This window comes from Hafnia sp. HMSC23F03 (assembly GCF_001816025.1).
Classification (GTDB): domain Bacteria; phylum Pseudomonadota; class Gammaproteobacteria; order Enterobacterales; family Enterobacteriaceae; genus Hafnia; species Hafnia paralvei.
In genome coordinates, this window is the sequence record NZ_KV824214.1 from 175016 (window position 1) to 232686 (window position 57671).

Consider the following 57671-nt stretch of genomic DNA (forward strand, 5'->3'; position numbering starts at 1 on the left):
TCGGCTGTCCGGTAATGTGCCGGAAAAGGTCAAAATCAAAATAAAAAGCGTGGGCGGTTTTTAGTTTAAGTCTTGGTAGGGAGAGCCGCCGATACAGGGATGTATCGGCGGAGTTTGGGGCGCCCTGGATGGGCGATACCAAACCGGAGCGGAGATGGCGTCTCGGATAAAAGCGCGCGAGTGCAGAGACCACGCGCTGGTGGTCTCTGCCCGTACGCCTTCATGGATGTATCAATGAAGCTCGGTATGGACAGGCGGGCGGAATATTACTCTTCAGTCCCATAAACGACAGACGAGCGGAACCTTACACAGCCATACCAGAACAGGTATAACTACCTACACCCACCCTTTCGCCCTAAACGACTTCAACACACTCACAAACACCTGCATTTCCTGCGGGGTGCCTAGCGTTAGGCGGTTCCAGCCTACGGCTGGGGGGAATTCACGGCCAACGTAGACGTTTTGCTGTTTCATACGCTCTTGATAAGTTTTCACATCGCCATTGACCTTATGGAAAATGAAGTTTGCCTGTGACGGAACGTATTCCAAATTTAACTCATCGAGCATTGAGGTCACTATCTGACGAGAAAGATCGATAGATTTACGACTTAAGGCCACAAAAGTTTTGTCTTTTAACGATGCCAGTGCGGCAACCGCGCCTGCGGCATTGGTGTTATCCAGCGAGACAAAATTTTCCACCTCGGCAATCACCGCAGGCGCAGCAATGCCGTAGCCAATACGTAATCCGGCCAGCGCATAAATTTTCGAGAAAGTGCGCGTTACAATCAGGTTTTTCTGCCCGCTTTGTACAAGGCCTATCGCACTTTTAAAACGCGGATCGTTAACAAATTCGGCGTAAGCTTCATCGACGATAAAGAACGTATCTGCCGGCGCGCTTTTAATCCAACTCTCTATCGTGGCCGCAGGCGTAATTGTCGCCGTCGGGTTATTCGGATTGCACAGGTAAACAATCGATTTGCCAGAAAAACCGTCGGCTTTTTGCTTCATAGTGGCCAAATCAAACTCAAGTTTGTCATTCAACGGCACTTTAACAATGTCGGCACCCAGCGGTTTAGCGTATAGCTCGGCATAGTTGAACGTGGGATCGGGAACGATCACCTGCACTTTTTTCTGCTGCTGTTGCGCCTGCAAAACAATCGCCTGCACCGCAGCTTGAATCGTCTCTGAGGAACCGTTGTCCAGAGTGACGTTTTCTGTCTTCAGATTAAATTGCCCAGCCAGCTGTTCGATAAGCTCTGCGCGCGCGGCGTCAGGATAACGAAATGCCGTCGGCAAACAGTCCACGACGGCCTGTTTAGCCTGCGCAGACATCCCTAACGAGTTCTCGTTGAAATTCAGTAACAACGGATGTTGTTCTGTAGGAAAAGAGATTTCAGCCGCTTTTACGGGGGTTGCGGCCTGTGCGCGATTAATCAAACCGCTTAGCGTTAATCCACCGAGAATAGCACCTGAAGATTTAAGAAGAGTACGACGATCCATGGCAAAGTCCCTGTCAGCAGCATTATTTATTTTAAGAAGCGTTTTTTGATCAGCCGTCAGGCGGCTGTAGGACAGAGCATAACCGAGGGAAAGTGCACAACACAATATGTTATGCACTTTTTATGATTATAAATTCAGATTGGCGTGTGAGATTAACGACGCGGAGGAAGTTTTGTCGCTTTTAAAACCACAAACTTTTTGTTGGTTTCAATCGTTGTACAGTTGCCGAACAAACGCTTTAGCTTGTGGAAATAATCCAGATGGCGGTTACCCACAATATATAGCGTACCGTGAATTTTCAGGCAGCGCTTAGCGCCGACAAACATATCCCAGGCAACCTGATCGGTGATGGAATGCTGTTGATGGAACGGAGGATTACACAGTACTGCGTTCAGGCTACCGCCATCCACACCAGAGAAGCCGTTACCGACGCGGAAAGCACAGCGATCCATATCTTCTGGGCGGTTCACTTCAACGTTCATCTGTGCCGATGCGACAGCCATGTATGACTCATCGCAGAACAGCATGTCAGCGTTTGGATTGAGCTCTAATGCCTTCAGCCCGATCACACCGTTACCACAGCCGAGATCGGCAATCGATCCTTCAATATCTTTCGGCAAATGCTCAAGGAAGAAACGTGCACCGATATCTAAATTGCTGCGCGAGAATACGGATGCATGGTTATGCATCTGATAAGGTTCGTCCGTACCGCACAGATCTAAAGGCCACACGGTAGTTGGCTGTGCCGGAGCAGGGTTACGCTCGGCCACTTTACAATGAATCAGACGCGCTTTTTTCCACGCCAGCGAAGTATGAGTATCGCCGAGGATGGTTTCAAACAGCTGTAGCGTCGAGGTATGGATATCACGCGCTTTGGCCGCCGCAATAATCACGGTATCTGGAGCAACGACTTCACGCAGTGCACGCAGTTGGTGCTCAAGCAGCGCTAACGCTTTCGGCACCTTAATTAGTACCAGCGCAGGCGACTGTGGCAAAGGTGCAAGGCTATCGAGCAGGGTTACCGTATCGTCATCCATGCCGTTCAGGCCAAGGTTATGACGCGTTGCCAACTGGCTCACATAGGAGTCACTCACGCTATATAGCGGCTGGCCATGCAGTGCACAGGCCAACGCGCCAAAGGCGTCGTTAAACACAATCACCGGACGACCTTCTGTCTGTGGCAGCTCAAAGCTCTGCAACAGATATTCATCGGCGGCTTCCCACGCTTGTAACGTTGGATCATCAGACTGCTGTGGGTAGCGTTCTAGCTCAAGGCCATTTTCTTCAAAAAAACCGGAGATCGGTTCGAGTTGGCTCATCGCCCCTCCAAAAACTCTATCCATTTGATTTAATGGACGAATAAAATAAATGATCGTTCAGACGCAACGGTCTTTCACCGCCGACGCATCATGCTCAGAATTGTTATGTCACGCGCATGACGTACAATAGTCCGCTATTGTACCTGAAGGAATTGAATATGACGTCTTTGACTTACTTGGCCGGCTATCCGGAACATCTGCAAACGCAGGTTCGCCAGCTACTCGACCAGCAACGTCTGGGGACGGTTTTATTGCAGCGCTACCCGCAGCCACACCAGCTCACCACCGATCGCGCACTCTATCAATACACCACCGATCTGAAAAATCAGTTTCTTCGCAATGCGCCACAAATTAACAAAGTGGGTTATGACAGCAAAATTCAGGTGCTCAAACACGCATTAGGATTACATACCGCGATTTCGCGTGTGCAGGGTAGCAAGTTAAAGGCAAAAGCTGAAATCCGCGTTGCTACCGTATTCAAAAATGCGCCTGAGGCCTTTCTTCGCATGATCGTGGTGCATGAGTTGGCTCATCTGCGCGAGAAAGATCACAACAAGGCATTTTATAATTTGTGCTGTCATATGGAACCTGCCTACCACCAGCTTGAGTTTGATACCCGAATGTATCTCACGCATTTAGAACTGGTGGGCGCTCTGTATTAATTTGCTGAGCTGAGTCGTACTAATGCAATAACCGTATTAATCCAAGAAATGCTACTCTGTGAAAAATCTTACTTTCCCGATCGGAGCCGCCCATGATCCGTTTTGCCGTTATTGGAACTAACTGGATTACTCAACGCTTTATTGATGCCGCTCATGCTACCGGCAAGATGCAGCTTACCGCCGTTTATTCGCGCCATCTGGCTCAGGCCTATACCTTTGGTGAGCCCAATAAAGCCCAGTATTTTTTCGACTCGCTCGACGATCTCGGGAGCTGTGAGCATGTTGACGCGGTCTATATTGCCAGCCCAAACTCTTTCCATTACCCACACACGCTGGCAATGCTACAGCATAAAAAACACGTTATCTGTGAAAAGCCGCTGGCTTCTAATCTGCAAGAAGTCGAAAGCATGATCGCATGTGCGCAGGAAAATCAGGTGGTGTTGTTTGAAGCGTTTAAAACCGCTTATCTGCCCAATTTCTCTGTTATTCAGCAAGCCCTGCCACGTCTGGGAAAATTGCGTAAAGTCTTTCTGAACTATTGCCAATATTCATCGCGCTACCAGCGCTATTTAGACGGTGAGAATCCAAATACCTTTAATCCGGCATTTTCAAATGGCTCGATTATGGATATTGGCTATTACTGCCTCGCCAGCGCGATATCGCTGTTCGGTGAACCTGAAACGCTGACGGCAAGCGCAACGCTGTTAGATTCTGGCGTCGATGCTCACGGGCACGTAGGAATGAACTATTCAGCGAACCATGCGAATGGTGAATTTGATGTCGTGCTGTTCCACTCTAAAGTCAGCAACTCAGATATTCCAAGCGAAATTCAAGGTGAAGATGGCACTTTAGTTATCGAAAAAATTTCTGAATGCCAAAAGGTGACGTTCACGCCGCGTGGTGGACAGCCTGAGATTATTTCTCAGCCACAGCATGAAAATACGATGTATTACGAAGCCGAAGTCTTCGCCAAGCTGGTGCAGTATCAGAGCGTAGAACACGCTGGGATTAACGTATCACGCAGCACAGCCAAAATTCTGACGCAGATTCGCGCCCTGACCGGAGTAGAATTCCCTGCCGATGCCGCAATCCCGCCAGAGACAGTGGTTGTCCCTAATACCCGCGGTTGATCGCATAAGGCCTCTCTTTCGTCAGCATCATGCAAAAGAGAGGCCTGCGCCCTAGCGAGAGCTTTTGACCTGTTGAATTGGCGCTTTCACAGGTCGCTTGCCGCCAAAGCTTAATACCGCTAAGGCAAGCACAATCAGCACAATGCCAGTTCCTTCGACCGAGCCAGGGTTTTCACCCAGTAGCCACCAAGAAAACAGCACTCCACAGACCGGTACCGCTAAGGTGCTCAACCCAGCGATACCCGCAGGAAGATTTTTCAATACAAATAGCCATAGCGTCCACGCCAGAGCGGTAGCCAAAATAGCGCTGTATGACAGCGCAAAATAAACATAGGGATCCCACACGATGGGGCGCTCGGGTACCAGCCACGCAATAACGCTCATAATGATCGCGCCGTAAACCATTTGCCATGTGGTGAGCGACAGCAAATCCACTTTGGGATATCGCTGATACAGACGCTTCGCGACGATGGCGCTTGCCCCCCAGCTTATGCCGGAAAGGATCGCCAATACTGCGCTTTTCAGTGACTCTCCCGTCAACTTCCACGGCTGTAACACCAAGCACAGTCCGATAGCCGCGACCACAATGGCCAGATACTGCACTCGGCGCATTCTTTCGCCCAAAAACAGCGCCGCCATGATGACCACCCAAAACGGCATGGTATAAGTCAGAATAGCTACTTTTCCAGCACCACCGCTTATCAGTGCCCACTGAGCCAAGCCAACCATACCGCAGGTCTGCAACACGGCAATGGCCAGCGTGTAGATAAAAGGCGTCGGTTTCATGCCGCGTCCGCGCAGCTTTAATACCACCAGAAGTAATATGGCCCCGAACACGCAGCGTAACGCAGTAAAATCAAAGGCACCGATATACAACGTGACCTGCTTCATCGCGATCCAGCTATAGCTCCAGATCAGCGTAAGCAACACCAGCCCGACAAACGCCAGCGGGTCGGTTTTTCCTGCAACAGACATTTCGTTTTCCTAATGATTATCAATCGTGCTTATTATCACTTCCTCTATCATCTCTCATTACCGCTCATGAAATCTACTTTGTATATTTCACAATGGCATTAGAAATATTGGCCAATTACGTCTAATTTGTAGTCTTCAATTATTTGGAAAATATCCAACGGCGCGGTACTTAGGAGATTCTATGGCGGAGTTTGAAGTGAAACCCTTTGTCATTCTACAGACCGGTGATGCTCCGGATGTCATTCGCCAGCAGCACGGCGGTTTTACCGACATGTTTTTGCAACAGGGTGAGATAAACCCAGCCAGCGTGGTGATAGTCAATCTTCCAGCCGGTGAGCAGTTGTTAAGCCCTGAGCACTATCGCGGCGCAATCATTACCGGGTCAGCGGCGATGGTGACCGAATTATTACCGTGGAGCGAACAGGCTGCCGTTTGGCTGCGCGATGCCGTCGGTATGGGATTGCCTATTTTTGGTGCCTGCTACGGTCATCAATTACTCGCTCACGCACTGGGCGGTGAAGTGGGCTATCATCCGCAAGGAATGGAGATCGGTACGTTAGAAATAGAGCTCTTGCCGGAGGCCAAAAACGATCCTGCACTGCAATACTATCCACCACGATTTTATGCCAACCTGATCCATTCACAAACCGTACTACGTCTGCCTGAAGGTGCCGTCGCACTGGCGCGCTCAGCGCAAGATCCTCACCAAATTATCCGCTACCGAGATAATGTCATTAGCACCCAATTTCACCCTGAGTTTAATGGGCCGGTAATGCACAGTTACATGAGCTGGATTGCCGAGTTAGAACCAGAACATCAGACAAAATATCTCGATATTCAGCGTCGAACCAGCAATACCCCCGTCAGCCAATCTTTGCTGCGCGAATTCGTCAACGGTTTATAAATATTACGCGTCATGGCTTTACAGTGTGTAAAGCCATGACGCAAGTTTTAGCTTTCCTTACCCCCTTGAAAGATTGACCTTAGAAACAATTTGCATTATTTTCTTACATGCAAAGGGGAGTAACTTCATTGCTGGTTAATCGTCATTACGGTGCGTGCTACGTACCCGGTTGCCAGGCAACGCATTTTAGCTATGAGCTAAAATGTATCTAAGCGCCCTGCTTAGATGAATACCAAGTCATTCATTGAGTACAGCCAATTGCGCTGTTGCATTGATGACACAGGTATCGAGTTGTAAGTGAGACCTTGCCGGAAGGCGAGGTGCGCTTAAAACTCAGACAAGAGTCGTCGCTGTCGTCCTCCGTCATCGTGATTTTTGTATTTAATGAGTGTTACGAAGGATACTCCCATGATCAATTCCATTGGCTCTCCCCTGCTCTGGGGCAGTTTTGCCGTCATCGTCGTCATTATGCTCGCCGTCGATCTGCTGTTGCAGGGGCGTCGCGGTGCAGCCACCATGACGCTACGCCAAGCCGCCATTTGGTCGCTGGTGTGGGTGAGCTTATCTCTGCTGTTTAACGCCGGTCTGTGGTGGTATCTCAGTGAAACCATGGGGCGCGCCGTCGCCGATAAACAGGCTCTGGCGTTCCTGACTGGCTATCTGATTGAAAAAGCACTGGCCGTCGATAACGTGTTTGTATGGCTGATGTTGTTTAGCTATTTCTCTGTGCCGCCAAATCTACAGCGCCGTGTGTTGGTATTCGGGGTTCTTGGTGCCATCATTCTGCGTACTATCATGATTTTCGCGGGCAGCTGGTTAGTCACGCAGTTCCAATGGATTCTATATGTCTTCGGCGCCTTCTTGCTGTTCACCGGTGTGAAAATGGCCTTGGCGAAAGAGGACGACGGCGATATCGGTGATAAACCGTTGGTGCGCTGGATCCGTAGCCATCTGCGCATGACCGATAAAATCGAAAACGAACACTTCTTTACCCGCAGAAACGGCGTGCTGTTTGCCACTCCGCTGTTGCTGGTACTGATACTGGTTGAGCTCAGCGACGTTATTTTCGCCGTAGATAGTATTCCGGCGATCTTCGCGGTGACCACCGATCCGTTCTTGGTCTTAACCTCAAACCTGTTTGCGATTTTAGGCCTGCGCGCTATGTACTTCTTGCTGGCTGGCGTCGCGGAACGCTTCTCAATGCTGAAGTATGGCCTCTCGGTGATTCTGGTATTTATCGGCTTCAAAATGTTGATTATGGATCTGTACCATATCCCGATTGCCGTTTCCCTGAGTGTGGTGGCCGGTATTCTGGTACTCACGCTGGTGATTAACGTATTCGTTAACCGCCGCAACGACCGTTTGAAATCACAGATTTAATATTTTTGCCCCGGCCTGTCCGGGGCTTTTCTTAGCAAAAATGTCCCCACTCTCCGCATTGTTATATCTGTATAAATAATCGTTTAAAAGTGTTTTACGCTATTTTTCTCTGTCACTAATACCAGAACTATCTACTCCGCACGCAAAATCGCCCTATTTTTACCATTTTTGTTACCAACAACACATGAATGTTAATTTAATGTTTTAATATTTTAAGCTGCGCAGAATTTTATACTTTTGCCGTTTCTTATTTAAACAGTTTCCCTATACTGACTTGGCAAACACAATTAGTTACATGTCTGTGAGCTAGCGCTCAAGGACGACAATAAAAAGAAACAGGTAAACATTATGGAAAAACAGTCTGGATTCATGCGTTTCATTACGCGCGGTAGTCTGGTGGGGCAAATACTTGTCGGGTTAGTACTGGGCATCTTGCTCGCAAGCATTGCACCAAATGCAGCTATTGCGGTTGGTCTACTCGGCTCGTTGTTCGTCAGTGCGCTAAAGGCCGTTGCACCTATTTTAGTTTTTGTACTGGTTGCGGCCTCCATCGCGAATCATAAAGCAGGTCAGCGCACCAACATGCGTCCGATTCTGTTTCTTTACTTGCTGGGCACCTTCTCTGCCGCGTTGGTAGCCGTAGTGTTGAGCTTCGCCTTCCCGTCTACGTTAACGCTGGTGGCGGGTAATACTGACATCACTCCACCGGGAGGGATCGTCGAAGTATTACGCTCTCTGCTGATGAACGTCGTCGATAACCCATTCCGCGCCCTAACGACCGGTAACTTTATCGGCATTCTGGCCTGGGCGATTGGTTTAGGTGTGGCGCTACGTCATGCATCTGACACCACTAAACTGGTGGTCAGCGATCTCTCCTACGGCATCACCTTTATCGTGCGCGTCGTGATCCGTTTTGCACCGCTCGGTATTTTCGGTCTGGTGGCCTCTACGTTGGCAGAAACCGGATTTGATGCACTGTGGGGATATGCGCAACTGCTGGCTGTTTTGATTGGCTCGATGCTGCTCGTAGCGCTGGTGCTGAACCCGCTGATCGTGTTCTGGAAGATCCGCCGTAATCCGTATCCACTGGTGTTCACCTGCCTGCGCGAAAGCGGCCTAACGGCGTTCTTTACCCGCAGCTCGGCGGCAAATATTCCGGTAAACATGGAATTGGCCAAAAAGCTGAAACTGCACGAAGACACCTATTCAGTATCGATTCCCTTAGGTGCCACCATCAACATGGCTGGCGCGGCGATTACGATCACCGTGCTAACGCTGGCGGCGGTGCATACCTTAGGTATTACCGTTGACCTGCCGACAGCGCTGCTGTTAAGCGTGGTGGCTTCAATCTGTGCATGCGGAGCATCTGGCGTGGCGGGAGGGTCACTGCTGTTGATCCCACTGGCCTGTAGCCTCTTTGGTATCAATAACGATTTGGCGATGCAGGTGGTTGCCGTCGGCTTCATCATCGGCGTGCTGCAGGATTCTTGTGAAACCGCGCTGAACTCTTCTACCGATGTGCTGTTCACCGCGGCAGCCTGTCAGGCGGAAGAAGCGAAAGAATTAGCGAAGCAGCCAGAGCTGAGCTAATCATCAAGTTTACCGCTCCCTGTTTACGGGAGCGGTCATTCACTCAGGTTAGCTTTTACGTCGCGCAGACCATGCCACGGCCAAAATAATCAGCAACCCGCCAGAAACCATCCGTAAACTGGGCACTTCATGAAATAGCGCCCACGCAATCAAAATCGCATACACCGGCTCTAACGCAATAATCATTGCCGCCATACGCGCTTTTAATGCCTGCAAGCTGCTAATAAATAGACTGTACGCAAGCCCCGTGCAAATCAAACCAAGACAGGCAATCCACACCCAGTCCATAGCGCTGACCTGCGGCAACTCATGGTAAGTGAAAGGTAACAGCAGCACGATCACAGCCAGATTCTGCCACCAGCAAACCTGTGTACCGTTGACGCTGGCCGCTGAGTGGCGATTTGCTAACGCGAGGATCGCATAAATTAAACCAGATAGAACGCCCCACAGCAGACCTTCAGTCGCGCTGTTTTCAAAGTTGAAGCTTGGCGTCACCAACACTAACCCTATCGTCACCAACAGTATTAAAACATACTCCGACGACGACAATTTTTCTCGGTATAGTAGCCCTTCCAGAATGGCGACAAACGCAGGGAAACAGGCAAAGCCGAGTGTCCCCACAGCGACACCACCGACTTTAACCGCAATGAAAAACGTGACCCAGTGTGCGCACAGTAGCGCACCGCAGGCGCACAGGCGTCCCACGCTGCGCAAGTCGAGATCGCGCCACGGTAAACGTTTAAGCTTCATTAATAACAATGACATGGCGGCCAACGCAAAAATCGCGCGGCCAAATACCAAGACGGCGGCACTGCTGACAATCAGCTTGCCGAAAATACCTGAAATACCGAACAGCACGGTGGCACCGTGCATTAGCCATAGCGCACGGCGACGATCCATGCTCACTCCTCAAAAAATTTGCTGAAGGATCAGCGGCTCAACAGTTTAGGAATCTCACGCAGCAGCCAAGACTTGGCCTCACCCATACTGTCACGACGCCACGCCATAATAATGTCGGTTTCATGGCTATATTCCGCGCTCACTACGCGTAGACGTCCTTCCGCGATATCTTGCTCCACCAGCGGATACGGCATGGTGGCCACGCCTAAACCATCGATCAGCGCTTGGCGTTTATCGGCAATAGTGCTTACGGTTAAACGCTGTTGTTTATCAAGCAGTTGAACCGTGAGAACCGGACGCTCACGGGCAGTATCCGCCACGGCGATCCCCCGATATTTCACCCGAACTGCGTCCGACAACGGTTCTGGTTCCAGATGGATAGGATGCTCAGGTGCCGCTACGTAAACGCTCATGACTTTATACAGTTTACGCACGTTAATTTCCGAGGATGAGCGGAAGTGCATATCTGGCGCAATCACGATGTCTGCTCTTCCCTGCTCTAGACGTTCCCAAGCACCGGCTAACACTTCCGTCATCAATGACAGCTGGGTATTAGCTTTCTTCGCCAGTTTATCCACCAAAGGAAATAGCTGAGTCGCTGGCACTAAGGCTTCGCACACGACGGTAATATGCGTTTCCCAGCCACGAGACAGAGCCTCTGCATCCGTAGTCAGTTTATCTGCCGCTTCGAGTAGAATGCGCCCGCGTTCGAGCAACATACGGCCCACATTGGTAAATTTGGTTCGATGCCCAGAGCGGTCGAATAGCACCACGTCCAACTCTTCTTCCAGCTTCTGCATGGTATAGCTTAAGGCCGAAGGTACTCTGCCTAACTCGTCTGCCGCCGCAGCAAAACTTCCACGACGATCTATGGCATCCATGACCCGCAGTGCTTCCAATGTCAGCGCGCGATCTTTACTCATAGCATCCTTCTATTCAGGAAATTTGAATATACCGACCAGATTAACTGGCTAACAATCTTACGTCCAGACGCTTACCATGGTTATATCCATAATTAAGAGCCTTGAGCGCCATGATTACACAACGAAAAGCCCAAAACTGCGGACACGCTGACTATGGTTGGCTCAAGTCCCGCTATACATTCTCATTCGGCCACTATTTTGATCCCAAACTGATGGGGTATGCATCGCTACGCGTTCTCAATCAAGATGTGCTCGCACCCGGCGCGTCGCTCCAACCGCGTACCTTCCCACGCGTCGACGTGTTGAATATCATTCTTGATGGTGACGTTGAGTACCGTGACAGCGAGGGCAGCCATACCCATGCGCATACAGGCGACGTCGTTTTGCTAGCGACACAGGGAAACATTAGCTACAGCGAACACAACCTCAACAGCGATAAACCGCTAACGCGAATGCAGCTATGGCTGAATGTCTGCCCTGAAAGAGAAAATGATGAGATTCAGCGCCTAACGCTGACTGAAGAACCTTACCGGTTACTCGCCTCGCCCGAAGGCGATAACGGTAGTCTACAGCTACGCCAGCAGGTGTGGATCCATCATTTGGATCTTAAGCCGGGCGAGAAACAAACGTTACCACTGCACGGATCGCGCGCCTATGTGCAATCGATTCATGGGAGCTACAAAACGCAGGATAGCACCGAATTGCTGGCCTGCGGCGACGGCGCCTTTATCAATGATGAAGAAAACCTAACCCTCACCGCTGTCACTCCTTTGCGTGCACTGGTCATTGACCTGCCGGTGTAATTTGAACTGACATGTGGCTCTCTTGAAAATGATAAGAGAGCCATATCGACGAATGAAAGAGTCCTAAAACCCATACAAATCCTATTGTATTCTACAGCCACATCACACCCCATTAACCACCTAAGTACCACCTGCAAACAACCTCGCTTACATTGAGAAAATCGACCTCGCTCTCGGTTTGTATAACGTTTCTACCGAATATAAAAATCTTTGCGCTAAGTCAAACTACTGTGCTTTCACAAAAAACAAATACCATATATAGTGTCCAACACATTAGATAGCACCCATATGTAGTAGTTATCCACAAAGCATCCACAAAAGTCCGCCAGACCTTATGGCATGCGGATTTCGGCTGTGGATAACACATGAACCGGGTTAAAGGAGCGAAGCGGTGAAACCTATAGTGATTAAACGGGACGGTTGTCAGGTACCTTTTGACGAACAGCGAATCAAAGAAGCTGTGGTGCGCGCTGCCCAAGCGGCAGGCGTTGATGATACCGACTATTGTGCAACCGTCGCCCGCGTAGTCGCTATGCAGATGGCGGATCTCGAACGTGTTGATATCCATGTGATTCAAAACGCCGTAGAAAACCAACTGATGGCAGGCAACTATAAGCAGCTTGCGCGCGCATACATTGAGTATCGTCATGACCGTGACGTCTCTCGTGAACAACGCGGCCGTCTTAATCAGGAAATCCGTGGCCTGGTCGAACAAAGCAATGCGGCTTTGCTCAACGAAAACGCCAACAAAGACAGTAAAGTGATCCCAACCCAACGCGATCTATTAGCGGGTATTGTGGCTAAGCACTATGCGACGCAGCATATTTTGCCTCGTGACGTTGTGCTAGCGCATGAGCGTGGTGAAATTCACTACCACGATCTGGATTACTCTCCGTTCTTCCCTATGTTCAACTGCATGCTGATTGACCTTAAAGGCATGCTGACCAACGGCTTCAAGATGGGTAACGCTGAAATTGAGCGTCCTAAATCCATCTCTACCGCTACCGCCGTCACCGCGCAAATCATCGCGCAGGTCGCCAGCCATATTTATGGCGGCACCACCATTAACCGTATTGACGAAGTTCTGGCGCCGTTTGTGACTGCCAGCTTTGAGAAGCATCGTAAGACCGCCGCAGAGTGGAACATCCCTGACGCCGACGGCTATGCAAAAACACGTACGGAAAAAGAGTGCTACGACGCATTCCAATCGCTGGAATATGAAGTCAATACGCTGCATACCGCTAACGGTCAAACGCCATTTGTTACCTTTGGCTTTGGTCTAGGAACCAGCTGGGAATCACGCTTGATTCAACAGTCGATCCTAAAAAACCGTATCGCGGGCTTGGGCAAAAATCGCAAAACAGCCGTCTTCCCTAAACTGGTGTTTGCCATCCGCGATGGCCTAAACCACAAGTTTGGCGATGCTAACTACGACATCAAACAGTTGGCATTAGAGTGCGCAAGCAAGCGTATGTACCCCGATATTCTTAACTACGATCAAGTTGTTAAAGTGACCGGCTCCTTCAAAACCCCGATGGGCTGCCGCAGCTTCCTCGGCGTGTATGAAGAAAACGGTGAGATGATCCATGAAGGCCGTAATAATCTCGGCGTCATTAGCCTAAACCTGCCGCGCATCGCATTAGAAGCTAAAGGTGACGAAGCCGCATTCTGGAAACTTCTGGACGAACGTTTAGAACTTTCTAAGAAAGCTTTAATGACGCGTATCGCGCGTTTGGAAGGCATTAAAGCCCGCGTTGCCCCCATTTTGTATATGGAAGGCGCGTGTGGCGTGCGTCTGAAAGCCGACGATAACATCGCTGATATCTTCAAGAATGGTCGCGCCTCTATTTCACTGGGCTACATCGGTATTCATGAAACTATCAATGCGTTGTTTGGCAACCAGACTCACGTATTCGATGACGAAGCGCTGCGTGCAAAAGCCGTTGCCATTGTTGCCCGTTTACAGCAGGCGACAGACAGCTGGAAAGAAGAAACCGGCTATGGTTTCAGCCTGTACAGCACGCCGAGCGAAAACCTGTGTGACCGCTTCTGCCGCTTAGATACCGCTGAATTCGGCGTAGTACCGGGCGTCACCGACAAAGGCTATTACACCAACAGCTTCCACTTGGACGTTGAGAAAAAAGTTAACCCGTACGACAAATTGGATTTCGAAGCGCCTTACCCGCCATTGGCGAGCGGTGGTTTCATTTGCTACGGCGAATATCCAAACTTACAGCACAATCTGAAAGCGCTGGAAGACGTATGGGACTATAGCTACAGTCGAGTGCCCTACTACGGCACCAATACGCCAATTGACGAATGCTACGAATGTGGTTTCACCGGCGAGTTTGAATGTACCAGTAAAGGCTTCACCTGCCCGAAATGTGGCAATCACGACTCGGCCAAAGTCTCAGTGATCCGCCGCGTATGTGGCTATCTTGGTAGCCCGGATGCGCGTCCGTTCAACGCCGGTAAGCAGGAAGAAGTTAAACGTCGCGTTAAGCATTTGAATAACGGACAGATTGGTTAATATCGCGAACTGACTGAACAGGTTCTGTTTTGAGCTTGTTCAGTCAGCGTTATTGTCTCCGCCAATTTGGATACGACCAGCACAGAAGATCTGGAGCATGCACGTACATGAGCCGATTCTTTGCAAGAAAGTAAGCGCTGCCCGAATCCAAAGCGGCAAGTAACACAGCCTAATGGGCAAACCTTCAATGAATTTCCATCAATATTACCCCGTCGACGTCGTCAACGGGCCGGGTACGCGCTGCACGCTGTTTGTTTCTGGTTGCGTGCATGAATGCCCTGGTTGCTACAATAAAAGCACATGGCGTTTGAATTCAGGCCTACCGTTTACCCAAGAAATGGAAGATCAGATCATCAACGATCTGAACGATACCCGCATTCGCCGCCAAGGATTATCCCTTTCCGGCGGCGATCCACTGCATCCACAAAATGTGCCTTTTATACTTAAGCTCGTACAACGCGTACGCGCCGAATGTGAAGGTAAAGACATTTGGGTCTGGACCGGCTATAAACTAGACGAGCTCAACGCAGCTCAACGAGAAGTGGTTGATCTGATCAACGTTCTGGTCGATGGAAAATTCGTTCAGGATCTCAAAGATCCGATGCTGATCTGGCGCGGTAGCAGCAACCAAGTGATCCATAAACTACGCTAAAAACTCGGGTATAAAAGAGCCAACCTTCAATGGTTCACCTGTGGCACTCTCCTCGAAGATACCGGTACAGACGGATATCTTCGATTTAAGCCACGGTAGGCCTGCATCCATCGCCCTGTAGCCTCTCATCTATTCATTCCTGTCATCTGACCGCCTTTAACTATTCATATTTCTGCAACATATAAATAACCATTCTGTCATTTTCGATCGGCACCATGAGCGCAACTTAATTTCGACCAACCCACAAATGGGGGTTACGCCATGTCACCGATCATCCGCGTCACGAATCTAAGCAAGACGTTTGCAGGTCAGAAGGCGCTTCACAGCGTTGGTTTAGAAATTCAGCAAGGCCAGATGGTCGCTTTGCTTGGCCCCTCTGGCTCAGGAAAATCAACCTTATTGCGCCATTTGAGTGGCCTTATCACCGGAGACCGTCGCGACGACTCTCACATCGAATTACTCGGAAGAACCATTCAAAAACAGGGACGTCTAGCCTCAGACATCCGCAGCAGCCGTAGCCATATCGGCTATATCTTCCAGCAGTTCAATTTGGTTAACCGTCTTACCGTTATGGAAAACGTGTTGATCGGTGCATTAGGCGCTACGCCGTTTTGGCGTACCTGCTGCGGCTGGTTTACCCAAGAACAAAAACAGCAGGCGATGCAGGCACTTACCCGCGTAGGCATGGTGTCATTTGCCCAACAGCGCGTGTCCACACTCTCAGGCGGACAGCAGCAACGCGTGGCGATCGCCCGAGCCTTGATGCAAAAAGCCAAAGTCATTCTTGCCGACGAACCCATTGCCTCGCTCGATCCCGAATCAGCCCGCATCGTGATGGAAACCCTACTGGATATTAATCAAAAAGATGGCATCACCGTGGTGGTGACTCTACATCAGGTTGATTACGCACTGCGCTATTGCGAACGCGTGATTGCGTTACGTCAGGGTCATGTGTTCTACGACGGAGCAAGCGCCCACCTACAGCGTGAACAAATCGAACATCTCTACCGTGGCGTTAACCGCGTTGACGTACCGAATCCAGAAGCCGAAGCCGTTGCGGCCTAAATCACAACCTTTACCAAACTTCATATGGAGTTGTCATGACTTACAAGGTAGCTTGCAAAACCGTAGCCGCATTGGCCTTCAGCGTCTGTACCCTGTTCGGCACCGCACACGCAGACGATCAGGCTCCAGCATTAAACTTCGGCATCATCTCTACGGAATCACAACAAAACTTAAAACCACAGTGGGATCCATTCCTGAAAGATATGGAGAAAACACTGGGCGTGAAGGTGAATGCTTTCTTCGCACCGGACTACGCGGGCATTATCCAAGGAATGCGTTTCAACAAAGTTGATATTGCTTGGTATGGCAACCTATCGGCAATGGAAGCGGTGGATCGCGCCAACGGTCAGGTCTTTGCCCAAACCGTGGCAGCAGACGGTTCTCCGGGCTACTGGAGCGTATTAATCGTTAACAAAGATAGCCCGATCAACAACGTTCAAGAAATGCTCGCCAAGAAGAAAGATCTGACCTTCGGCAACGGCGATCCTAATTCCACTTCTGGTTATTTGGTCCCCGGTTACTACGTTTTTGCCAAGAACAACACTGCCGCCAGCGACTTCAAACGTACCGTCAACGCCAATCATGAAACCAACGCCTTAGCCGTCGCCAATAAGCAGGTCGACGTCGCAACCAATAACACTGAAAACCTCGATCGTCTGAAGATCACCGCACCTGAAAAATTCAAAGATTTGAAGGTGATCTGGAAATCCCCTCTGATTCCGGGCGACCCGATCGTGTGGCGCAAAAATCTCCCTGAAGAGACTAAACAAAAGATCTATGGCTTCTTTATGAACTACGGCAAAACTCCCGAAGAACAGCAGGTATTAAAGGGCCTGAGCTGGGCACCGTTCCGTCCGTCCAGCGACCTACAGCTCGTCCCTATCCGCCAGCTTTCACTGTTTAAACAGAGCCAGACGATCAAAGCCAACGAAGGGTTAAGTCCTGCGGACAAAGCGACGAAAACCGCAGCGCTACAGGCTCAAATGGACGATCTCGATCGCCTAAGTTCTGCCCTTAACGCGATGAATAGCTTGAAAACAGCGACTCAGTGATGAGGCGTAAATCCTCATAGCAGCCTCAAGATAGAGGCTGCAAGACGGATGAAAGCTCACACATCACCGAATTGGAGAAACAAATGCAAACCACTCAATCCACCGCGCCAGCAGTGCCGGAGCAAAAACGAAGTTGGTTTAGCCTGTTCACTTGGGCAATTCTAATTGCGGTACTGACTTGGTCTTGGCACGGTGCAGAAATGGCTCCACTGACCCTATTTCGTGATGCAGGAAACATGGCCACCTTTGCCGCTGATTTCTTCCCTCCCGATTTTAGCCAGTGGCAGCAATATCTTGGTGAAATGCTGGTTACGCTGCAAATCGCCGTCTGGGGCACAGCCCTGTCTATTGTGCTTTCAATTCCACTCGGCCTGATGAGTGCTGAAAACCTTGTGCCGTGGTGGATCTACCAGCCGACCCGTCGTCTGATGGATGCCTGCCGTGCGATTAACGAAATGGTGTTCGCCATGCTGTTTGTGGTTGCGGTAGGTCTTGGCCCATTCGCCGGCGTACTGGCACTGTTTATCCATACCACCGGCGTCTTGGCAAAGCTGTTTTCCGAAGCGGTAGAGGCCATCGAACCGGGCCCAATCGAAGGTGTAAAAGCCACCGGTGCCAACAAGCTAGAAGAAATTATCTACGGTGTACTGCCACAGGTCATGCCGCTGTGGATCTCTTATTCACTCTACCGATTTGAATCTAACGTTCGCTCCGCCACCGTGGTGGGAATGGTGGGTGCCGGCGGCATCGGCGTCACGCTGTGGGAAGCGATCCGCGGATTTCAATTTCAGCAAACCTGCGCGCTGATGGTGTTCATCATCGTCACCGTCAGCCTGCTGGATTTCATGTCTCAACGTCTACGCAAGCACTTCATCTGATTAAGAGGCTTTGTTTGTATGCACTTATCTAGACATCCGACCAGTTATCCAACGCGTTATCAGGAAATTGCCGCCCTGCTGGAGCTTGAACTACATCAGAACTATCAGTGTGGTGACTATCTCCCAGCCGAACATCAATTGGCCGAACATTATGACGTTAACCGCCACACCCTCCGCCGCGCTATCGACGAATTAGTCGTACGTGGCTGGGTACAACGCCGTCAGGGAGTCGGTGTTTTAGTTCTGATGCGTCCTTTTGACTACCCGTTGCATTCACAGGCGCGCTTTAGCCAAAACTTGCTGGAGCAAGGAAGCCATCCCACCAGCGAGCGTTTGATTTCCGTATTGCGCCCAACAGTTAACCACATCGCCGATGCATTAGGTATGGAAGAGGGGCAGCAGGTGATCCATCTACGCACCCTGCGCCGTGTCAACGGCGTGCCGGTATGCGTTATCGACCACTTCCTGCCAGACCTCACTTGGTGGGGCGCGCTGCAACAATTCACCAGCGGATCGTTGCACGACTACATTCAACAGCATCTCGGCTGTGAACTTAGCCGTACACAAACCCGCATCAGCGCTCGCCGTGCTCAGGCCAAAGAGAGCCGGTTATTAGAAATTGCCACCCATGCACCGCTGATGTGTGTACGTACTTTGAATCACCGTGAAGGCCAGTCTCAGCCAGCGGAATACTCCGTCAGCCTGACGCGCGCCGACATGATTGAACTGACCATGGAGCACTAGATGGACGCCTCACACACTCATGCACATTTCTCCCTTGCTGAACGCCAGCGCTGGATGGCGACTCTAGCGCACAGCCAACCGGACGACCTAAATCCATTGTGGGATGCCATGCACTTTCCCCACGTGGAATGGAAAAACATCCGCTCAGCAGAAACCGGGTTGGTCCAGATTCAGGCTCGTGCGGGAGCCCGCGGCCAGCGATTTTTCCTTGGTGATGCCACGCTGACCCGTGCAGTTATCCAGTTGGAGTGTGGTACCTACGGTTATAGCTACCTGCTGGGGCGCGATAAGTTACACGCCGAACGCTGCGCGCTGATTGACGCCCTGCTGCAAAAGCGGGAGCACGCACCACATCTGTTGGAAAATCTGATTAATCCCCTCACCGCGCTGCAACAAGAACGACACCTGCAGCGCGCTCAAGAAATTGCAGCCAGCCGAGTGGATTTCTTCACTCTGGTTCGCGGAGATAACTAATGACGTTGATGACCGCTTTTACCTTGCCAGTGCAGGATGCACAACACCATTTTCGCCGCCTGCTCAAAGCCATGAGCGAGCCCGGAGTCATAGTGAGTTTGAATAACACGCCAGAGGGCTGGCAGCCGTTGAACAGTGCAACCACCAGCGTATTGCTCACCCTAAGCGACCAAGATACGCCGGTATGGTTAGCGTCTGAACTATGCTCGGAAACTGCCTGCCAGAATCTGCGTTTTCATACCGGAGCAGTGCTCGCCACCGAACCATCACAGGCCACCTTTACCGTTGTGAATGATCAGGTACGCACTGAGCAACTCAATGATTTCGCACAGGGAGAAGATGTCTCACCGGAAGCCAGCGCCACGGTGATTGTTGAGGTGAAAAGCCTTAGTGGCGGCCACATGCTACGCCTGACCGGCCCCGGAATTCTTGAAGAGCGCATGATCGCACCGCAGATTTCAGACGTTGTACTCAACGCATTGACCGAACGTTTACACGCTTTCCCACTAGGCTGCGATTTTATCTTTACCTGTGGAGAACGTCTGCTTGCCATACCACGCACGACTCATGTGGAGGTGTTCGATGTACGTAGCCGTTAAAGGGGGAGAAAAAGCCATTGCAGCTGCCCACCGCTTGCAAGAACAGAAGCGTCGCGGATCAACGCAGTTTGACGGACTCACCGTCGATCAAATCGAGCAGCAGTTAGCTCTGGCGGTCGATCGCGTGATGACCGAAGGCGGGATCTACGACAGACAGCTAGCAGCGTTGGCGATCAAACAGGCCAGCGGCGATCTGGTTGAAGCGATCTTTTTACTACGAGCCTATCGCACCACGCTGCCTCGTTTGGCGGTCAGCAACGCGCTGAACACCGGTGAGATGCGGCTAGAACGAAGAATTTCTGCGGTGTACAAAGATTTACCCGGTGGACAAGTATTGGGCCCGACCTATGACTATACCCATCGCCTGCTGGATTTTACGCTGCTGGCAAACGGCGAAATGCCTAACGTAGAACAAGCTTCCGAAGCGGAAGACACTCCCTGCCCACACGTTTTCAGCATGTTGGCGCAGCAAAATCTGGCCTGTGAAGAACACGATGACGGCCGCGAACCCGATGATATCACCCGAAATCCGCCGGTTTATCCCTGCTCACGCGCCTCACGCTTGCAGCAATTGGCGCGCGGCGATGAGGGGTATCTACTGGCGCTAGGCTATTCCACCCAGCGCGGTTACGGGCGCAATCACCCGTTTGCCGGCGAGATTCGTAGCGGCTTCGTGAAGCTCAGCATTACGCCAGAAGAACTCGGATTTTCCGTTGACGTAGGTGAGCTGTTGCTTACCGAATGTGAAATGGTTAACGGCTTTGTTGCGGAACAGGATACTCCCCCACACTTCACGCGCGGCTATGGTCTGGTATTTGGCATGAGCGAACGTAAAGCAATGGCGATGGCGCTAGTCGATCGCGCCCTTCAAGCTCCTGACTACCAAGAACAGGTCAAAGGCCCTGCTCAGGATGAAGAGTTTGTTTTAGCTCACGCCGACAACGTGGAAGCCGCAGGCTTTGTTTCACATCTCAAACTCCCTCACTACGTTGATTTCCAAGCTGAACTGGAACTGCTTAATCGCTTGCAGCAGGAATTCAATGACCGTCAGGAGAACGCACATGACTAACGTGCTAACCGGCTATAACTTTGGTTATCTGGATGAACAAACCAAGCGCATGATCCGCCGCGCTATTCTTAAAGCGGTGGCGATCCCCGGCTATCAGGTTCCTTTTGGCGGTCGAGAAATGCCAATGCCCTACGGCTGGGGAACCGGCGGGATCCAGCTAACTGCCAGCGTCATTGGTGAGTCAGATACGCTTAAAGTGATCGATCAAGGTGCAGATGACACCACCAACGCGGTTTCTATTCGTCGCTTCTTCCAGCGCGTCACCGGCGTGAAGACGACCGAAACCACCGCCGACGCCACGCTGATCCAAACTCGCCATCGCATTCCTGAAACGCCGCTGCGTGAAGATCAAATCATCATTTACCAAGTGCCAATGCCTGAACCGCTGCGTTTTATCGAACCTCGCGAAACTGAAACCCGCAAAATGCATGCTCTGGAAGAATACGGCGTGATGCAGGTGAAACTGTATGAGGATATTGCGCGCTTTGGACATATCGCCACTACCTATGACTATCCGGTCAAAGTGAACAACCGCTATGTGATGGCTCCATCGCCGATCCCTAAATTTGATAATCCAAAGATGAACATGATGCCAGCGCTACAGCTATTTGGTGCCGGTCGTGAAAAGAGGATCTATGCGGTTCCGCCGTTCACCAAAGTGGAAAGTCTCGACTTTGACGATCATCCCTTTAGCGTCCAGCAGTGGGATCAACCCTGTGCAATCTGCGGATCGAAGCAGAGCTATCTGGATGAAGTCGTCCTCGACGATCAAGGATCGCGCATGTTCGTTTGCTCGGATACCGATTTCTGCCGCCAGCACAGTGAGGCCAATGCGCAATGAATAACACAGATTCGATTTTCTCCGCGCCAGAGAGTGACCTGCCGCTGCTTTCTGTGAATAACCTGACTCATCTCTATGCGCCGGGTAAAGGTTTTAGCGATGTCACCTTCGATCTCTATCCAGGAGAAGTGCTGGGGATCGTCGGTGAATCAGGCTCAGGTAAAACAACGCTGCTTAAAGCGATCTCAGCCCGACTCACGCCACAACAAGGCAGCATTCGTTACCTAAGTACTCAAGGCGTACGCGATTTATATGCCATGAGTGAAAGCGATCGCCGGCGTCTGTTACGTACCGAATGGGGCGTGGTACATCAACATCCTCTCGATGGTTTACGCCCCCACGTATCAGCCGGTGGCAATATCGGCGAACGCCTGATGGCTGTGGGGCAACGGCACTACGGCAATATCCGTGCGGAAGCGATGCGCTGGCTAGAAGACGTAGAGATCCCCGCAAGCCGCATCGACGATCTGCCTACCACCTTTTCTGGCGGTATGCAGCAGCGTCTGCAAATTGCACGCAATCTGGTGACGCACCCGCGAGTGGTGTTTATGGATGAGCCCACCGGCGGGCTCGACGTTTCTGTTCAAGCTCGTTTGTTGGATCTCCTGCGTACGCTGGTGGTGGATCTGCAACTTGCGGTGGTAATCGTCACCCACGATCTTGGCGTTGCGCGTCTGCTAGCACACCGTCTGCTCGTGATGAAGCAGGGAAAAGTGGTGGAAAGTGGCCTGACAGATCGTGTGCTTGACGATCCGCACCATCCCTATACCCAACTGCTGGTTTCTTCTGTCTTACAAAACTGAGCGAAAATTATGACCACAACGACACGCTTACGCGTTGAAAACCTGAGTAAAACCTTTGTTTTGCATCATCAGAATAGCATCCATTTGCCAGTGCTAGCGGGCGCATCATTAGAGGTTCACGCTGGCGAATGTGTGGTGTTGCATGGCCACTCAGGCAGCGGAAAATCAACGCTATTGCGTTCACTCTACGCCAATTATCTCCCCGACGAGGGCAGCATCTGGGTGAAGCATCAAGGCGAATGGCTGGATATGGTTCAGGCTCCGGCACGGCAAATTCTTGCGGTACGCCGCAAAACCATTGGCTGGGTAAGCCAGTTTCTACGCGTGATCCCGCGGATTAGCGCTTTAGAGGTGGTTATGCAGCCCATGCTGGAGCTTGGCTTTGAACGCCAAGCCTGCGAGCAAAAAGCCGCCACTTTGTTAACTAGCCTCAACGTCCCCGAGCGCCTGTGGCACTTAGCGCCTTCTACCTTTTCCGGCGGCGAACAACAGCGGGTAAATATCGCGCGTGGATTCGTCGTCGATTACCCCATTTTATTACTCGATGAACCCACCGCATCGCTGGACACCACCAACAGCGCAGCTGTTGTAAGCCTGATTGACGAAGCCAAAGCGCGTGGGGCTGCCATCGTGGGTATTTTTCACGATGAAGCCGTACGCAATCACGTAGCGGATCGTCTGCATGTGATGACTGAATAGCGGAGCAAAACCATGATCATTAATAACGTCAAACTGGTGCTAGAAAACGAAGTGGTCGCGGGCTCGATCGAGGTTCAAGATGGCGTGATCCGCACCGTTGCCGACAGCGATAGTCGTTTACCCGAAGCGCTAGACGGCAACGGTGGCTGGCTCCTGCCTGGGCTAATTGAATTGCACACCGATAATCTCGATAAGTTTTTTACTCCGCGTCCCAAAGTCAGTTGGCCAGCACATTCAGCCATGAGCAGCCACGATGCATTAATGGTTTCCAGCGGCATTACCACCGTACTCGATGCGGTGGCACTCGGTGATGTTCGCGACGGCGGCGACCGTTTAGACAATCTGGAAAAGATGATCAACGCAGTGATCGATAGCCAGCAACGCGGAGTGAATCGTGCTGAGCATCGTCTGCACCTGCGTTGTGAACTTCCGCATCACAGTACGTTGCCGCTGCTTCAACAGTTGATTGAGAAACGTGGCGTCTCTCTGGTTTCGCTGATGGATCACTCCCCCGGCCAGCGTCAGTTCGTCAATCCGCAAAAATACCGCGAATATTTCCAAGGCAAATATCATCTCAGCGATGAGCAGATGGATACCTATGAACGCGAGCAGTTGGAAAACGCCGAGCGTTGGTCACAGCCTAATCGACATGCCATTGCTGAGCTTTGTCGCTCACGAGGTATCGCGCTTGCCAGCCATGATGATGCCACCGAGGCGCACGCAGACGAATCACATAAGCTGGGTAGCGTGATAGCCGAATTCCCGACTACCGCCGAAGCCGCGCATGCATCACACCAGCGCGGTTTACAGGTCATGATGGGAGCCCCCAATATCGTGCGCGGTGGCTCGCATTCTGGGAATGTCGCCGCTCACGAACTCGCTTCATTGGGCGTGCTGGATATCCTCTCTTCTGACTACTACCCCGCAAGCCTGCTTGATGCCGCATTCAGCGTAGCAGCATGCGACAGCAATGCGTTTACGCTGCCGCAAGCCATATCCTTAGTGACGCGTAACCCAGCCAAAGCTCTCGGGTTATCCGACCGTGGTGTACTGGCTGAGGGCAAAAGAGCCGATCTGGTGTTAGCACAGCGTCATGGCGAGCACGTGCATGTCAATCATGTCTGGCGCGAAGGCATACGGGTATTCTGATGGGAAAATTAATTTATCTGGTTGGCGCATCGGGATCGGGTAAAGACAGTTTGCTGCAGGCGCTACGCGAGCAGCAAACGATCCCACTGCTGGTTGCGCATCGCTATATCACTCGAGCCTGCAATGCAGGCTCTGAAAACCATATTGAGCTGAGTGAAACCGAATTTATGCAACGCCGGAGCCAAGGGCTTTTCGCGCTAAACTGGCAGGCTAACCAGCACTACTATGCGCTGGGAATCGAGATCGATCAGTGGTTGGCTCAGGGGATTAACGTGGTGGTGAACGGCTCACGTGCCCATCTTCCTGTCGCACGTGAACGCTACGGTAACGCTATGCTGGCGGTTTGCTTACAAGTTTCTCCTAACATACTCCGTCAACGGCTACAGGCTCGAGGACGCGAAACCCCTCAGCAAATTGAGCAACGTTTACAGCGAGCGAGAGATTATCAGCTAGCCGAAAACGCGGGTTGCTACTATTTGAACAATAATGATGGCTTGTCCCATACGGTTCAGGCTTTTTTACGCTTGATGGCTGAAACGACTCCCGTATCTGTTTCAGCATAAATTAGAGGCACTTTCATGTCTGACATTATTTTACGCTCCGCCACCGCGTTGGATGAAACCGCCGTTTACCAGTTAATTTGCGAACTGGAACAGTGTGAATTTGATTCTGTCGCCTTCGCCAAAGGCTATGCGATGAATTTGGCTAATCCACATGTGCACTACACCTTAGCCACGCAAGATCATGAGATACTGGGTTTTATCGGTATCCATCTGCAATACCATTTGCACCATGTGAACTGGATTGCTGAAATTCAGGAACTAGTTATCTCACCGCAGGCTCGCGGCGCTGGCGTAGGAAAAGCACTATTACGCTGGGCGGAAAATATCGCCTATGAATTAGGTGCAGAGCAGATCGAGCTGTCTACCCGCGCGACACGCCACGACGCCCACCGTTTTTATCTGCGTGAGGGCTATCTACATACCCACTTCCGTTTCGTTAAGCCGTTGTCGGAGCTGTAGCAATGAGCACTCTCAAGCTGACGTTTTTAGGCACCGGCGGTGCACAACAGGTTCCAGCCTTTGGCTGCGAATGTGCAGTCTGCCTGCGAGCCAAGCAGCAACCGCTTTATCGACGAAAACCCTGTAGCGCGATGCTGGAATATAACGGCGCGCTCACGCTGCTTGATGCCGGTTTACACGATCTCACTGAACGCTTCACGCCTACACAAATTAGCCAATTTCTGCTGACGCATTATCATATGGATCACGTCCAAGGATTATTTCCGTTACGTTGGGGAGTTGGTGCAGCCATTCCAGTTTATGGTCCCCCTGATGAACTGGGCTGTGACGATTTATTCAAACATCCGGGGATGCTTGATTTTAACCATCGGTTAAACGCATTTGAGCCGTTTTATTTACAGGAGTTGCAGGTGACGCCGCTGCCGCTCAATCACTCCAAGCTGACATTTGGCTATCTTCTGGCAACGCCCGATCGCCGCATTGCCTATCTGACAGATACTGCCGGATTGCCCGAGTCCACATTAAACTTCTTACGCCACCAGCCACCGGAAATCATCATTATCGATTGTAGCCATGAGCCGCGGGCTTTCACTCCGAAAAATCATAACGACCTCAATACAGTGGTTGAATTACAGAAAGAGATTGGCTGCCAGAAAATATGGCTGACACATATTAGCCATCAGTTCGATTTATGGATGATGGAAAATGCACTACCCGAGGGGATTGAAGCGGCCAGAGATGGGTTAACGCTGACCGCAAAAGCTGACGGGTATGACTACGCGTATTTTTGAATCTGCTCGGATTCAATAATCTGCAAACGATACGGCGGTGGATTACGCGCTGATTTCAACATCGCCATAGCAACGGCCGACGCTTCAACCGCCTTCCACTTTTCAGGTAGCAGCTTAAAGATGGGCTCCGAAATCTGTTCTAACAGTCGTGGTTTAGAGCGTCCGCCCTGTAGCATTGAAGGACGCAAAATCGTTAAGAATTGCCACGCCTGTAGCTCCAGCGCCTTTTCCATTTCCCCTTTAGTGCGGCTATAAAGGAATGATGACTGTGGATTCGCACCTAACGCGCTCACCACCACATAGTGCTGGCAACCATTTTTCAACGCCACCGAGCCACATTCAACGACCAGCGTATAATCAACGTAGCGAAACGCAGCATCACTGCCAGCATCTTTGCGCGTGGTGCCTAAACAGCAAAACGCGATATCGATCGGGGTCGTCCATGTTGCCATCGTGGCACAGAGATCGTCTGCAACTGGGTTCACCAGCTTTTCTGATGGTGGCAATGGCTTACGCGTTGGGGCATATATCTTGCTGATGCCCGGATCTTGTTCTAGAAGTTTGAGTAGTTCACTTCCGACCAAACCGGTCGCGCCTAACAATAAAGTTTTCATCCGTTATCCTCCCTCTCTTGAGTATAACGCTAGAAAAGCAGAGGGTATGAACTTCAGACATTAAGTTTCAGTGATATATCTCTAAGTATTGTGACATCTAAACCGATGAAGTTAGATTATTCTTATTCTGGATCCTTCTCCCAGCGAATTTTCTTAGCAAACCCCAGTTTGTTATCCGTCATTTTGATCTGATGAAGCGAAAGCTGCCACACCGGTGCAGACATGAGCCTCGCCGCCGGAAACTGTTGATAATAGAAACTACGCGCTCGCTGTTCATCTTCCCCTTGCAATTGAACCGCCTCGCCAGAGAACTGTAGGCCACGAATCAGTGCAATGGTTTTAGTTTGGTGCGCGATGGTGCCAGCAACCTTAGGATTATTGAGCAGCATTCCGCCGTGGCGCGTGCGGGTTTCGGTCATAAAATAGAGTGCCATCCGCGCCTCATCAAACGCATAAAAGCAGTTAGCGCACCACATCTCGCCTTCCCAACAGGTCGCTAGCGTAAGCACATGCTGAGCATTCAAAAAGCGGCAAATATGCTCTTTATCAGTTGTCATTAATTGACTCATGTATACCTTCACTCTTTCATACGCAAGATAATAAAAAGCATTATAATCATTAGGCTTCAAGCTACGTAGTAAAAGGATTTAATCTTTAAACAAGGAGTTTTTATGAGCTTTTTATCTCGTTTTTTTGGCCGTAATGATAAGAAAGAAGATACGACAGCGACAACGCTAATCGCAAATTCTAATAAGACCTCAAACCTCATCAGCCTACAGATTGTATTCAAAGGAAATATTTCCATCGATGAAGCCCAGTTGGAGCAGGTACTAAGAAAGCTCGATCCATCGATGAAACAGGCATCCTGCCAACGAGATCCTCAGATAGAGACTTTCTTTGGATTAGCCGGATGGGGAAAACATGTTATCCAGATGGTAGGGTTTGAAGTCCCTTTTCCCGAAGAACATCTGGAGGTATGTGTCGCGCCATCACACTATCCAGCAGAACAGAAAGAGCAGATCCGTCATCACGATAGCCATCTATTACTTTGGTATGCCGGCTATGATGATAATGTTCAAGAGCAGTATATTGCATTGACCATGGTAGCGGCTGCACTGGCACAGTTTAACGCGTTGGCAGTACTCAATGAGCACGCGCACACCTCTTTACCTATCTCGGTTGTCAGTGAAATAGTCTCGGCCGGCTCGATGGATATGCTGCGTCATGGTCTACCGTTAACCATGCTGTTCTGTGGCTTTGTGAAATATGAGGTCGATGGCGTTAACGGAGTTTGGATGCGAACCTATGGTGCAGAGACATTTTCCCTGCCCAATTTTGCCGTATTAGCTCACGGTCATGACGAAGGCCAAAAATACAGTGATATTTTTAATAACGTCCTGAATTATCTACTCGAAAGCGGTGCAGAAATGGTCGCAGGGCATACGATGGAGTCAGCGGAGGGCACAATAATGCGGCTACGTGAGCCAAAGGCGGATGAGTATTTTCTGGATGGCCCCGATACGGTGTTAGTCGTTGAAATTACCGCTGAATAACAAATTATACGCCACTCTTCACGCTTGAAGTTGCATCTGTGTTGGCCACATTCGTCGCTATTTCCGTCCATGGGATTAACTCGAAAGTGCCAACACAGTGCTGTTCGAATCAGCAATTATATTTGAGAACTTTTATCTGACTATGCAGCTTCAGATGAACGGGAAAAGAAACGGGTGGAAAACTTCATTATCCAGTAGACGGAAAAACTCGCAATAAAACCACAGATGGATAGCATCGTGAGTATAAATATTAAGGCAGACCCTTTCTCCTGACAGAGTATCGCGCCTTGTAACAAAGACAGCCCTCCGCCTACACATCCAATAACCAAAGAGGATTTTTTAGAAATAGCCGCAAAAAAACCGGTCAGCAAGGCTGGGAGTGCTGTATATATAAAAACAATGATAAAACCAAAGATAATATATCTCGGTGATAGGCTTGAGAAAGAAATATGATAATGTGGATAACTATTCCATAACAAAAAAACCGGAAAGCCAATAGAAAAACCGATAAGAGGCCCCAGAGAAAAATAACAGAGGACATACGATATAATTTTTTTGGATATTATCACTTTATCAAAATTCCTTTTTATAATATCTATCATGCAACCGAAACTTTAATAAGACACAGTTCTTATACAAAATAGGGTATATTTCGTTCTGTTAGAACACGCTGCTAAAATTTCGGATAGACACGATTTGTTTTGTACTCAACCGCTAGGCATTATCTAATACGAGCACATCTTTTACCTAACAAGAGCACTATGAGCACACTCTCCCTTTGGCACCTTTACCTTGTCCGTACCGCATCAGGTGCGCTTTATACCGGTATTACCACTGATGTGACGCGCCGAGTCAAGCAACATCAGGCGGGTACCGGTGCGAAAGCGCTGCGCGGCAAAGGGCCGCTCCAACTGGCCTTTTCATGGCAGATAGGGGAACGGGGGCAAGCATTGAAGATGGAATACCGCATTAAACAGCTGAATAAAAAACAGAAAGAGAGATTGGTTGCTGAAAAGCCAGCATCATTAGAGATATGGTTAGAGGCTATCTTGGTCCGTAAGCCGGCAGTTTAAGATAACCTTCTTAGTTCGGTGTTACTGTCTACAAAAACAACAAATAAGTAACAAACCTTATAAATTAAGGCCTAAATAGGCTGCTCCACGTTGGCAATTTTCATTTGCTCTACGGGTGGAGTCATACACTATTGTTGTTCTTTTTTCAGTGGTGCCCTGGTGAGGCGAAATCGGCATTTCCAGACAGAGCCGCCCTAGAAGATAACTTTTGTCAGTTAATCCGGTTTCTTTTAACTCCGTCACAGTCAATATAGACACTTTGGCCCCTTGCAGGAACGGGTGAAAACCACTCTTGTAACACGTTAAGGAAAGTGATATTAAACGTGGTTTAATTTAATTAATTAGTTTCGTATTTAATTATTCACATGCAAGGGTATATTTCATAATGAACATCAATGTTACGGATGCACCAAACCCACAGGATGAAGAGTATGTGATTGACAGTCTTTGGGCTCATAACAGCAAAACCGAAGCCGTCGATATCCACCCATTATTTTTGACCGTTACTGACGACAATGGCGAAATCGTTGGTGGGCTGGTAGCAAGAACGTGGTGGGGAGGACTTGAAGTTCAATATCTTTGGGTTAGCGACACATATCGCAAATGCGGATATGGCCGTCAGTTAATGGTGAGAGCAGAAGAAGAAGCGTTGAAACGCGGGTGCCATATGGCTTATGTCGATACTTTCGATTTTCAGGCCAGAGGATTTTATGAAAAATTAGGCTATCGTGTTTATGGCAATTTAGACGGTTATGCCAAAAAATTCACACGACACTACCTAGCTAAAGAAATCTAACCCTTCGTTGAACGGCGAGGTTGAAATGGATTTGCCCGAAAAAAATAATGAAATTTATTTCAAGGGCCTAATTGCCATGATGGAGCACCTGAGTGAACCATGGGGCATTAAAGACCGCCAATCCCGCCACATCTATATGAACAAAGCGGCTTATCTCTATACCAGTACGCCATTAGACTTTGATATTGAGGGTAAGCTGGACAACGAGTTTCCAGCTCATTGGGCTGAATTCTCACCTGAATTTATCGAGCATGATAAAAGAACTGAGGAATCTCAGGATCGCGTTACCGTAATAGAAACGCATTATTGGTATGGGAAAGATTTCCTCATGCCATTTATTAGCGAGAAGCTGCCTATTTATAATGATAAAAAAGAGTTAATTGGTGTGATGTGGAACGCCAAACCTCTTAATAGCCTATCGCCGCTTAAATATATCAATCATCAAAAACCCAGTATTCTAACTACTGAAACTAATAGCGAGACTTTTACCCGTGCGGAGCTCGACGTTATATTCCTGATGCTACAAAGGCTTTCAGTTAAAGAAATTGCAAAAATATATAACATCAGCACCAAAACAATAGAAAATAGAATTTATACGATTTATCAAAAATGTGATGTCCATACACAGCAGCAATTTGAGGAGTTCTGTCAATTTGAGCAATTGGACAACTATATTCCTGACAGATTGGTAGCAAAGGGAATTCAGTTTATCTAACCCCTAAATAATTTAAGTTGTAGGTACCCCATATGCAACTTGAAGTATGGTGGGTATAAACCATAAAAGGCATACCTTATCGTGATCAAAATTGAAGATTATCCACTGAGCAGAGTGCCACAGGATAAAAGGGTTTCATTTTTAAGCGTCGCTATCGTTCATATGGGCATGTTGACCGCGCTGGATCAATTCATGCTTGGCGCGGTACTCGGCAACTCCATGACACTAGCTGATGCGTTTACCGCCATCCTCATCGGCAGCGTGATATTTGGGGTTGTGACCTATGGTCTTGGGTTGGCAGGAATGCGCGAAGGGATCTCCGGCAGTCTGTTAGCAAGATGGTGCGGTTTTGGACGCTTGGGCTCGGTGCTGATCGGGGTAGTTGTCGCCGTCAGTTTGCTTGGCTGGTTTGGAATACAAAACGCTATTTTCGCTAAATCACTGGATTTTGCCCTTAACCATAAATTGGGCTTTGGCTGGGCGGCAGCTTTATCTGGTAGCTTTTTGACGATATTGGTCGCATTTGGTTTCAAGGCATTGCGCATTGCGGCAAGAGTTGCAGTACCCATGTTTATTTCACTGGTAGCGTATATTTCCTTTAATGTTTTATCTGGACACAACCTACCTGAAATCATGCAGCTATTGCCTCCCGGTGAACCCATCTCCATTAGCGCTGGCATCACTATCGTTGTCGGCGGTGCCATTGTGGCGAGCCTGATGACTCCCGATCTAACGCGTTACTCTAAAAATCGTAAACATGTATTAGGTGTAACGATTTTAACCATTGTTGCTGGTGAGTTTATCATCAACGGGTTGGCCATCTTGATCGCCAAGACGCTGGGAACAGCTGATGTTGTGACTATAATGGCTCAGGCTGCGGGTGGTGCTGGCCTGCTAGTCGTGGTGTTCTCAACGCTGAGGGTGAACGATCTTAACCTTTATTCTTCGTCGCTAGGCATTGTGAACGCTGTCGAAGGGTTAACAGGTAAAAAGCTCAAATACATCTCAACGACGTTAGTGATTGGCATCCTAGGAACCACGCTTTCCGTGCTAGGTATATTGGATCGATTTGTTGATTTTTTAACCGTACTCGGCGTGGTATTCCCACCGATCATCGGCATCATGCTGGTCGACTATTTTGTGGTGCGCTCTCACCGTAAAATTTTGGATCTGAGCAGGTCAGAAGGAAAGCTGCCAGATGACGTTCAAACGCCTGCTATTGGCTGGATAGCCATTATCGCCAGCATTGTTGGCAGTATTGTTGGATTGGTGACTGAATGGGGAATTCCGACTATCAACTCATTGCTTGCCGCCAGCCTGATCTATTGGTTAGTCACGGTGGCTGTGAATCGCAGCCAAAAAACCGTTGAACCTGAAAAGGCTCTGTAGTGCAATTTGCCGTGCAATAACGGTGCAATAAATACGCGGATACTCCCATCTATGGGGGTATCCGTAGAAAAACGCTTTCTCTAGAACTTGGTATACTCAACCACGCCCAAAAGGCGCTGAGTATTCCACCACGCCTTTGCAATTTTCCATTTCACCACCGGCTAATGGATACACCAGAAAGGAGTCCTCAGTGCCTGGCAGATGGCTGCGTAGCCCTTGCTGAGCGGCATTCTGGAAACCAAAGCGAGAGAAATAGGCCGGTTCGCCGAGTACAACAACAGCCGAGTAGCCAAATTCATTCAGAGAATCTAGCCCTTCATAAATGATCTGTTCCGCAAGTCCTTGACGGCGGTGAGCTTCATCAACTACGACCGGAGCCAGCCCAACGCATTGACGATCTTCGCCATCGACATAAACGGGACTGAACGCCGCATAGCCAATCACACCGCCCTCTTCGTCAGTCGCCACGACGCCTAGTGTCAGCAGACCATCTTCGCGCAGGCGATGCACGAGTTCAGCCTCTTCGCTCGAGGGAAACGCGTTGCGTAGCAGCCGGTCAATACCTGCAGCATCAACAGGAATTTCAACGCGGATTAGCATGGTGAAACCTCTTGGGTAGCGGACGTAGATACTTCTTTCATTCCAGCATCAACAAACTCTGCCAACTGTAGCAGACCAAACCGTAATGGTTTAGGCATTGCATCCAAATCTATCGCATCCATCAAGTTTTTGACATATAAGCCAAGCTCAGTATCACCTTCAATGCGTAAACGACGTTGGAAAAACAGCGTATCAGGATCTTCCTTGCGCGCAGCAATCAAGATTAAGTCATTAGCATCGGCGCTGAAACTCACGTCAGCGTCCTGATGCTGACTCACTTGCAGCTTGCCTTCGTTTACGGTGACAAACCACTTAAGGCCAAGATCGCGCACTTCTACTTTCAGCCAACGCTGTTCCAGAAACTCTAATTCGTCATCTGCGAGCGCCTGACGAAATTGCCAGCCAAGCAGTTGTTCCAGCACTTGCCGTTGTAGGGCAAACGGCGTGAATTTTAACGGGACGCTTAAAAACGCCGGACCTTGACGCACTAAACGTGCTCGTAATTTTTCCAACACTGGAATGACTCCTCATAATACTGGTTGTTGGTATTTTGCCACATCAGCGGCACAAGACCGCGCGCTATATCAACAAAATGCACCCTTATTAGCCAAGTAAGTGGATAGGCCAATAAAAATTTGGATAAAGAATAACCGTCGTGTTGCAGCTGTCAACACACGAGAAACTGCCTCAAATCAAAACAGCCGATGAATGGGTTCTCTAGAATGATCGCCATTAAAATTATCACTCAGGGTTCAACCGATCACCTGTTGTCATTAATTGCCACTCATCGCTACCGTGGCCCGTTCAGGAATGATATATGGAGTTGCTTTGCCCCGCCGGAAATTTGCCTGCTCTGAAAGCAGCTATTGATAACGGCGCAGACGCCGTTTATATCGGCTTAAAAGATGATACTAACGCTCGCCATTTTGCTGGCCTGAATTTTACTGAGAAAAAGCTCCAAGAAGCCGTGAGCTACGTGCATAACCATAAACGTAAGCTGCACATAGCGATCAATACGTTTGCTCATCCTGATGGCTACGCACGCTGGGAGCGGGCCGTGGATATGGCTGCACAGTTAGGCGCCGATGCGCTTATTTTAGCCGATCTCGCCATGCTGGAATACGCGGCAGAACGTTACCCGCAGGTTGAGCGCCACGTTTCCGTGCAGGCATCGGCGACGAATGACGAAGCCATTCGTTTTTACAAACAACACTTCGATGTTTCGCGCGTGGTATTGCCGCGTGTGCTGTCAATTCATCAGGTGAAACAATTGGCTCGTACTAGCGAAGTACCGTTGGAAGTTTTTGCTTTCGGCAGCCTGTGTATCATGGCTGAAGGTCGCTGCTACCTCTCCTCTTATCTTACCGGTGAGTCGCCTAATACCGTAGGTGCCTGCTCTCCGGCCCGTTTCGTTCGCTGGCAGCAAACGCCACAGGGAATGGAATCACGCCTTAATGATGTACTGATTGACCGCTACGAAGAGGGTGAAAACGCGGGTTATCCAACGTTGTGTAAAGGGCGCTATCTAGTCGATGGCGAGAAATATCACGCGCTTGAAGAACCCACCAGCCTAAATACGCTCGAACTGCTGCCCGATTTGATGGGCGCTAATATTGCCTCGGTGAAAATTGAAGGGCGTCAACGTAGCCCTGCCTATGTCAGCCAAGTAGCAAAAGTATGGCGTCAAGCCATAGACCGCTGCCAGAAAGATCCTGAACGCTATAAAGCAGAACAGAGCTGGATGGATAGCCTTGGCGCGATGGCTGAAGGCACCCAAACCACACTGGGTGCCTATCACCGGAAATGGCAGTAAGGAAAAAAAATCGTGAAATATTCTTTAGGGGCAGTGCTCTATTACTGGCCAAAAAATGAAATAGAAACTTTCTATCAGGCTGCCGCTCAAAGTGAAGCTGATATCATTTATCTCGGTGAAACCGTGTGTTCAAAACGCCGAGAGATGAAAGTTGCCGACTGGTTGGATGTTGCCAAACAAGTGGCGCACTCAGGCAAGCAGGTGGTGATTTCTACGCTGGCGCTGTTGCAAGCGCCTTCCGAGCTTAATGAGCTAAAGCGCTATGTCGAAAACGGCGATTTCTTAATTGAAGCCAACGACTTAGGCACCGTGAATATGGCCGCGGAACGTAAGCTGCCGTTTGTAGCCGGCCACGCGCTGAACTGCTACAACGCGGTCACCTTGCGTCTGTTACAAAAACAGGGAATGGTGCGTTGGTGTATGCCGGTTGAACTCTCCCACGACTGGCTGAAAAACGTGATGGACCAGTGTGAAAGCTTAGGCATTCGCAATAAGTTTGAAGTGGAAGTTCTGAGTTACGGGCATCTGCCACTGGCCTATTCCGCACGCTGCTTTACCGCCCGATCTGAAGATTTGCCGAAAGATCAGTGCGAAACCTGCTGCATTAAATATCCTCAAGGACGCCGCGTTTTATCACAGGAAAACCAGCAGGTTTTCGTGCTTAACGGTATTCAGACACAAAGTGGCTATTGCTATAACCTCGGCAATAATCAGCTAGAAATGCAGGGATTAGTGGATATCGTGCGCCTATCGCCGGAGAGCATGGACACGCTGAACGTGCTAAGCCAATTCCGCGCCAACGAGCGAGGGCTTGAACCACTAACGTTGGAAAATCGCGCCGACTGTAACGGGTACTGGCAGCGAGTCGCTGGCTTAGAGTTAATACAATAAGTGTTTATCTTGCCGTAAAAATGGGAGCCGAGGCTCCCATTTTAAAAGGCTTTAAGTCGTTACCTGTTATGAGGCTTTCTTTGCCATTATCTCAATAATCTGAGTGTCGGTTTGCTGCATGGAATGGCAGGCCAGAGCACAAAGGTTAGCAATTGAGCGGTCCACATCGTCGGTGACAATCCCTTCATTCCCCGTCACACAGCTATCATCTAACGCCATCAGCACCGCTTTGTAGGCAGCCGAAACGCTGGTTGATACCTTCATGGCACAACTGTTGGAAGCACCATCGCAAATCATACCGCTGACATCACCGATCATGCTGCTAATCGCCATCGCAACCGGTTCATAACGCCCCTCAATCAGCCACGCAATCCCAGCAGCAGCGCCCATCGCCGCCGTTGTCGCCGCGCACAGCGCTGACAGGGTAGGCAACTGGCTATGGATGTATATCGCAGTCAGGTGCGATAACATTAAAGCTCGAGTCAATTGCGCTTCATCCGCGCCAAGATATTCAGCCACGACGACGACGGGCATCGTGGCAGTGATTCCCTGATTACCCGAGCCTGAGTTGCTCATGGCTGGCATCACCGCGCCTCCCATACGTGCGTCAGACGCAGAGGACGTGCGAATCATAATATCCGACAGTAGATCACGAGCCAGCAAACCGCGGTCACGTTGGCGCTGGAGCGTTGCACCAATGTGCAAACCATACTGCTTGCTCAATCCCTCCAACGATAGCGCCTTGTTTAACGTCGCGGCCTCCAAAATAAAATGGATGCGTTCTAGCGGGACATTAACGGCAAAATCAAATACCTGACGTAATGATGCTTTCTTCAGGCAATACCCTTCAGCACAAGGCGCATCAGAGGATTCATCGGAGTGCAGCCGTGCGTCAAACAGCACTTCACCGTTTTTCACAATTTTAATGACGTTGGTATGTCCATCGGCAATGGTGACACAGGCCGATTCCGTTGCCCCCAACACCGTGACCTGAGAAAACAGAATATGCTCACACGGCTGCTGAATAGAAACCGACACGCCCCCACTAGCCAGAAGAGACTTCCCTGCCTCAACGGACTGTGGCGTCGCATGTTTGAGCACTTCCAATCCTGCTTTGGGATCTCCCCCGATCGCCCCAACCGCCGCAGCGATCGGGAGGCCGACCATCCCTGTACCTGGGACTGTCACCCCCATACCATTTTTCATCAGGTTAGGAGATACGCGCGCTTCGATACGCTCAACAGGCTCAGGAAGATATGAAGCGGCAACAGCAGCGGCCAGAGCCAAAGAAACTGGCTCGGTACAGCCTACAGCTGGCTTGACTTCCTGCTGTACCGCACGGATAAACTCATTCCACAATTCATCACGTGATTCGGTACACAACAGATTTTCGCTTTCATACTTGCTCATAATTCAGACCTTAATAACAAGACTACAAAAATATTCAGTTTTTAACTTATTAGGAGAATGCTAGGAATGGAGACACACATAGCAGCAATCCGGTAATGATGATAATGGTGAGTGAAGTACCTTTGTATTTATGTAGAGCGGGTACTTTGTAGACTAAATAAGCTGGAATCAAACACCCGACCATCCCAAATATAGGACTACAAATTGAAGTAAAGCTTAATACTGGCGCATTCAGAATAATTGCACTCCATGCCAATAAAATGGCAAACAGCATAATTCCGTTTTGTACCCATTTCTCATTGATCTTTTCAGCCGGCATACGACGACGCAGGATATTCATAACAATGCCCTGAGTCGCTTCGCGGAAGCCTAAATAAACACCAAAAAAAGCTGTCATGACCGCAAAGATATTTAAAATAACGCTAACCACGGTCGCCCAGCTACCAGGGAAGAACTGCGCCGCAATCGCCAATGCTGAAATATTCTGCTCATAGGCTTTAACCGCTTCGTCATGCCCCATCGCTAAGGTGAAAGAAACCGCGTAAAAGAATACTGTGACAAATAAAACACCAAAGGCAATATTCATTGCTCGCAATGCTTTAAAACGAGCAACCTCACGTGATTTCTCTTTAGAACGGTATGAGATCACCATCGGACTCAGCGTTTGAATAAACAGGATAGACGTCAAAGTAAACGGCAGCGTGATAATCGCGTTCTTAATGAGCAGTCCCATCGGCGGCAAAGAACCCACGTTATATAAATGCCACATACCCACCATGGATACGCCTAACGCGGCTACGACTAACAACTTGGTGAGAACCATAAAGCTAGAAAGTTTAAATAACAGCTTTTCGCCTCGTGAAGAGATGGCAACCAAAATGCAGATAAGGACTAAACCATAGAATGGGTTTTCAGAAAGTAGCCCATCAGTTACGCCAAAAGTGTGTAAATATGAAGCGCTATCGTTGGTAATCGCGGTGGAATAAACAAACATCCAGATAACCAACATAACAAAATATAATGCGCCTAATAATATCCCCCAGTTTTTACCTAAGTATCCGCTAATGACACTCGGATAATCTTTACACTCTGGTGATTCCGCTAAAGTGTTAATAAATAAACGCTGAAACAAATACATCGCTGGATAGCCAATAATGGATGAGAGTAAGAATACCCATAATCCCATCAGCCCTACCTGCACAGGTAAAAATACAATACCAGCGCCAATAGCCATCCCGATGCTCATAATAATCCAGCCGGCATCAGTGCTATCAAACTTTGTTGCTGCTTTCCATTCGCTTTCTGTCATTCCTCCGCGACTATCTGAAGGATAATCATTAACAACGACACTGCTATTCTCTGTTGCGGTTTCCATAATAGCTCTCGCTCGCAATATTATAAGTGTAGGTTTTATTTTCTTTTTAATGTACAGACGTAATTTGCAGGCTTTTTTATTATGCAAAAATGATACGCTGCTCTCTGGAGAATATTTTTTCAACTCACACCCAAGGAACGGGGTGTTGTGAGAAAAATCTTCTACCAAAAGAGGATAACACTAAAAATTTTGACTCCCAGATGGCTACTTTATGAAATCCATAACTTGGGATACACCCTGATATCTACAATATGATGAATTTAAAAGATATTTTATTTTATGCGTCTTTTTAACTGATGTAACGTAATCGCCACTGGGATAATTTTTGTGAAGTCCAGCAGATTACCCTTAGTCGAAAATCAAAGAACAAAACCTTACTAACATGATGGACATCACATCTCTAGCAAGGCAAAACAGCCATTCAGCACAACCATCTTTATTTTGTTATAAAAATGAAATCAAATAGAATTTTAAACTGCATTTTCTCTCATTGCTTCATAGACCTCTCCTCCAGATAACGTTGCTTTCGCTGTAGCACGCATTAACACAGCCAGCTATTGATTAATTATCACATACGATTAACATCAACCTAAAAACCAGACCGATTGGTCTATTTATAGGAATCATGTGATGGCTGCCAAAAACGTACCTTTTTCAGTTCTCGATCTCTCCCCTATTCCCACAGGAGCAACGGCTCGTGATGCTTTTCATCGTTCGCTAAGTCTGGCTCAACACGCTGAAGATTGGGGATTCCATCGTTATTGGCTGGCTGAACATCACAACATGACGGGTATTGCCAGCGCCGCCACTTCGGTGTTGATCGGCTATATCGCAGGAGGAACTAAAACTATTCGAGTGGGGTCTGGTGGTGTCATGCTGCCTAATCATGCTCCCTTAGTTATCGCCGAACAGTTTGGCACACTGGAATCACTTTATCCCGGCCGTATAGATTTAGGTTTAGGCCGAGCTCCAGGCTCAGACCAGCGCACCATGATGGCGTTGCGCCGTAGCCTGCATGGCGAAATTGATGACTTTCCGCAAGATGTCGCTGAGCTACAGCGTTACTTCGGTGAAGTGACCGCAGGACAGCATGTGCAGGCAGTTCCGGGACAGGGTTTACATATTCCTATCTGGCTTCTAGGTTCTAGCCTTTATAGTGCACAACTCGCCGCAAAACTCGGACTTCCTTTTGCTTTCGCCTCACATTTTGCTCCGGATATGCTTCATCAAGCACTGGCCATGTACCGTAGCCAATTTCAGCCATCGAAGGCATTAGCGCAGCCGTATGCGATTGTCTGTATCAACGTGGTTGCAGCAGACAGCGAGCGCGATGCACGCTTCCTGTTTACCTCGATGCAGCAGCAGTTCATTAATTTGCGTCGAGGAGAACCAGGGCCACTCCCCGCGCCGGTAACAGATATCTCCGCCTATTGGAGCGCAGGTGAACAATACGGCGTGGAACAGGCGCTTAGGATGTCAGTAGTCGGCGATCCACAGCAGGTGAAAAGCGGATTAGAAGCTCTGCTAAGAGAAACACAGGCGGATGAAGTGATGGTTAATGGACAGATTTTCGATCATCAGGCTCGTTTACGATCCTTCGAAATTGTGGCCGACATCAAGCAGCAGCTCAGCGTTGCCGAACGTATCAGCTAAGGTGCATTACGCACCTTAGCTGAAGGGTAATTAGCGCTGAATAAGATAGCGAATGGTCGGTCCATCCTGTTGGATATCAAGCACGGTATAACCGTGATTTTTGGCATCCAACGGGATGTTGTTGATCGACTGTGGGCAATCGCTAACCACTTCTAGAATCTCACCCACTTTAAGGTTTGGCATCGCTTCAAGCGTCGCCACCGCAGGATAAGGACAAGGCTCCCCCACCATATCCAAACGATAATCTGGAACGATATCTGTAGGTTTCATGCAATCTCCTTAACGGCGTTATTCACCTGATTTTTTGTACGGAAGAAACGTTTTTCCCATGCAACAACCAGCAAAAATGCGGCCAGTAGCATGAGGTAAGTGACGAGTAAACCACCCAGCGGACCAAAGGTTTGCAGCAGGTTGATTTTATCGTAGGAGGTCGCTAGCGACGGAGCCAGATCGTCCCAGTAATATGCAAGAATGGTCGCCCCCAGAATATTGCCAAGCCCAACCCACCAGAAATGCACCTGTCCTTCGACGGCACGATACATCCAGCCCGTTTCACAACCACCGGCTAACACAATACCAAAACCAAACAGAACACCGCCGATTATTGCATTGGGGCCAGCCCACATAATTTTTGGCGCGAGTCCCATTTGTACATAGCTGAAGATACCGATAGCGCTCACCGCCATCCCGATAATAATCGCTTTCGCCATATGAGTTCGGCCAGTGATCCACAGGTCACGGAATGCCGAAGTAAAGCAAATCTGGGCTCGCTCAATCAGCAACCCAAAACCAACCCCAAACAACATGGCGAGGCCGAGCTTAGGCGCATTCATCGCGGTTAATCCGCCCCATGCAACTACCGCAAAGAAGATAATCATCCCTAAGCGGAAGCGTCGTTTAGCTTGTTCAGGCTTCTGAGTCAGTGGAGAGGCTGCGCTGACCTTTTGCAGTTTTACCGGAATGCGAAACATCGGTAGCAGCGTAAAGCGCGCGCCAAAATAAGAGCCGACTGCAGTCGCCAGTGCGAAAAACCATGCATGCAGCGAAAACTGTGGAATGCCAGTGAAGAAGGCCGCGAGGTTACACCCCATAGCCAAACGTGCGCCAAAGCCTGCAATCATGCCGCCCAGAATCGCCTGCAGAATTCGGATGCGGTGCTGAGGCATGCGCAGTTTAACGTTGTTGGCCCACAACGCAGCGGCGAAGCAACCACCGAACATACCGATGATCATCATGCCGTCAATGCGATCCAGAGGCGAGCCTTCAAGGCCGATGACTTTGAAATAGCCCCACTGCTCTGGATGCGCGCCAAATAGCTGTAACACATGTCCACCCCAGCGGGTGAATTCGCCGGTTACCGCCCAAAAGGTGCCTGTAATACCAAAATAGTAAGTTGATAAAATCCCCGCAGCGATAACCGCAGGGAGCGGAGCCCAGAATTTTATTAGATATTGTTGTTTGAAGTTTTGCCAAGACATGAATTATCCCCTTGTGATTACAGCCCCCGACCGGGGAACTGTCTTGAGGTTGTGAACCTCAATCGCCAAGCATCATACGCCGATAAAACGTATTTCAAAGGCAAGAAACAAGCTTATCAGTGAAGAACCCTACGATAAGCCGCTACGGGGGATAATAGGCATAAAAAAAGCCAACCCTGAGGTTGGCTTAGTCATTGAGTTCAGAACAGCTTTATTACGCTTCGTTAGTTGTACGACGACGTGGCGGCTGTGCTGCATCATCACGGCGTGGGCCGCGCGGCGCTGCACTGCGATCGCTGTTACCACGACGGTCATCACGACGAGGTGCGCCATCACGTCCACCGAAGCTGCGACGCTCGCCACCGGCGCTACGGCCACCGCGATCGCCTGCAGGACGTTCACGACGTGGTTCACGTGCTGGAGCATCACCCATCAGCTGCATATTCAGCGGCTTATTGAGGATACGGGTACGGGTGAAGTGAGACAGCAGATCACCTGGCATACCTTTTGGCAGCTCGATCGTTGAGTGAGAAGCAAACAGCTTGATGTTACCGATGTAACGGCTGCTAATATCACCTTCGTTAGCGATAGCACCAACGATGTGGCGAACTTCAACACCATCATCACGACCCACTTCGATACGGTACAGTTCCATATCGCCAGCATCACGGCGTTCACGACGTGGCGCACCTTCACGGGCTTCACGTGGCTCACGGTCACCACGACGAGCGAAGCGATCGCCACCGCGTTCATTGCGATCGTCACGGTCACGGAATTCACGACGTGGACGGCGTTCCATAACCGGATCAGGTGGCAGGATCAGTGGACGTTCGCCCTGTGCCATTTTCAGCAATGCTGCGGCCAGAGTTTCCATATCCAGTTCATCTTCCGGCTGCAGTTTAGTCAGCAGATCGCGGTATTTATCCAGATCGCTGCTTTCCAGTTGCTGCTGAACTTTAGCGGCAAACTTAGCCAGACGACGTTGACCCAGCAGTTCTGCATTAGGGATTTCAACTTCTGGAATGGTCAGCTTCATGATGCGTTCAATGTTACGCAACAGGCGACGTTCACGGTTCTCAACGAACAGCAACGCACGGCCAGCGCGGCCAGCACGACCGGTACGGCCGATACGGTGAACGTAAGACTCGGAGTCCATCGGGATGTCATAGTTAACAACCAGACTGATACGGTCAACGTCCAGACCACGTGCAGCAACATCGGTTGCAATCAGGATATCTAAACGACCATCTTTCAGGCGTTCCAGAGTCTGCTCACGCAGCGCCTGATTCATATCACCGTTCAGAGCGGCGCTGCTGTAACCACTACGTTCCAATGCTTCAGCAACTTCCAGAGTCGCGTTTTTGGTACGTACGAAGATGATTGCAGCATCAAAATCTTCAGCTTCAAGGAAGCGAACCAGCGCTTCGTTTTTACGCATCCCGAACACAGTCCAGTAGCTCTGGCTGATGTCTGGGCGAGTCGTAATGCTAGACTGAATGCGTACTTCCTGAGGCTCTTTCATGAAGCGACGGGTAATACGACGAATGGCTTCAGGCATAGTTGCAGAGAACAGTGCGGTCTGGTGCTGTGCTGGAATCTGCGCCATGATGGTTTCAACGTCTTCGATGAAGCCCATACGCAACATTTCGTCAGCTTCGTCCAGAACCAAACCACTCAGGTTAGACAGGTTCAGGGTGCCACGCTTCAGGTGGTCTAGCAGACGACCAGGAGTACCCACAACAATCTGTGGCCCCTGACGCAGAGCGCGCAGCTGTACGTCGTAGCGTTGGCCACCGTACAGAGCAACAACGTTTACGCCGTTCATGTGTTTAGCGAAATCAGCCATCGCTTCAGAAACCTGAACCGCCAGCTCACGAGTTGGAGCCAGAACCAGCACCTGTGGTGCTTTCAGGCTTGGATCAATATTGTGCAGCAGCGGCAAAGAAAACGCTGCGGTCTTACCGGAACCGGTCTGAGCCATACCCAGAACGTCACGGCCATTTAAAAGGTGAGGAATACATTCCGCCTGGATTGGAGACGGTTTTTCGTAGCCCAGATCGGTCAGGGCTTGGATAATTGGTGCAGCTAACCCTAGGTCAGCAAAAGAAGTTTCGAACTCAGCCATGTACACGTGCCTCATTGATGGCGGCCAGTCTACATAACTCGTCTAGAAAATGGACAATGATTTTCATTGAAAAGTGTGAACCGGCTCAAATTAGATTAAATAACGAACAAAAAGCCCTCACCTCAAGGAGGTGATAAAGCAATTAAAAATATAGGCGTAGTTGTTCGTCAGCTATTGCTGGTCCGATTCTGATAGGTCGTCTTGCTCTTGGCCCAAAAGCGCCAATTCCAACAGTGCATAGCGGTGCTCAACGAAGTTATGTACGTTGTTGGCAACCGTCAGTTTGAACAGCGCAGAGGCACTGCTCTTGTCCCCCAGACTCAGGTAATGTTTACCTAAATAGAAGTCAGTTTCACTGAGATGCTCAGCGAGCGAAGTGTTATCCGTTGCATCTTCCTGTAAGCGTGTCATCAATGTTTTCTGATTGATGGTGCCCAGGTAGAATTCGACAATATTCCATCCCCATTGATTCCTGTTCGCCTTGTTATATCGCTGTTCCAGCGAGGCAGTGGCTTTCTTTGGATCGATTTCACGTTCCACAAGGTAAAGCCATAACGAACGGAATGGATCATTGGGATCGTCTTGATAAAACGCCTGCAGATCATCCTGCGCTAACGAGTATCGACCACCGTAATACAGTGCGATGCCTCGGTTTAAACGCGCGTAGTTGTAAGTTGGATCAAGCTCTAGTACAGAATCAAACGCTTCATAGGCGGCATCAAAATTGCCAGCCTGCGTTAAGTAAATCCCCAGATAGTTAAAAACTTCTGGCATATCAGGACGAATAGCCAGCGCTTGCGAAAAATCGTTACGCGCTAAAGCTCTCAGTCCTAGACTATCATACAGTACTCCGCGCTCATATAAAAGCTGTGCGCGTTCATCATCTGTCAATGCACGGCTAGCAAGGATCTGTTCCATGCGTGCCAGCATGACTTCCTGTTGCAGCGAAGGCTGTAACGGAATTGCTAGTACTTCGTCTTTACGCCAATCAAGGTTGCTGCATCCTGCCAGCAGAATTGCTGTCGCAACGTAACACCAGCGCAAGATAGGCTTCATTTCCCAACTCCCGAAGACCAACATCGGATTGATTTCCTATCATCCAATAAGCAAAACACATCCTGTGTTTGCGTAATAAACGGCTCCCTGCATGCGCAGGAAGCCGTAGCACTGAATAAGCTATTATTCAGCAGTTGGAGCAGCTGCTTGTTCTGGTGCGCTTGCTTCTTTGATGCTCAAGCGAACGCGACCCTGACGGTCAACTTCCAGAACCTTAACAGGAACTTCCTGACCCATCTGCAGATAGTCAGTCACTTTCTCAACGCGCTTGTCAGCGATCTGAGAAATATGAACCAGACCTTCTTTACCGCCACCGATAGCAACGAATGCACCGAAATCAACGATACGGGTTACTTTACCCTGATAGATACGGCCAACTTCGATTTCAGCAGTGATTTCTTCGATACGACGAATAGCATGTTTCGCTTTTTCGTTGTCGGTTGCTGCGATTTTAACAGTACCGTCATCTTCGATTTCAATGGTAGTGCCCGTTTCGTCAGTCAGTGCACGAATAACGGAACCGCCCTTACCGATAACATCTTTGATCTTCTCAGGATTGATCTTGATGGTATGGATACGTGGAGCGAATTCAGAGATATCACCACGTGGCGCGTTGATCGCCTGTTCCATCACACCCAGAATGTGCAAACGCGCACCCTTAGCCTGATTCAGAGCCACCTGCATAATTTCGCGGGTGATGCCTTCAATCTTAATATCCATCTGCAGAGCAGTGATACCTTCGCGGCTACCCGCAACTTTGAAGTCCATGTCGCCCAGGTGATCTTCGTCACCCAGAATGTCAGACAATACGACAAAGTTTTCGTCTTCTTTAACCAGACCCATCGCGATACCGGCAACGGCAGCTTTGATCGGAACACCTGCGTCCATCAGTGCTAAAGAAGCACCACAAACGGAAGCCATTGAAGAAGAACCGTTAGATTCGGTGATTTCAGAAACCACACGAACAGTGTACGGGAATTCGTCTTGCTTAGGCATTACAGCCAACACGCCGCGCTTCGCCAAACGACCGTGACCAATTTCACGACGCTTAGGTGAACCCATCATGCCGGTTTCCCCTACGGAATACGGAGGGAAGTTATAGTGTAGCAGGAAGCGGTCAGTCTGCTCGCCAGTTAAGCCATCAATGTTCTGAGCATCACGTTCTGTACCCAGAGTTGCGGTCACCAGAGCCTGAGTTTCACCACGGGTGAACAGTGCAGAACCATGGGTACGCGGCAGGACACCGGTACGCACATCGAGGCCACGGATCATGTCTTTTTCACGGCCATCGATACGTGGCTCGCCACGCAGCACACGGCTACGTACGACATTTTTCTCCAGTGAACCCAGAACGTCTGCGATTTCGCCCGCGTTCAGAGATTCGTCTTCAGCCTGCAGGGCAGCGATAACGTCAGCTTTAATCTGGTCAATCTGAGCGTAGCGAGCCTGTTTTTCAGTGATGTGGTATGCATCACCGATACGAGCTTCAGCCAGCGCAGCAACGCGAGCATGCAGTGCTTCGTTAACCGCAGGTGCAGTCCATTCCCAACGAGGTTTGCCCGCTTCTGCAGCCAGCGCCTTGATGTTTTCAATAACAACCTGCTGCTGATCGTGACCGAATACTACGGCACCCAGCATCTGGTCTTCGCTCAGTAACTGAGCTTCGGATTCAACCATCAGCACTGCGCCTTCGGTACCTGCAACAACCAGATCCAGCTTGCTTTCTTGCAGCTCATCGGTCGTTGGGTTCAGCACATACTGGTCGTTGATGTAACCAACGCGAGCTGCACCGATTGGGCCATTGAACGGAATACCGGACAGGCTCAGGGCAGCAGAAGCACCGATCATCGCAACGATGTCTGGGCTAACCTGCGGGTTTACGGAAACAACGGTAGCAACAACCTGAACTTCGTTCAGGAAGCCTTCTGGGAACAGTGGGCGAATTGGGCGGTCAATCAGACGCGCAATCAGAGTTTCGCCTTCACCAGGACGGCCTTCACGACGGAAGAAACCACCAGGGAAACGACCAGCAGCGTAGGTACGCTCCTGATAGTTAACGGTCAGAGGGAAGAAGCTCTGGCCTTCTTTAGCTTTTTTAGCGCCTACAACGGTAACGAATACCGCGGTGTCGTCCATGGTAACCATGACTGCAGCAGTGGCTTGGCGAGCCATCATGCCAGTTTCCAACGTTACGGTATTCTGACCGTACTGGAATTTGCGAACGATAGGATTCAGCAAAGTATTTTCCTTATCTTTGTAAGTTCAGTAACGCCATACGCAGCGCTACTCCTCATTATTTGCCTTCGATCACTTCGTTGCATTCTCGCGACTAATGGAAATCACTGGCAGTCCAGAGACTTGCATTAGCCGCGCGAACATCTGCAAAAAGGATCGTCAAACGGCATACGTTATCAACAAGAGTCGATCGACTCTATTTTTAACGCTTCTTTCTTTAACCACAACGATTTTAGCAGCTGTAATTTGGTTAATTACAGTACATTAACCTTATTTGTGATTGCTTCCTAGAAGAAAGGGGCCAATCTAGGCCCCTTTACTTCTGAAAATCGTTTGGACTAGCGACGCAGACCCAGACGTTCAATCAGGCTGGTGTAGCGAGCTACATCTTTACGCTTCAGGTAATCCAGCAGCTTACGACGCTGGGAAACCATACGCAGCAGACCACGACGGCTGTGGTGATCTTTTTTGTGTTCAGCGAAGTGACCTTGCAGGTGGTTGATCTGTGCAGTTAACAGAGCAACCTGAACTTCGGTGGAACCGCTGTCGTTAGCGTCACGACCGAAGTCAGCAACGATTTGAGCTTTAGCTTCAACACTTAGAGACATTATAGAACTCCAAATTCATAAAACGATTAAAAAAGCAGGCGCCGATCTCTAATTCAGCTGCCTAATACATAAGCCGCGCTATTCTACTCTGAGCGCAAAAAGATCGCAACAAAGCACCTGATGACTCGTTACTCAGGAACGCGTTCTTCTACAATTAAGCGACGTGGTGCCAAGCGTCCTTGGTCGTCCACTTCGCCAACGCCGATAAATCGGCGTTTCTCGCCAACGTTGATGCGCACCATACCTTCAGCAGGCAAACCTTGCACCTGCACCGGCTGTCCTTGTAGAACGTAAGCGGCAATAACATCGGTAAGATTTATTTCCGGCAGATGAGACGCCGCGGTATCCATCGGCAACAACAGCGGGTCAAGAACCGTTTTCGGTTCAATGCCAGCCTCTTCGGCTGCGGCAACCATTTGCTGTAGTTGTTCCAAAGTCACCATGCGCTCTGACGGATAGTTAGAAACCTGTACACGACGTAAATAGATAACGTGCGCACCACAGCCTAAAACCTCACCCAAATCGTCAATGATAGTTCGGATATAGGTGCCTTTAGAGCAATGAATTTCTAACTCTAATTCATCGTTTTCCCAACGGATAAACTGCAACTCATAGACGGTAATATCACGAGCTTCACGAGGGACTTCAATGCCCTGACGTGCATACTCGTAAAGCGGCTTACCCTGATATTTCAGTGCAGAATACATTGATGGTACTTGCTGGCTATCCCCTCGGAACTGCTCCAGCGCAGCATCCAGTTGTTCCTGTGAAAACTCAACAGGACGTTCCTGAACCACTTCGCCATCGGCATCAGAGGTGTTCGTTCTTTGCCCTAAACGCGCAATAACGCGATAGCGTTTATCAGCATCCAGCAAGAATTGGGAAAACTTGGTCGATTCGCCTAAACAAATAGGCAGCATACCGGTCGCTAGAGGATCTAGCGCACCGGTATGTCCTGCCTTGTTGGCGTTATAGATGCGTTTTACTTTTTGCAAAACGTCATTTGATGATAGACCTTGGTGCTTGTCTAATAACAGAACGCCGTTAATATCACGGCCGCGACGGCGAGGTCGTGACATTATTCCTCCTCAGTGTTACCTGAAGCGTTACCTGATGCAGCACGACGTTCTTCGTCATTCTTCACAACGCTGGTGACGAGGTTGGACATACGCATACCTTCAACCAACGAGTTGTCGTATGAGAAAGTCAGCTCAGGAACAACGCGCAGGCGCATTGCTTTGCCGATCAGCATACGGATGAAACCAGAAGCTTCATGCAGCGCTTTCAGTCCAACTCTAACCGCGTTCGGATCGCTGTCATTCAAAAATGTGACAAACACTTTGGCATAAGCCAGATCGCGAGAAACTTCAACGCCAGAAACCGTCACCATACCAATGCGCGGGTCTTTAACTTCGCGTTGCAAAATGATCGCAATCTCTTTCTGCATCTCTTGAGATACACGCTGAGTACGGCTGAATTCTTTTGCCATTATGGCGTCCTCCAAGACGAATCGGGGGGCATTAAGCCCCCCAAAGATATTATAAGCTAGGCGCTTACTTAATTACTCGATGGTACGCTTAACTTCGATGATTTCGAATACTTCGATCATATCGCCAGAGCGAACGTCGTTGTAGTTCTTAACACCGATACCACATTCCATGCCGTTACGAACTTCGTTAACGTCATCTTTGAAGCGACGCAGAGATTCCAGCTCACCTTCATAGATAACCACGTTATCACGCAGTACACGGATTGGGTTATGACGTTTAACCACGCCTTCAGTAACCATACAACCGGCAATCGCACCGAATTTAGGCGATTTGAACACGTCACGAACTTCAGCCAGGCCGATGATTTCTTGACGATATTCAGGAGCCAGCATACCGCTCATTGCCTGCTTAACTTCGTCGATCAGATTATAGATGACGGAGTAGTAACGCAGATCCAGGCTTTCAGCTTCAATCACGCGGCGAGCAGAAGCATCGGCACGGACGTTAAAGCCAAGGATGATTGCGTTAGATGCAGCGGCCAAGGTCGCATCAGTTTCAGTGATGCCGCCCACGCCGGAGCCAACAATTTTCACTTTCACTTCATCGGTAGACAGACCTAACAAGGCATCAGAAATCGCCTCGCAAGAACCCTGTACGTCAGATTTCAGTACGATGTTCAGTTCAGAAACTTCGCCTTCGCTCATGTTAGCAAACATGTTTTCCAGTTTAGATTTCTGCTGACGAGCCAGTTTAACTTCACGGAATTTACCCTGACGATACAGAGCAACTTCGCGAGCTTTCTTCTCGTCACGAACAACGGTAGCTTCATCACCGGCGGCAGGAACGCTGGACAGACCCAGAATTTCCACAGGAATAGAAGGACCTGCAGAGGTCACTTCACGGCCCATTTCGTCACGCATCGCACGGACGCGGCCATATTCGAAGCCACACAGAACGATATCGCCCTTGTTCAGAGTACCTTCTTGAACCAGAACGGTGGCAACCGGGCCACGGCCTTTATCCAAGAAGGATTCGATAACTACGCCGCTCGCCATACCGCTGCGAACCGCTTTCAATTCCAGAACTTCAGCCTGCAACAGGATGGCATCCAACAGATCATCAATACCAGTACCTGCTTTAGCAGACACAGGGATGAACTGAGACTCGCCGCCCCACTCTTCTGGCATAACGCCATACTGAGACAGTTCGTTTTTAACGCGATCCATGTCCGCTTCAGGCTTATCGATTTTGTTCACAGCAACAACAACCGGCACTTTTGCCGCTTTAGCATGCTGGATTGCTTCGATAGTCTGTGGCATCACGCCATCGTCAGCCGCAACAACCAGAACAACGATATCCGTTGCCTGAGCACCACGAGCACGCATTGAAGTAAATGCGGCGTGACCTGGGGTATCCAGGAAGGTGATCATGCCATTATCAGTTTGTACGTGGTACGCACCGATATGCTGGGTAATACCACCGGCTTCGCCCGATGCCACTTTCGTGGAACGGATATAGTCCAGCAGGGATGTTTTACCGTGGTCAACGTGGCCCATGATGGTCACCACTGGAGCACGAGGCTCTGCAGCAGCACCGGTATCACGGTCACTCATTACTGCTTCTTCCAGCTCGTTTTCACGACGCAGGATAACTTTGTGGCCCATTTCCTCAGCAACCATCTGAGCAGTTTCCTGATCGATGACCTGATTGATGGTAGCCATAGCACCCATCTTCATCATTGCTTTGATGACTTGGGAGCCTTTAACAGCCATTTTGTTAGCCAGTTCAGCAACGGTAATGGTTTCGCCAATGATGACGTCACGGTTTACCGCTTGAGCAGGCTTGTTAAAGCCTTGCTGCAGAGTACTTGGCTTACGTTTGCCTTTACCACCACGGGTCTGGGCACGTGCTTCTTCGCGATCGGCTTTAGATTCAGACAGTTTATTGCCTTTCTTCTGCTTGGTCGCTTTAGTTGCGGTACGTGCACGAGCGCGGCCTGCTTCAACCTGACGGTCATTTTCATCTTCTGCTTCGCGAGCATGATGAGAAGTAGTCACGTGGTAATCAGAAGCATCTTCTGTTGTTTCAGCTTCAGGCGCTTTGCCTTCGTTAGCTTCTGCCATTTTGCGAGCTTCTTCAGAAACACGCTTAGCGTCTTCTTCAAGCTTACGCAGAGCTTCTTCTTCGGCTTTGCGTTTCAGTGCAGCAGCTTCGGCTTCGCGGCGCGCTTTTTCAGCATGCGCAGCTTTGGTTTTTTCGTCGGTATTTTGATTCGTCACTTTTTCACTTTCCGCTGCGCCACGCTTAGCTTTATCAGCGGCCTCACGTTTGGCTTGCTCTTCCAGGTTACGTTTCGCCTGATCTTCAGCAATACGTTTCGCTTTTTCTTCTGCTTCACGTTTTGCTTTTTCTTCAGTCTCACGACGAGCCTGCTCTTCCGCTTCACGCTGTGCCTGTGCTTCTGCTTCAGCCTGTTCAGCTGCCGCATCGCCTTTTACATAAGTGCGCTTTTTGCGGACCTCGATTTGCACGGCTTTGCTTTTTCCGCCAGTGCTTGGAACATTCAATGTGCTGCGTGTTTTACGCTGCAGCGTCAGTTTACCTGATGCGCTGCCATGCTCACGATTTAAATGAGCTAATAATGTTTCTCTTTCCTGTGGGCTCACAGAATCATTTTCTGACTTCTTGATCCCTGCATCAGCTAATTGCTGTACCAGGCGATCAACGGAAGTCTGTATCTCTGCTGCCAGTGATTTTACGGTTACTTCTGTCATGCTGTTCCTTCCCGCTACAGTTCATTATTCACTATCGCCAAACCAGCAGATATTGCGCGCGGCCATAATCAGCTCGCCAGCCTTCTCACTATTCAGGCCTTCAATATCCGCCAGATCGTCGATGCCCTGCTCGGCAAGATCTTCCAGCGTACAAACCCCACGAGCGGCCATTTTAAAGGCGATACCACGGTCCAGACCTTCCAGAGCCAGCAGATCTTCAGCCGGTTTCTGATCGCCCAGGCTTTCTTCCTGAGCTAACGCCAGAGTGGTTAACGCATTTTTTGCGCGCTCGCGCAAAGCGTCTACCGTATCTTCATCCAGACCGTCAATGGCTAACAGTTCCTGTTCAGGAACGTAGGCCAGTTCTTCCAGAGTAGAGAAGCCTTCTTCAACCAGTAAGGTTGCGAAGTCTTCATCAATATCGAGATATTTGGTGAATGTATCGATAGCTGCGTGAGCTTCAGCCTGATGTTTAGCCTGAAGATCATCAACGGTCATGACGTTCAGTTCCCAGCCGCTCAGTTGAGCCGCCAGACGAACGTTTTGACCATTACGCCCAATTGCCTGAGCCAGATTGCTTGCTTCAACCGCGATGTCCATAGTGTGTTTGTCTTCATCCACAACAATGGAAGCCACGTCGGCTGGCGCCATAGCATTGATAACGAACTGTGCTGGATTATCATCCCACAATACGATGTCGATACGTTCGCCACCCAGTTCGCTAGAAACGGCCTGAACACGCGCACCGCGCATACCCACACACGCCCCTACCGGGTCAATACGTTTATCGTTGGTTTTCACCGCAATTTTCGCACGTGAACCCGGATCGCGGGCTGCGGCTTTAATCTCGATGACTTCTTCGCCGATTTCCGGCACTTCAATGCGGAACAACTCAACCAGCATTTCTGGGCGTGAACGGCTCACAAACAGCTGAGCACCACGAGCCTCTGGACGCACGTCATACAGCACACCGCGGATGCGGTCGCCTGGACGGAAGTTTTCACGCGGAAGCATGTCTTCACGACCGATAACGGCTTCGGCATTGCTGCCCAGATCCAATGAGATGTTGTCGCGACTCACTTTCTTAACGACGCCAGTGACGATCTCGCCTTGGTGCTGACGGAATGCATCAACCACCATAGCGCGTTCGGCTTCGCGTACTTTCTGTACGATAACCTGTTTTGCAGTCTGAGTCGTAATACGGTCAAAGGTGACAGACTCAATCTGATCTTCAACGTATTCACCTAGTTGCAGAGCAGGATCTTCAAACTGAGCGGCATCAAGAGTAATTTCGCGGGTTGGTTGAGTAACTTCATCAACGATAACCCAGCGACGGAAAGTATCGAAATCGCCAGTTTTGCGATCGATGCAAACACGAACGTCGATTTCTTGTTCGTATTTCTTCTTGGTGGCAGTCGCCAGTGCAGTTTCCAGTGCTTCAAAAATTTTTTCGCGAGGAAGCGATTTTTCGTTGGAAACTGCCTCAACAACAGCCAGAATTTCTTTGTTCATCCTAGTGGCCTCATCCAAACTTTAAAAGTGGGGTACCAGGTTCGCTTTCTGGATGTTGCTCAGCGCGAACACTTCGTCTTTTCCATCTACAGTAACCGTGATCATCTCGCCTTCGACAGCCTTAATAATACCCTGCCATTTGCGACGATTCTGCACCGCCATACGCAATACCAGTGAAACCTCTTCGCCCATAAAACGGACGTAGTGATCGGCGGTAAACATTGGACGATCAAGGCCAGGAGATGAAACTTCCAGGTTATATGCAACCGTAATTGGATCTTCGACGTCAAGAACGGCACTAACCTGGTGGCTGACATCAGCACAATCATCAACATTGATCCCTTCGTCACTATCAATATAGATGCGTAGCGTTGAATGGTGACTGCGGATGAACTCAATACCTACCAATTCGAAGCCTAATGCCTCAACCGGCGCCGAAATCATCTCTGTCAATTTTTGCTCTAATGTGGACAAGCCCACCCCCAAGACATAAAAAAAGGGCTAAATAGCCCAGTGATTCTGTTGTCAGATAACAAAAAACCCCGAAAAATCGGGGCTTTATGCAACTGGACCCTATATACTGCCGAACGAATTCAGTGCCGCTTTCTGACAATATTTTTTTCAAAATACCCGTTTGAGTCGTTGGCTGAACGTAAACAGTATATTTGAAAAAAGATACTTTAGGAAAGTGGTTGCGGGGGCCGGATTTGAACCGACGACCTTCGGGTTATGAGCCCGACGAGCTACCAGGCTGCTCCACCCCGCGTCCGAATCGTGGCGAATACTACTCTAATAACGTTGAAAAAACAAGTTATCTAGGATTGGTACCGAGGACGGGACTTGAACCCGTAAGCCCTATTGGGCACTACCACCTCAAGGTAGCGTGTCTACCAATTCCACCACCTCGGCATTTCGAAAGTGATAAGCCGTATTCAAAACTTATCACCTTTTACAACAGTTCTTAAAATATCGATTTTAAAAACTTTACTGCTTAATTCTGTACTTCTTGGTTACTGCTGGCTTCAAGCGAGTGCGATTAGTGTGGGATATCGCTACTTGGGGCTGCCGGAGCTGCTGGTGCAGCAGGCTGCTCAGTTTTCACTGGCGCACCCAGATTTTCCCACTCACTGCCTTTCTTGCCTTGCTGACCGCTCAGGTTACCCAAAACCAGACTCAGTACAAAGAACAGTGTCGCTAAGACAGCTGTCGTACGGGTCATGAAGTTACCAGAGCCATTGGAACCAAACAAAGTTGCAGATGCGCCAGCGCCGAATGAAGCGCCCATATCAGCACCTTTACCTTGCTGCAGCATAACCATGGCAACTAAGCCAATAGACACCAGCAGGAAAATTACTAAAAGAGCTTCATACATAGTCGTACCTGTTTTCCTTGCGGGGTTTCCGCAGCCAAAAGCTTCAACCATTAAAGCAGACGAAAATAAGTCTACTGAAGCGGGTGTGAATACTACCCAATGCTGCCAAGCCGTGCAAGAGCAATTTATAATGCGTAGTTCGATTGAAGAAAAAACCAGCAAAACATTAAGTTTCACTGGTTTTTCATCGCATAACCCAACGCGATTTTATCGTACCGCGCTTATCCAGCCGCTTTTACTGCGTCGGCAATACGATTTGCCATTTCTGTGACCTGAGCGTCATCTTCACCTTCAACCATGACGCGAATCAACGGCTCGGTGCCTGATTTACGCAAGAGCACGCGACCACGACCGTTGAGCTGCGCTTCAACCTCCGCGGTCACCGCTTTAACGCTTTCCGTCTGCAGAGGATCGTGATTACCAGAGAAGCGGACATTCACCAGCACCTGAGGCAGTAGCTTCATACCGCTGCACAAATCGTGCAATGTCATATGGTTGCGTACGATTGCGGCCAACACCTGTAGGCCAGCAACGATGCCGTCACCGGTCGTTGTTTTATCAAGAATAATCACATGGCCTGAGTTTTCAGCACCTAAACGCCAGCCTTTAGCCGCCATCATTTCCAGCACATAACGGTCGCCCACTTTTGCACGAGCAAAAGGGATTCCCAGTTGTTTAAGCGCCAGCTCCAAGCCCATGTTGCTCATCAACGTACCTACAGCACCACCACGCAGATTGCCCTGACGCAGGTTTTCGCGGGCGGTCAGATACAGAATCTGGTCACCGTCAACTTTGTTACCTAGATGGTCAACCATCATCACACGGTCGCCATCGCCGTCAAAGGCCAAGCCCACATCCGCTTTTTCTGCCAATACGCGAGCCTGAAGCTGGCGAACATCTGTGGCGCCACACTCTTTGTTGATATTCATCCCATCCGGCTCACAGCCAATGGCAATCACCATTGCGCCCAGTTCACGCAGCACGCTTGGCGCAATGTGATAGGTCGCACCGTTAGCACAGTCAACAACGATCTTCAGGCCACTCAAGCTCAGCTCGGTAGGGAAAGTACTCTTACAGAACTCGATATAACGACCCGCAGCATCAACAATGCGGTTAGCTTTACCTAACTCGGCAGATTCAACGCAGGTCAGTGGTTTTTCCATTTCAGCTTCAATCGCTTCTTCAACCTCGTCTGGCAGTTTAGTGCCATCAATGGAGAAGAATTTAATGCCATTATCATAATAGGGATTATGCGACGCTGAGATAACAATACCGGCTTCGGCACGGAAGGTACGAGTTAAATAAGCCACCGCAGGCGTTGGCATTGGACCGGTAAAAGACGCTGATAAACCCGCAGCAGCGAGGCCAGCCTCTAGCGCAGACTCCAGCATATAGCCGGAAATGCGCGTATCTTTACCAATAATAATTTTACGCGAACCGTGTCGAGCCAAAACTTTACCCGCAGCCCAGCCGAGCTTTAACACAAAATCAGGAGTAATCGGGCAGTCACCCACTTTTCCGCGAATCCCGTCCGTACCAAAATATTTGCGCTCGCTCATAAATCTTTTATCCCTTAGCTGAAAGTGTAGCTTCGACGACACGCATCGCCTCAACCGTCTCTTTAACGTCATGGACCCGAATAATATGGGCCCCTTGCATTGCGGCAATCACTGCACACGCCAGACTTCCCGCTACGCGCTGTGTCGGGCCGACTTTCAGAAGCTGACCAACCATCGATTTACGAGACATGCCGACGAGAAGCGGTAAACCAAAATGGTGGAAATGTGCAAGGTGAGCCAGAAGTTGGTAATTATGCTCTAGATTCTTGCCAAAACCAAAACCAGGATCAAGCAACAGGCGGCTTTTATCAATGCCAGCCGCCGTGCATCGCTCAATCTGCGAGGCCAGATAGCTATCCACTTCAGCCACGACATCGGTATAAACGGGTTTATGCTGCATGGTTTTTGGATCGCCCTGCATATGCATCAGGCACACAGGTAGACCCGACTGAGCCGCCGCCTCTAGCGCGCCAGGCTCGCTGAGTGAGCGGATATCATTAATTAGCGTAGCCCCCGCATTTGCACTTGCGGTAATGACTTCAGCCTTGGAAGTATCTACTGAGATCCAAACGTCAAAATAACGGGCAATCAGCTCAACAGTCGGCACTACGCGGTCGAGCTCTTCTTCGGTACTCACTTCCGCTGCCCCCGGCCGAGTAGACTCGCCGCCGACGTCAATAATCGTTGCACCGGCGCTGATCATGGCCTCAGCATGACGCAGAGCGGCATCGCGTCCATTGTGTTTACCGCCGTCGGAAAAAGAGTCCGGTGTGACGTTGAGAATTCCCATTACCTGAGGATAGGTCAAATCCAGAGTTAACCCTTGCGCCTTCAGCTGCATGCCGTCTCCATATGTTATTTTTTATTTTGATGCGGTATTTGAACGCAAAAAAAAACCCCGAGCAAGTCGGGGTTTGTCTAGCAGCACACTATGTACTCGGTACGCGGCAATTATTTTTCGCCGGTGTTGCCAGTCGTAATGTTGTCGTCAGAAGAAGGCGTATTCAACTGCTCTTCTGCTGGCTTATTCACTGGCGCCTGAGGAGCACCGCCGTTGCCTGAACGGTTATTTTGATCTTCTTCCCAACCAGCCGGTGGACGAACTTCACGGCGAGCCATCAAGTCA

Annotated in this window: 58 protein-coding genes and 2 tRNA genes (1 of these 60 cut by a window edge); 30 read left to right on the forward strand and 30 right to left on the reverse strand. The window is 49.6% G+C overall.

Features of this window, described 5'->3' with window-relative positions; translation table 11 throughout:
* Positions 1-336: 336 nt before the first annotated feature.
* Together HMPREF3091_RS06485 and rlmG are read right to left on the reverse strand one after the other, a co-directional pair.
* On the reverse strand, positions 337-1500 hold the full coding sequence (locus HMPREF3091_RS06485) for a pyridoxal phosphate-dependent aminotransferase (RefSeq protein WP_070714888.1): 1164 nt from the start codon (positions 1498-1500) through the stop codon (positions 337-339).
* A gap of 152 nt (positions 1501-1652) precedes the next feature.
* Entirely contained in the window at positions 1653-2819 is a 1167-nt protein-coding gene (gene rlmG, locus HMPREF3091_RS06490; protein WP_035503585.1) for a 23S rRNA (guanine(1835)-N(2))-methyltransferase RlmG, read from the reverse strand.
* 158 nt (positions 2820-2977) lie between these two features.
* Between rlmG and HMPREF3091_RS06495 the strand changes: the two genes are divergently transcribed.
* Both HMPREF3091_RS06495 and HMPREF3091_RS06500 read left to right on the forward strand, forming a co-directional pair.
* Positions 2978-3481 (forward strand): M48 metallopeptidase family protein, encoded by a 504-nt coding sequence (locus HMPREF3091_RS06495; protein WP_035503583.1) that lies wholly within the window; start codon positions 2978-2980, stop codon positions 3479-3481.
* Positions 3482-3573: 92 nt separating this feature from the next.
* Positions 3574-4611, forward strand: a complete 1038-nt coding sequence (locus tag HMPREF3091_RS06500; RefSeq protein ID WP_004093829.1) for a Gfo/Idh/MocA family protein — start codon at positions 3574-3576, stop codon at positions 4609-4611.
* A gap of 51 nt (positions 4612-4662) precedes the next feature.
* Here HMPREF3091_RS06500 and HMPREF3091_RS06505 read toward each other — a convergent pair whose 3' ends face one another.
* Entirely contained in the window at positions 4663-5586 is a 924-nt protein-coding gene (locus HMPREF3091_RS06505) for a DMT family transporter (protein ID WP_004093826.1), read from the reverse strand.
* A 181-nt stretch (positions 5587-5767) separates the two neighbouring features.
* Here HMPREF3091_RS06505 and HMPREF3091_RS06510 point away from each other — a divergent pair, with 181 nt between their 5' ends.
* From HMPREF3091_RS06510 to sstT, 3 genes are all read left to right on the forward strand, one after another.
* Positions 5768-6490, forward strand: coding sequence for a glutamine amidotransferase (locus HMPREF3091_RS06510; RefSeq protein WP_070714889.1), 723 nt, complete (start codon positions 5768-5770; stop codon positions 6488-6490).
* A 411-nt stretch (positions 6491-6901) separates the two neighbouring features.
* The gene (locus HMPREF3091_RS06515; protein WP_070715254.1) at positions 6902-7870 is read left to right on the forward strand and encodes a TerC family protein; all 969 of its coding nucleotides are present in this window, start codon (positions 6902-6904) and stop codon (positions 7868-7870) included.
* A 348-nt stretch (positions 7871-8218) separates the two neighbouring features.
* On the forward strand, positions 8219-9460 hold the full coding sequence (gene sstT / locus HMPREF3091_RS06520; RefSeq protein WP_070714891.1) for a serine/threonine transporter SstT: 1242 nt from the start codon (positions 8219-8221) through the stop codon (positions 9458-9460).
* 48 nt (positions 9461-9508) lie between these two features.
* Here sstT and HMPREF3091_RS06525 read toward each other — a convergent pair whose 3' ends face one another.
* Both HMPREF3091_RS06525 and HMPREF3091_RS06530 read right to left on the reverse strand, forming a co-directional pair.
* Entirely contained in the window at positions 9509-10360 is an 852-nt protein-coding gene (locus tag HMPREF3091_RS06525; protein ID WP_070714892.1) for a DMT family transporter, read from the reverse strand.
* Positions 10361-10389: 29 nt separating this feature from the next.
* A complete protein-coding gene (locus HMPREF3091_RS06530; protein ID WP_004093812.1) occupies positions 10390-11283 on the reverse strand; it encodes a LysR family transcriptional regulator in 894 nt (297 codons plus the stop codon).
* Between the two features lie 110 nt (positions 11284-11393).
* Between HMPREF3091_RS06530 and HMPREF3091_RS06535 the strand changes: the two genes are divergently transcribed.
* From HMPREF3091_RS06535 to phnP, 17 genes are all read left to right on the forward strand, one after another.
* A complete protein-coding gene (locus tag HMPREF3091_RS06535; protein ID WP_070714894.1) occupies positions 11394-12086 on the forward strand; it encodes a pirin family protein in 693 nt (230 codons plus the stop codon).
* Positions 12087-12477: 391 nt separating this feature from the next.
* Positions 12478-14616: an anaerobic ribonucleoside-triphosphate reductase gene (gene nrdD / locus HMPREF3091_RS06540; RefSeq protein ID WP_004093802.1), complete on the forward strand. Its 2139-nt coding sequence runs from the start codon at positions 12478-12480 to the stop codon at positions 14614-14616.
* A gap of 187 nt (positions 14617-14803) precedes the next feature.
* Entirely contained in the window at positions 14804-15268 is a 465-nt protein-coding gene (gene nrdG / locus HMPREF3091_RS06545; RefSeq protein ID WP_070714897.1) for an anaerobic ribonucleoside-triphosphate reductase-activating protein, read from the forward strand.
* Between the two features lie 261 nt (positions 15269-15529).
* Positions 15530-16333, forward strand: a complete 804-nt coding sequence (phnC, locus tag HMPREF3091_RS06550; RefSeq protein ID WP_070714901.1) for a phosphonate ABC transporter ATP-binding protein — start codon at positions 15530-15532, stop codon at positions 16331-16333.
* A gap of 35 nt (positions 16334-16368) precedes the next feature.
* Positions 16369-17385 carry a phosphonate ABC transporter substrate-binding protein gene (gene phnD, locus HMPREF3091_RS06555; RefSeq protein WP_004093796.1) on the forward strand — a complete coding sequence of 339 codons (1017 nt, stop codon included), beginning with the start codon at positions 16369-16371 and terminating at the stop codon, positions 17383-17385.
* 83 nt (positions 17386-17468) lie between these two features.
* Complete coding sequence (gene phnE / locus HMPREF3091_RS06560) at positions 17469-18263, forward strand: phosphonate ABC transporter, permease protein PhnE (protein WP_035503579.1); 795 nt, start codon at positions 17469-17471, stop codon at positions 18261-18263.
* An 18-nt stretch (positions 18264-18281) separates the two neighbouring features.
* A complete protein-coding gene (gene phnF / locus HMPREF3091_RS06565) occupies positions 18282-19007 on the forward strand; it encodes a phosphonate metabolism transcriptional regulator PhnF (protein WP_070714903.1) in 726 nt (241 codons plus the stop codon).
* Positions 19008-19481, forward strand: coding sequence for a phosphonate C-P lyase system protein PhnG (gene phnG, locus HMPREF3091_RS06570; protein ID WP_070714905.1), 474 nt, complete (start codon positions 19008-19010; stop codon positions 19479-19481).
* On the forward strand, positions 19481-20080 hold the full coding sequence (gene phnH / locus HMPREF3091_RS06575; protein ID WP_070714907.1) for a phosphonate C-P lyase system protein PhnH: 600 nt from the start codon (positions 19481-19483) through the stop codon (positions 20078-20080). The genes phnG and phnH overlap by 1 nt, the downstream gene beginning before the upstream one ends.
* Positions 20064-21149 (forward strand): carbon-phosphorus lyase complex subunit, encoded by a 1086-nt coding sequence (locus HMPREF3091_RS06580; RefSeq protein WP_070714909.1) that lies wholly within the window; start codon positions 20064-20066, stop codon positions 21147-21149. The genes phnH and HMPREF3091_RS06580 overlap by 17 nt, the downstream gene beginning before the upstream one ends.
* A complete protein-coding gene (locus HMPREF3091_RS06585) occupies positions 21142-21990 on the forward strand; it encodes an alpha-D-ribose 1-methylphosphonate 5-phosphate C-P-lyase PhnJ (protein WP_004093775.1) in 849 nt (282 codons plus the stop codon). The genes HMPREF3091_RS06580 and HMPREF3091_RS06585 overlap by 8 nt, the downstream gene beginning before the upstream one ends.
* Positions 21987-22793: a phosphonate C-P lyase system protein PhnK gene (phnK, locus tag HMPREF3091_RS06590; protein WP_004093772.1), complete on the forward strand. Its 807-nt coding sequence runs from the start codon at positions 21987-21989 to the stop codon at positions 22791-22793. Before HMPREF3091_RS06585 ends, phnK begins: the two co-directional genes overlap by 4 nt.
* A gap of 9 nt (positions 22794-22802) precedes the next feature.
* A complete protein-coding gene (phnL, locus tag HMPREF3091_RS06595; RefSeq protein WP_070714910.1) occupies positions 22803-23492 on the forward strand; it encodes a phosphonate C-P lyase system protein PhnL in 690 nt (229 codons plus the stop codon).
* Positions 23493-23504: 12 nt separating this feature from the next.
* Positions 23505-24641, forward strand: a complete 1137-nt coding sequence (gene phnM, locus HMPREF3091_RS06600; protein WP_070714911.1) for an alpha-D-ribose 1-methylphosphonate 5-triphosphate diphosphatase — start codon at positions 23505-23507, stop codon at positions 24639-24641.
* Positions 24641-25204, forward strand: coding sequence for a ribose 1,5-bisphosphokinase (gene phnN, locus HMPREF3091_RS06605; protein WP_070714913.1), 564 nt, complete (start codon positions 24641-24643; stop codon positions 25202-25204). The genes phnM and phnN overlap by 1 nt, the downstream gene beginning before the upstream one ends.
* A gap of 15 nt (positions 25205-25219) precedes the next feature.
* Complete coding sequence (phnO, locus tag HMPREF3091_RS06610) at positions 25220-25663, forward strand: aminoalkylphosphonate N-acetyltransferase (protein WP_070714915.1); 444 nt, start codon at positions 25220-25222, stop codon at positions 25661-25663.
* Positions 25664-25665: 2 nt separating this feature from the next.
* On the forward strand, positions 25666-26454 hold the full coding sequence (gene phnP, locus HMPREF3091_RS06615) for a phosphonate metabolism protein PhnP (RefSeq protein WP_070714917.1): 789 nt from the start codon (positions 25666-25668) through the stop codon (positions 26452-26454).
* Here the strand turns inward: phnP and HMPREF3091_RS06620 are convergent.
* Both HMPREF3091_RS06620 and HMPREF3091_RS06625 read right to left on the reverse strand, forming a co-directional pair.
* Positions 26439-27068: an NAD(P)H-binding protein gene (locus tag HMPREF3091_RS06620; protein WP_004093761.1), complete on the reverse strand. Its 630-nt coding sequence runs from the start codon at positions 27066-27068 to the stop codon at positions 26439-26441. The genes phnP and HMPREF3091_RS06620 overlap by 16 nt on opposite strands.
* A 122-nt stretch (positions 27069-27190) precedes the next feature.
* The gene (locus tag HMPREF3091_RS06625; RefSeq protein ID WP_130958971.1) at positions 27191-27625 is read right to left on the reverse strand and encodes a YhbP family protein; all 435 of its coding nucleotides are present in this window, start codon (positions 27623-27625) and stop codon (positions 27191-27193) included.
* Between the two features lie 114 nt (positions 27626-27739).
* Between HMPREF3091_RS06625 and HMPREF3091_RS06630 the strand changes: the two genes are divergently transcribed.
* Positions 27740-28621, forward strand: coding sequence for a DUF4261 domain-containing protein (locus tag HMPREF3091_RS06630; protein ID WP_070714921.1), 882 nt, complete (start codon positions 27740-27742; stop codon positions 28619-28621).
* A gap of 140 nt (positions 28622-28761) precedes the next feature.
* Here HMPREF3091_RS06630 and HMPREF3091_RS22480 read toward each other — a convergent pair whose 3' ends face one another.
* The gene (locus HMPREF3091_RS22480; RefSeq protein WP_139146201.1) at positions 28762-29223 is read right to left on the reverse strand and encodes a hypothetical protein; all 462 of its coding nucleotides are present in this window, start codon (positions 29221-29223) and stop codon (positions 28762-28764) included.
* 159 nt (positions 29224-29382) lie between these two features.
* On the opposite strand from HMPREF3091_RS22480, the gene HMPREF3091_RS06635 reads away from it, so the two are divergent.
* From HMPREF3091_RS06635 to HMPREF3091_RS06650, 4 genes are all read left to right on the forward strand, one after another.
* The gene (locus HMPREF3091_RS06635) at positions 29383-29694 is read left to right on the forward strand and encodes a GIY-YIG nuclease family protein (protein ID WP_070714924.1); all 312 of its coding nucleotides are present in this window, start codon (positions 29383-29385) and stop codon (positions 29692-29694) included.
* Between the two features lie 385 nt (positions 29695-30079).
* Positions 30080-30490: a GNAT family N-acetyltransferase gene (locus HMPREF3091_RS06640; RefSeq protein ID WP_004093746.1), complete on the forward strand. Its 411-nt coding sequence runs from the start codon at positions 30080-30082 to the stop codon at positions 30488-30490.
* 25 nt (positions 30491-30515) lie between these two features.
* On the forward strand, positions 30516-31205 hold the full coding sequence (locus HMPREF3091_RS06645) for a helix-turn-helix transcriptional regulator (protein ID WP_070714926.1): 690 nt from the start codon (positions 30516-30518) through the stop codon (positions 31203-31205).
* A gap of 81 nt (positions 31206-31286) precedes the next feature.
* Positions 31287-32594: a cytosine permease gene (locus tag HMPREF3091_RS06650; protein WP_070714927.1), complete on the forward strand. Its 1308-nt coding sequence runs from the start codon at positions 31287-31289 to the stop codon at positions 32592-32594.
* A gap of 96 nt (positions 32595-32690) precedes the next feature.
* On the opposite strand, the gene HMPREF3091_RS06655 is transcribed toward HMPREF3091_RS06650, so the two are convergent.
* Positions 32691-33194, reverse strand: coding sequence for a GNAT family N-acetyltransferase (locus HMPREF3091_RS06655; RefSeq protein WP_004093738.1), 504 nt, complete (start codon positions 33192-33194; stop codon positions 32691-32693).
* The gene (locus HMPREF3091_RS06660) at positions 33188-33709 is read right to left on the reverse strand and encodes a ubiquinone anaerobic biosynthesis accessory factor UbiT (RefSeq protein ID WP_035503575.1); all 522 of its coding nucleotides are present in this window, start codon (positions 33707-33709) and stop codon (positions 33188-33190) included. The genes HMPREF3091_RS06655 and HMPREF3091_RS06660 overlap by 7 nt, the downstream gene beginning before the upstream one ends.
* Positions 33710-34011: 302 nt before the next feature.
* Here HMPREF3091_RS06660 and HMPREF3091_RS06665 point away from each other — a divergent pair, with 302 nt between their 5' ends.
* The gene (locus HMPREF3091_RS06665) at positions 34012-35007 is read left to right on the forward strand and encodes a ubiquinone anaerobic biosynthesis protein UbiU (protein WP_070714930.1); all 996 of its coding nucleotides are present in this window, start codon (positions 34012-34014) and stop codon (positions 35005-35007) included.
* Between the two features lie 12 nt (positions 35008-35019).
* Positions 35020-35898, forward strand: coding sequence for a U32 family peptidase (locus HMPREF3091_RS06670; protein WP_008814890.1), 879 nt, complete (start codon positions 35020-35022; stop codon positions 35896-35898).
* Positions 35899-35964: 66 nt separating this feature from the next.
* On the opposite strand, the gene HMPREF3091_RS06675 is transcribed toward HMPREF3091_RS06670, so the two are convergent.
* On the reverse strand, positions 35965-37281 hold the full coding sequence (locus HMPREF3091_RS06675) for an L-cysteine desulfidase family protein (RefSeq protein WP_210403547.1): 1317 nt from the start codon (positions 37279-37281) through the stop codon (positions 35965-35967).
* Positions 37282-37357: 76 nt separating this feature from the next.
* Complete coding sequence (locus tag HMPREF3091_RS06680) at positions 37358-38683, reverse strand: SLC5/6 family protein (RefSeq protein WP_008814888.1); 1326 nt, start codon at positions 38681-38683, stop codon at positions 37358-37360.
* Between the two features lie 630 nt (positions 38684-39313).
* On the opposite strand from HMPREF3091_RS06680, the gene HMPREF3091_RS06685 reads away from it, so the two are divergent.
* Entirely contained in the window at positions 39314-40336 is a 1023-nt protein-coding gene (locus HMPREF3091_RS06685; RefSeq protein ID WP_070714932.1) for a luciferase-like monooxygenase, read from the forward strand.
* A gap of 30 nt (positions 40337-40366) precedes the next feature.
* On the opposite strand, the gene yedF is transcribed toward HMPREF3091_RS06685, so the two are convergent.
* From yedF to ftsH, 18 genes are all read right to left on the reverse strand, one after another.
* Entirely contained in the window at positions 40367-40606 is a 240-nt protein-coding gene (gene yedF, locus HMPREF3091_RS06690; RefSeq protein WP_008814886.1) for a sulfurtransferase-like selenium metabolism protein YedF, read from the reverse strand.
* Positions 40603-41814 carry a selenium metabolism membrane protein YedE/FdhT gene (gene yedE / locus HMPREF3091_RS06695; RefSeq protein WP_070714934.1) on the reverse strand — a complete coding sequence of 404 codons (1212 nt, stop codon included), beginning with the start codon at positions 41812-41814 and terminating at the stop codon, positions 40603-40605. Before yedE ends, yedF begins: the two co-directional genes overlap by 4 nt.
* A 214-nt stretch (positions 41815-42028) precedes the next feature.
* Positions 42029-43939 (reverse strand): DEAD/DEAH family ATP-dependent RNA helicase, encoded by a 1911-nt coding sequence (locus HMPREF3091_RS06700; protein ID WP_070714936.1) that lies wholly within the window; start codon positions 43937-43939, stop codon positions 42029-42031.
* Complete coding sequence (gene yrbN / locus HMPREF3091_RS23060; RefSeq protein ID WP_102961607.1) at positions 43932-44006, reverse strand: protein YrbN; 75 nt, start codon at positions 44004-44006, stop codon at positions 43932-43934. The genes HMPREF3091_RS06700 and yrbN overlap by 8 nt, the downstream gene beginning before the upstream one ends.
* Positions 44007-44110: 104 nt before the next feature.
* Positions 44111-44995 carry a lipoprotein NlpI gene (nlpI, locus tag HMPREF3091_RS06705; protein ID WP_008814883.1) on the reverse strand — a complete coding sequence of 295 codons (885 nt, stop codon included), beginning with the start codon at positions 44993-44995 and terminating at the stop codon, positions 44111-44113.
* A 123-nt stretch (positions 44996-45118) separates the two neighbouring features.
* Positions 45119-47233: a polyribonucleotide nucleotidyltransferase gene (gene pnp, locus HMPREF3091_RS06710; RefSeq protein ID WP_004093718.1), complete on the reverse strand. Its 2115-nt coding sequence runs from the start codon at positions 47231-47233 to the stop codon at positions 45119-45121.
* 335 nt (positions 47234-47568) lie between these two features.
* On the reverse strand, positions 47569-47838 hold the full coding sequence (rpsO, locus tag HMPREF3091_RS06715; RefSeq protein WP_004093717.1) for a 30S ribosomal protein S15: 270 nt from the start codon (positions 47836-47838) through the stop codon (positions 47569-47571).
* Between the two features lie 128 nt (positions 47839-47966).
* Entirely contained in the window at positions 47967-48917 is a 951-nt protein-coding gene (truB, locus tag HMPREF3091_RS06720; RefSeq protein ID WP_070714937.1) for a tRNA pseudouridine(55) synthase TruB, read from the reverse strand.
* Positions 48917-49327 (reverse strand): 30S ribosome-binding factor RbfA, encoded by a 411-nt coding sequence (gene rbfA, locus HMPREF3091_RS06725; protein ID WP_004093715.1) that lies wholly within the window; start codon positions 49325-49327, stop codon positions 48917-48919. The genes truB and rbfA overlap by 1 nt, the downstream gene beginning before the upstream one ends.
* Before the next feature lie 72 nt (positions 49328-49399).
* Positions 49400-52102, reverse strand: a complete 2703-nt coding sequence (gene infB, locus HMPREF3091_RS06730) for a translation initiation factor IF-2 (protein WP_004093714.1) — start codon at positions 52100-52102, stop codon at positions 49400-49402.
* 24 nt (positions 52103-52126) lie between these two features.
* Entirely contained in the window at positions 52127-53614 is a 1488-nt protein-coding gene (nusA, locus tag HMPREF3091_RS06735; RefSeq protein ID WP_004093713.1) for a transcription termination factor NusA, read from the reverse strand.
* Between the two features lie 21 nt (positions 53615-53635).
* A complete protein-coding gene (gene rimP / locus HMPREF3091_RS06740) occupies positions 53636-54088 on the reverse strand; it encodes a ribosome maturation factor RimP (protein ID WP_071603080.1) in 453 nt (150 codons plus the stop codon).
* A 215-nt stretch (positions 54089-54303) separates the two neighbouring features.
* A tRNA-Met gene (locus HMPREF3091_RS06745) sits at positions 54304-54380 on the reverse strand.
* A gap of 56 nt (positions 54381-54436) precedes the next feature.
* A tRNA-Leu gene (locus tag HMPREF3091_RS06750) sits at positions 54437-54523 on the reverse strand.
* Between the two features lie 127 nt (positions 54524-54650).
* Positions 54651-54986: a preprotein translocase subunit SecG gene (gene secG / locus HMPREF3091_RS06755; RefSeq protein ID WP_035503574.1), complete on the reverse strand. Its 336-nt coding sequence runs from the start codon at positions 54984-54986 to the stop codon at positions 54651-54653.
* A gap of 221 nt (positions 54987-55207) precedes the next feature.
* Positions 55208-56545, reverse strand: coding sequence for a phosphoglucosamine mutase (gene glmM, locus HMPREF3091_RS06760; protein WP_070714939.1), 1338 nt, complete (start codon positions 56543-56545; stop codon positions 55208-55210).
* 7 nt (positions 56546-56552) lie between these two features.
* Entirely contained in the window at positions 56553-57386 is an 834-nt protein-coding gene (folP, locus tag HMPREF3091_RS06765) for a dihydropteroate synthase (RefSeq protein ID WP_004093708.1), read from the reverse strand.
* Between the two features lie 110 nt (positions 57387-57496).
* Positions 57497-57671: the end of an ATP-dependent zinc metalloprotease FtsH gene (gene ftsH, locus HMPREF3091_RS06770; RefSeq protein ID WP_004093707.1), read on the reverse strand. Its footprint extends 1769 nt past the window's final position; 175 of the gene's 1944 nt are visible here — the last part of the coding sequence; its start codon lies beyond the right edge, outside the window; it ends in the stop codon at positions 57497-57499.

Coding starts and splice junctions, on each gene's coding strand:
- HMPREF3091_RS06585 (WP_004093775.1), top strand. CDS start 21,142: ATGACTAACGTGCTAACCGGCTATAACTTTGGTTATCTGGATGAACAA.
- phnG (WP_070714905.1), top strand. CDS start 19,008: ATGGACGCCTCACACACTCATGCACATTTCTCCCTTGCTGAACGCCAG.
- phnM (WP_070714911.1), top strand. CDS start 23,505: ATGATCATTAATAACGTCAAACTGGTGCTAGAAAACGAAGTGGTCGCG.
- rpsO (WP_004093717.1), bottom strand. CDS start 47,838: ATGTCTCTAAGTGTTGAAGCTAAAGCTCAAATCGTTGCTGACTTCGGT.
- phnL (WP_070714910.1), top strand. CDS start 22,803: ATGACCACAACGACACGCTTACGCGTTGAAAACCTGAGTAAAACCTTT.
- HMPREF3091_RS06630 (WP_070714921.1), top strand. CDS start 27,740: ATGAGCTTTTTATCTCGTTTTTTTGGCCGTAATGATAAGAAAGAAGAT.
- HMPREF3091_RS06620 (WP_004093761.1), bottom strand. CDS start 27,068: ATGAAAACTTTATTGTTAGGCGCGACCGGTTTGGTCGGAAGTGAACTA.
- yedE (WP_070714934.1), bottom strand. CDS start 41,814: ATGTCTTGGCAAAACTTCAAACAACAATATCTAATAAAATTCTGGGCT.
- HMPREF3091_RS06510 (WP_070714889.1), top strand. CDS start 5,768: ATGGCGGAGTTTGAAGTGAAACCCTTTGTCATTCTACAGACCGGTGAT.
- HMPREF3091_RS06500 (WP_004093829.1), top strand. CDS start 3,574: ATGATCCGTTTTGCCGTTATTGGAACTAACTGGATTACTCAACGCTTT.
- nlpI (WP_008814883.1), bottom strand. CDS start 44,995: ATGAAGCCTATCTTGCGCTGGTGTTACGTTGCGACAGCAATTCTGCTG.
- HMPREF3091_RS22480 (WP_139146201.1), bottom strand. CDS start 29,223: ATGATAGATATTATAAAAAGGAATTTTGATAAAGTGATAATATCCAAA.
- glmM (WP_070714939.1), bottom strand. CDS start 56,545: ATGAGCGAGCGCAAATATTTTGGTACGGACGGGATTCGCGGAAAAGTG.
- HMPREF3091_RS06635 (WP_070714924.1), top strand. CDS start 29,383: ATGAGCACACTCTCCCTTTGGCACCTTTACCTTGTCCGTACCGCATCA.
- rlmG (WP_035503585.1), bottom strand. CDS start 2,819: ATGAGCCAACTCGAACCGATCTCCGGTTTTTTTGAAGAAAATGGCCTT.
- folP (WP_004093708.1), bottom strand. CDS start 57,386: ATGCAGCTGAAGGCGCAAGGGTTAACTCTGGATTTGACCTATCCTCAG.
- phnF (WP_070714903.1), top strand. CDS start 18,282: ATGCACTTATCTAGACATCCGACCAGTTATCCAACGCGTTATCAGGAA.
- infB (WP_004093714.1), bottom strand. CDS start 52,102: ATGACAGAAGTAACCGTAAAATCACTGGCAGCAGAGATACAGACTTCC.
- phnH (WP_070714907.1), top strand. CDS start 19,481: ATGACGTTGATGACCGCTTTTACCTTGCCAGTGCAGGATGCACAACAC.
- phnK (WP_004093772.1), top strand. CDS start 21,987: ATGAATAACACAGATTCGATTTTCTCCGCGCCAGAGAGTGACCTGCCG.
- truB (WP_070714937.1), bottom strand. CDS start 48,917: ATGTCACGACCTCGCCGTCGCGGCCGTGATATTAACGGCGTTCTGTTA.
- HMPREF3091_RS06495 (WP_035503583.1), top strand. CDS start 2,978: ATGACGTCTTTGACTTACTTGGCCGGCTATCCGGAACATCTGCAAACG.
- phnE (WP_035503579.1), top strand. CDS start 17,469: ATGCAAACCACTCAATCCACCGCGCCAGCAGTGCCGGAGCAAAAACGA.
- HMPREF3091_RS06640 (WP_004093746.1), top strand. CDS start 30,080: ATGAACATCAATGTTACGGATGCACCAAACCCACAGGATGAAGAGTAT.
- HMPREF3091_RS06485 (WP_070714888.1), bottom strand. CDS start 1,500: ATGGATCGTCGTACTCTTCTTAAATCTTCAGGTGCTATTCTCGGTGGA.
- HMPREF3091_RS06580 (WP_070714909.1), top strand. CDS start 20,064: ATGTACGTAGCCGTTAAAGGGGGAGAAAAAGCCATTGCAGCTGCCCAC.
- HMPREF3091_RS06535 (WP_070714894.1), top strand. CDS start 11,394: ATGATTACACAACGAAAAGCCCAAAACTGCGGACACGCTGACTATGGT.
- HMPREF3091_RS06700 (WP_070714936.1), bottom strand. CDS start 43,939: ATGGCTGAGTTCGAAACTTCTTTTGCTGACCTAGGGTTAGCTGCACCA.
- phnC (WP_070714901.1), top strand. CDS start 15,530: ATGTCACCGATCATCCGCGTCACGAATCTAAGCAAGACGTTTGCAGGT.
- nusA (WP_004093713.1), bottom strand. CDS start 53,614: ATGAACAAAGAAATTCTGGCTGTTGTTGAGGCAGTTTCCAACGAAAAA.
- yedF (WP_008814886.1), bottom strand. CDS start 40,606: ATGAAACCTACAGATATCGTTCCAGATTATCGTTTGGATATGGTGGGG.
- secG (WP_035503574.1), bottom strand. CDS start 54,986: ATGTATGAAGCTCTTTTAGTAATTTTCCTGCTGGTGTCTATTGGCTTA.
- phnP (WP_070714917.1), top strand. CDS start 25,666: ATGAGCACTCTCAAGCTGACGTTTTTAGGCACCGGCGGTGCACAACAG.
- nrdG (WP_070714897.1), top strand. CDS start 14,804: ATGAATTTCCATCAATATTACCCCGTCGACGTCGTCAACGGGCCGGGT.
- HMPREF3091_RS06645 (WP_070714926.1), top strand. CDS start 30,516: ATGGATTTGCCCGAAAAAAATAATGAAATTTATTTCAAGGGCCTAATT.
- rbfA (WP_004093715.1), bottom strand. CDS start 49,327: ATGGCAAAAGAATTCAGCCGTACTCAGCGTGTATCTCAAGAGATGCAG.
- HMPREF3091_RS06505 (WP_004093826.1), bottom strand. CDS start 5,586: ATGTCTGTTGCAGGAAAAACCGACCCGCTGGCGTTTGTCGGGCTGGTG.
- HMPREF3091_RS06685 (WP_070714932.1), top strand. CDS start 39,314: ATGGCTGCCAAAAACGTACCTTTTTCAGTTCTCGATCTCTCCCCTATT.
- HMPREF3091_RS06525 (WP_070714892.1), bottom strand. CDS start 10,360: ATGGATCGTCGCCGTGCGCTATGGCTAATGCACGGTGCCACCGTGCTG.
- HMPREF3091_RS06625 (WP_130958971.1), bottom strand. CDS start 27,625: ATGACAACTGATAAAGAGCATATTTGCCGCTTTTTGAATGCTCAGCAT.
- HMPREF3091_RS06665 (WP_070714930.1), top strand. CDS start 34,012: ATGGAGTTGCTTTGCCCCGCCGGAAATTTGCCTGCTCTGAAAGCAGCT.
- phnD (WP_004093796.1), top strand. CDS start 16,369: ATGACTTACAAGGTAGCTTGCAAAACCGTAGCCGCATTGGCCTTCAGC.
- phnN (WP_070714913.1), top strand. CDS start 24,641: ATGGGAAAATTAATTTATCTGGTTGGCGCATCGGGATCGGGTAAAGAC.
- sstT (WP_070714891.1), top strand. CDS start 8,219: ATGGAAAAACAGTCTGGATTCATGCGTTTCATTACGCGCGGTAGTCTG.
- HMPREF3091_RS06530 (WP_004093812.1), bottom strand. CDS start 11,283: ATGAGTAAAGATCGCGCGCTGACATTGGAAGCACTGCGGGTCATGGAT.
- HMPREF3091_RS06680 (WP_008814888.1), bottom strand. CDS start 38,683: ATGGAAACCGCAACAGAGAATAGCAGTGTCGTTGTTAATGATTATCCT.
- phnO (WP_070714915.1), top strand. CDS start 25,220: ATGTCTGACATTATTTTACGCTCCGCCACCGCGTTGGATGAAACCGCC.
- HMPREF3091_RS06655 (WP_004093738.1), bottom strand. CDS start 33,194: ATGCTAATCCGCGTTGAAATTCCTGTTGATGCTGCAGGTATTGACCGG.